Below are 57,671 nucleotides of genomic sequence, written 5' to 3'. Positions count from 1 at the left end.
AATTTAGAAATCGTGCCTTGCCCCATCATCCGCGAGGCAGACGGGCTTGCCATGAGTTCCCGCAACACCCTGCTGGAACCGGAATACCGGAAAAACGCACCTCACATCCATGCCGTTCTTCAAGAAGCCACTAAACTAACTTCCGAAATGAGCGTCGATGAATTAAAACAATGGGTAACGGAAGAAATCAACAAAAACCCCTACCTTGAAGTCGAATATTTCGAAATCGTGGATGACACCGAATTAAAAACCATCCGGGATTGGAAAGAGAACAACGTGAAAGTCGGTTGCGTGGCAGTATACGCCGGTAAAATCCGACTGATTGATAATATTGTATTTTAAACGTATATCAAACTGACACGAAGATGTTTATAGAAGTAGTAAAATCTAAACTTCACAAAGTTACCGTTACTGAAGCCAACCTCCAGTACGTGGGTAGTATCACTATTGACGAGGCTCTTCTGGAAGCCGCCAACATGATAGAGAACGAGAAAGTTCAAATCGTGAACGTCAACAACGGCGAGAGATTAGATACCTATATCATCAAAGGTGAAAGAAACTCGGGTATTATCTGCTTGAACGGACCGGCTGCACGCAAATGCGCCGTGGGCGACGTGATAATCATCATCTCTTACGCCTCCATGGATTTCGAAGAAGCCAAATCACACAAACCCGTTCTCGTATTCCCCGACACGGCTACAAACAAACTAATCTGACACGCCAATGGACTTTTTACCTTACATAGAGAAAAAAATAGCTCACACGCCAGAAGAAGCCTCCAAAACCATCAGTATGTGGAGATACAGAAACGACAAAATCGTCTTCACCAACGGCTGCTTCGACATCCTGCATAAAGGACACATCGAATACTTGGCAAAAGCCGCTTCTTTAGGAACTAAACTCATTATCGGTTTAAATACCGACAGTTCAGTAAAAAGATTGAAAGGCGATTCCCGTCCCGTGAACGATGAAAATGCCCGGGCTTTAGCGTTAGCTTCATTGATTTTCGTTGACCAAGTCATCTTCTTCGATACCGACACCCCTTACGATTTAATAAAAATGGTACAACCGGACGTACTGGTAAAAGGAGGGGACTACCGCCCGGAAGACATCGTCGGGTACGACATAGTGAAAGCCAAAGGGGGAGAAGTAGTTACCATAGATTTCGTGGAAGGTTACTCCACCACTTCCCTGATAGAGAAAATGAAATAAAATAGTTGCTCGTTATCAACTATTCCTTACAGGAGGATGTATCTCGAGATACATCCTTTTTTTATCAGTTAAACCTTAAAACACAATGAATAATTCGATTACAATCCGGGAATACAAATCAATAGACAAAAGTTCCGTGATGAATCTAATCAGGTTAAACACGCCCGAATACTTCGCGCCGGAGGAAGAGAATGATTTTAGCAACTACTTGGATAATGAAAGAGAACTCTATTACGTTCTACTCTTTAATGAAAAAATTGTAGGATGCGGTGGAATCAATTTTGCCGAGAATAAAACGATAGGAAAAATCAGTTGGGACATTTTACACCCGGAATACCAAGGAAAATCACTGGGAACCAGATTACTTGAATATAGAATCGAAAAACTTGAATCCATCAAAAGCGTTCAAAAAATAACCGTCAGAACTTCGCAAGTAGCTTATCAATTCTATGAAAAACAAGGATTTGAACTAAAAGAAATCAAAAAAGATTATTGGGCTAAAGGATTTGATATGTATAAAATGGAGTATTTATACCCAAAACGCAAGTGAATCCATCTGCAATAAGGCATCACTTCCGGTTCAGTAGTACATATAAAGTTTTTTATACTCTATTGTAATCCTATTAAAACGCTATTATAATATAGGGTTTTAATAGCGCTTTAATAGGGAACTAATAGCGTTTTACACGGAAGTGATGTGGAAGTGATACCGAAGTAATACTATATTCAGCTATAAATCCTACATGTTCATTCTATAAACCGATATATGAATATATAGACATTTATTTGTTAGTATCCCCGTTAGTAACTGTGAATAAAAAAAGAACTAAAAAGAATAACTTCATTTGCATTTCACGAAAAGAGAAGCAAGTAATAATTGAAATCAAAAATCCAAGAATAGTTTTTTAAATTAACCCTGCTTGTTTCTACAAATTACTAACATCGGTTTTCTATCATTTCACAAAATACTTTTTCCGAATCATTATTACTAACAATTGTGGATAACTCAAAAACAATTTTGATTATCAGTACATAATCAATACATACATTGTGAGTAACCTTCAAACCAACAAATAATAACTACAAAAACAAGAGAAATCCATTTATTTTATCACAATTACTCACAGCCTATAATCATCTTCATATTCTTTTTAAAAAAAATAAAAGATAATATATATATGATATTGTTGTTGAGAACTTCTTACTTTTGTCACTTCAATGAACTTGAAGCAAAAGTAGAAAAAATATGAACCCACTGAAAAAACTAATGGGAGAAACCGTGATATACGGTTTCACGACAATTATCGGACGATTTATAAATTGGTTGCTGGTGCCTTTGTACACGAGAGTATTTATTGCAGACGAGTACGGGATAGTAGTCAATCTAATGGCGTACACTTCTATTTTAATGGTGCTGTTGACGTATGGTACGGAAACCGGTTTTTTCAGGTTCGCCACGAAAGACGGTAAGGATAGAGTTTTCTCCACTCTATTGACTTCTTTGAGCTTTACTTCCATACTTTTTCTTGTTCTTTGTTTTTGTTTTCTTCCTCAACTTTCTGTTTTATTGGAAGTTGAAGATTATCCGATTTACATCTCTCTATTAGCCGTGACATTGGCTATCGACGTGATTACTACTTTGCCTTTCGCTTTGCTCCGTTTGGATAGCCGTCCTATTCGTTTCGGAATCATTAAGTTAGTGAATATAGGAATCAATGTAGGTTCGAATTTGTTTTTCTTGTTATTGTGTCCTTATCTCGAAAAGCAAGGAATACATGTTCCCTTTTATAACCCGGAGGGAGGGGTTATCTACGTTTTCATCTCTTACCTGTTGGCTTCGGTTGTAACGCTGCTTATGTTGCTTCCTTATATATTGAAGTTTAAGTTTGTTTTTTCTTTCTCTTTATTGAAAGATATATTGAAGTATTCTTACCCGATTCTAATCGTGAGTTTAGCGGGAATTATTAATTTGCAAGGTGATAAAATATTGATGCCAAAGCTTTTGGAAGATGAAGCTACCAGCATGGCGATGACCGGGATCTACGGGGCAAACTATAAGCTTGCCTTAATCATGTATATATTTACCCAAGGATTCCGTTTCGCTTTTGAACCTTTCTTTTTTAATTATTCCAGAAACTCTGACTCAAAAAAAGTGTACGAGGATGTTTTACTCTATTTTACCGGGTTTGGTTTGATGATATTCTTGGGTGTCATGTTTAATCTCGACCTTTTGAAATATTTCGTTAAATCGACTTATTTCGAGGGATTGGCTATCGTGCCGTGGGTTCTCATGGCAAATCTCTTCCAAGGGATGTATTATTCGCTTTCCTTGTGGTATAAATTGACTGATAAAACGATATACGGTGCGTACATGGCTATCGCGGGATGCGTGATAACCATTGCCGGTAATGTTATTTTCTTGCCTAAAATCGGTTTTATGGCTTCCGCTTATTCCGTGTTTACTTGTTTTTTGGTAATGACTATACTTTCGTTTATTCTGGGAAGACATTTTTACAAGATTAATTATGATATACCGAAAATTCTTTTCTATTTCGTTATTTGTCTGGCGTTTTATTTTGCAGGGCGAATGATTAAATTTGACGGGGATTTGGTAACTTGTTTAGTTCGTTTGCCGTTATTTATACTCTTCGTTTATATCTTCGTGAAAAGAGAGATGAGTTTTTTATTGACAAAAGATTTTATGTACAAGTTAATTCATAAAAAATAGCTATCTTAGCACGATTTATACAAATAAGGTGTTGTATAACTAACTATCAAAGTAATAGAGAGAAATGAAAATAAAGATCGTGAATAAGTCGAAGCATGCGCTTCCGGAATACAAGACAAAATCATCGGCGGGAATGGATATTCGGGCAAATTTGGATGCCCCGGTTATGTTGAAATCGTTGGAAAGAAAATTGATTCCTACCGGGTTATTTATTGAATTGCCCGAGGGCTACGAGGCTCAAATGCGTCCGAGAAGCGGGTTGGCTTTAAACGAAGGGATTACTTTGTTGAATACGCCGGGAACGATAGATGCCGATTACAGAGGAGAGATTGGTGTTATTTTGGTTAATTTATCACACGAAGTTACACAAATCAATGACGGTGAACGGATTTGCCAAATGGTGATTAATAAAGTCGAACAGGCTGAATTGATTGAAGTGGAGACTTTGAACGACACGGAAAGAGGAGAGGGAGGCTTCGGTCACACGGGTAAAAAATAAACAATTTAGAATGAACAAATTAGTTAAATCGTTATTTGTTATTCTGTTTCTTTTATGTGCCATTCAAGTATTTGCAGATAAAAAGAAAGCAGTTGAACCAACTTTAGAAGGTGAAGCTAAAGTGCAGTTTGACTATGCTTTCATGGAAGGAGTCCGGTTTAAAATATTGGGTGATTTGAAGTCGTCTTTGACTTATTTCGACCAATGCATGAAAATTTATAACCGGAGTGCCGCGGTGCGTTACGAAATATCCAGTATACTTTCTTTGGGTGAAGATTTAAACCTTCCTCTTCAGTTGATGCGTGAAGCGGTTCAGCTCGAACCCGATAATATTTGGTACAATCTTTTGTTGGCGAATATCTTGCAGAAAAAATCAATGATTGAAGAAGCCTGTAAGGTATATGATGAACTAATCGCCAAACATCCTGAAAGAGAAGATTTTTATATTATTCAAGTTGATCTTTATACCTCGACTGAAAAATGGGAGAAAGCGATAGAGGTTTTGAATAGATACGAGAAACAATTCGGAGTAAATGAACCCGCGATAATAGAAAAAGCCAAATTGTATTCCAAAATGGATAACGTGAAGAGAGCTTCTTCCGAGATCATGAAATTGATTAAAAAATACCCGGAGAATACTGATTATTTGGGATTATTGGCGGAGTTGTATTTGTCACACAATCAGGAGAAAAAAGGATTACAACTCTTGAATAGGATTGTGAAAGATTATCCCGATAACGGTTTCGTTCAATTTTATCTGGCTGATTATTATCGAACCAAAAAAGATTCTCTGAACACGGAAAAGTATATTCGTCCCGCGTTGGCGAATGATAATATAGACAACAACTTGAAAGTTCAATATTTATTGAAATTACTTGTTAATCAAGCGGATTTAAGTTTATCGACCGATCATATTTACAGATATGTTCAATTATTATTGGAGAAATATCCGAGTGATCTCAGTGTAAGAACTTTGAATGCTGATTTTTTAAAGAGAGAAAATAAATTGGAGGAATGTAAGAAAGAACTCGAATTTATTATCTCTAAAGAGAAAAACAATTATCTGGTTTGGGAGGAATTGATGCTTTTATCGAACCAATTGGGTGATACGGCAGCTATGAAAAGTGAAGGGTTGGAGTGTTTGAGTTATTTCCCGAACGAGCCGCTCCCGTATATGATGATAAGTTTGTCCATGTTGATGGAAGGAAATTATGCGAAAGCAACGGGATATCTTCAAAAAGGGCTTGAATTGGCCCCGGATAAATCTTTTATAAAATCTCAATTGTACGCTTATTTGGGAGAATGTTATTACAAGCAAGATAGTATAGAAATAGCTTTTTCCATGTTTGATAGTGCGATAGCTATCAACCCGAATGATATAATGACTTTGAACAACTACAGTTATTATCTTTCTTTGAGAAACGAGCGTTTGAATCAGGCTGAAAAAATGATTTCAACGGCGTTGAGTGCCGACCCTAATAACGCTACTTTCTTGGATACTTACGCTTGGGTACTTTTCAAACTTAAAAATTATTCTTTGGCACGTTTTTACATGCGTTCTGCCATAGAAAACACGGAGGAACCTAGCGGAGTATTGTACGAGCATTACGGTGATATTCTTTACATGAATGGCGATAAGGAGGAAGCATTGAAAATGTGGAAAAAAGCATTGGAATTGGGTGATGATATTAGTGATAATTTGAAAAATAAAATAGTGAATGGTTTATCGGTAGAGCATGAGGAATAGTTTTATTTTTATTTTGGTTTTGAGCTTATTAGTGTCGTGTAAGTCTGTTAAGAAAGTTGTTGAAGTTAATAGAGATTTACCGAATATAACGGAAGGAAAATTACTTAGAAATGTCTATTTCAACGAATTGGACTATAATACTATATATGCCAAGAAAATAGATTTGACGTTAAAGGAGAAAAAGAAATCCCATAGTTTGAAAGCTATGATGCGTATTCAAAGGGATAGTTTTATCTGGGTATCGGTGACTGCCCCGATGGGGATCGAGGTTGCACGAATTTTATTGACTCCCGATAGCGTGAAGTTTATCAGTCCGAGAGATAAAAAGTATTTTGTATCGGACTATAACTATTTTATAGAGCGTTTCGATGTCGGTTTTACTTACGACTGTTTCCAGAGAATGTTGACGAACCGTTTCTTTGATTTTGAATCCTGTACTACCGAAATGGACAGAAATAAGCGATTCAAATTTGATAAGTCCGGTAATGACTATGTTTTGTACACTTTGGAGGAGAAAGCAATTGGCAGAAAGTTGAAAAAATTATACAAAAAAAAGAGGAAAAACAAAGAGTTTTCCTTGATTTTGCAGAAAATACATATCGACCCCGATTGTTTCAGACCTTGTCTGGTGTCTATCGAGGATATGGAAGAAAGAGTAGGGATGAGTGTTAAGTACAAGAATATTAAAGATTTTGAAGGGAAACTTTTTCCTGAACAGATAGTTTTTAATATCTTTACTGATGATGACAACTGGGAAGTCCAACTGGATTTCAGCCGTGTGGAATTTGATGTTGAAGTATCATCTAACTTTAAAATATCGAGCAAATATAAACGGATGTATTAACATGAATGTTTTTCGCGTCATATTGATTTTAATCTTTTCCTTCACCTTTACGGTTGCTTACACGCAATCTATAGAGGCGATTAAAAAGAAAAATGCGAAGACCGAAAAAGAAATTGCTTACCTGAACAAATTATTGGATAACGCTCGTAATGATCAATCGGCTACTATTCAGAAAATTACGATTATTAACCAGAAAATTGTAAAGGGAAAGGAAATGATCCAATCTCTCACGAATGAAGTTAAATATATAGAGAAACAAATATCGAGCAACGAGTACGTTAAATCTGATCTGGAAGCGAGTAAGCAACAAATGTTGGATTTCTATGCTAAAATGGTTTACGAAACTTGGAAAAAAAGAAATACATCCGATAAGTTGGTATATATATTCTCTTCTTCCAGTTTCACTCAAGCCTATGCACGATATAAATATTTCGAGCAGGTACAGGATTATTCCAAACGTCAGTTAGAGAGAATAAAACAAACGAATGATTCGTTGACTTCGATCAATAATCAACTTACTGAATTGATGGCGTTGAAGAACGCGACGCAATCTAAAATATCTGCCCAGAACAACGAGTTAATCAAGGAACAGAATCAAGCTAATAAATACGTCGGGGAACTCAAGAAAAAAGAGAAAGAGATTCTACGAAAACTGAATATCGAGATTAAAAACCGGGAACGGTTTAAAAATGAATTGGAGAAACTTATTGCTGCTCAAGCGAAAAAGTCCGGGAGTAAAAATTCTAACTATAAATTAACACCGGAAGAGAAACTTATTTCCGACGATTTCGCTAAAAACAAAGGAAAGTTACCTTGGCCTGTTGAACAAGGGTTTGTTTCCGAAAAATTCGGGGTGAATATACATCCGGTGTTTAAACAGGTGAAGTTAAATAACGCGGGAATTACAATTACTACATCGCGTAATGCTGATGTGAGAGCGGTATTCAAAGGTGTGGTAACTGAAATAATGTTTATTCCGGGGGATAATAATGTTGTTATTGTGCGCCATGGAAATTATCTGACGGTATATTCAAATTTGGTGGAGATCTTTATAAAGAAGGGCGACACCGTGAACGTGAAACAGAAAATTGGTAAGTTGGCAAGTAGCGGGGAAAACAGTACACTAAATTTTCAGGTATGGAAAGATAAGGATAATATGGACCCACAATTGTGGTTAACGCCGTGGTAAATTATGGATATAAAATTTTTATATTTATCGGAGTTGATAATTAGAAATATTTTGCTTACATTCGCTAAACTGTAGTTAGTGGGGTATTTTGGATACGTTTACGTATGTTTGGTTTAATAATTAATAGGAGTTATTTAGTTTATGATTTTGTCTAAGATTTTAGATATTAACTGTAGAAAGCATGGACAAACTGGAATTTTCAATTGCCTCGGAAATTGGCAATATCGTTAAAGTTGAGAATTTTATCGATTATTTTTCGGACGTTTATAATGTTGAACCGGATGTGTTTGGCAAAATAAGTTTATGCGTCATTGAAGCCGTAAATAACGCTATTCTTTACGGTAATAAATTGGATCCTATGAAGCATGTGAAATTCATAGTTCATGAGGAAGATAAGCGTTTGTTCGTTGCTGTAAAGGATGAAGGCGAAGGTTTTGATTATTCATATATACCTGATCCTACTTTGCCCGATAATATTGAAAAAGATGCCGGGAGAGGACTTTACCTGATGAAAACGCTTTCTGACGATTTGATATTTGAAGACGGAGGATCCAAAGTGATCATGGTTTTCAATTTATGAATGGATTAGATGAGTGAGATTTTTTTTTTCAACGAGGAATGTGAATTTCCTGCTTTTTTCTCAAAAGAGAGGGTGACTCAATGGCTTCAACTTGTTGCTGAAGATTATTCATTGAAATTGGGTACTATCTCTTTTATTTTTTGTAATGATGATTATATACTGGACGTGAATAGAAAGTATTTGAATCATGATTACTATACTGATGTAATCACGTTTGATTACAGGGAAGGGAAAGTACTTTCCGGTGATGTATTTATAAGTCTGGACACGGTTCAATCCAATGCTTTGGAATTCGGTGCGGCCTATGAAGAAGAATTGCATAGAGTGATAGTTCATTCTGTGCTTCATTTAATAGGTTTTAAAGATAAATCGGATAATGACGCGCAAGAGATGCGTCAAAATGAAAATCATTGCTTAGAATTGCTTAAAACACTTTGATATGTCGCAGTTGTTACCTGAATATGATGTTATTGTAGTGGGAGCTGGTCATGCCGGTTGTGAGGCAGCTTGTGCGGCAGCTAATCTCGGATCAAAAACTTTACTTATCACTTTGGATATGAACAAGATAGCGCAAATGTCTTGTAATCCGGCAATGGGTGGTATTGCTAAAGGTCAGATTGTCAGAGAAATAGATGCGTTGGGTGGATATTCAGGTATCGTAACGGATAGAAGTACAATTCAATTCAGAATGTTGAACCTTTCCAAAGGACCTGCTATGTGGAGTCCGCGATCTCAATGTGATCGTATGGTATTTTCTTCCGAGTGGAGGGATATTGTAGAACATACCGATAATCTCGATCTTTGGCAGGATGATGTTATTGAATTGATTTTGGATGATGGGAAAGTGGCAGGGGTGAAGACTCAATTGGGTGTTTCCTTTTCAGCTCCTCGTGTAGTGCTCACGAATGGAACATTTTTAAATGGTCTGATGCATATCGGTCGGGTAACTTTTCCCGGTGGTCGTATTTCTGAACCTGCTTCTCATGGATTGTCCGAGCAATTGTTTGATCATGGTTTTACCGTGGGACGTATGAAAACGGGAACACCTGTTCGTATTGATGGTAGAAGTATCGATTTCTCTAAATTGACCAGACAGGACGGGGATAATGATTTTCATAAATTCTCTTTTCTGAGTTTCGCGTATACAAATTCACTCGAGAAACGACCTTGCTATATCGCTTACACGAATAAAGAGGTTCACGATATATTGCGTGAAGGTTTTGGCGATAGCCCTCTTTTTAACGGGACTATCAAGAGTATAGGTCCTCGTTATTGCCCGAGTATCGAAACAAAGTTAGATACTTTTTCCGATAGGGATAGTCATCATTTATTTTTGGAACCGGAAGGGGAGAGGACTACGGAATATTATTTGAACGGGTTTTCTTCTTCTTTACCTTGGGATATACAATTAAGGGCGCTTCGAAAAGTTGAAGGTTTTGAAAATGTAAAAATATATCGTCCGGGTTACGCGATTGAGTATGATTTTTTTCAACCGACACAATTGTACCCGACTTTGGAAACGAAGTTGATTAAGGGACTTTATTTTGCGGGGCAAATTAACGGAACGACCGGCTATGAAGAAGCCGCCGCTCAAGGTTTGATGGCTGGGATTAACGCGCATCTTTCTTTACATGAGAATAGAGATTTTATATTAAATCGGGATCAAGCTTATATAGGTGTATTAATTGATGATTTGGTGACAAAAGGAGTGGATGAACCTTATCGTATGTTTACCTCTCGTGCCGAATATCGTATTTTATTGCGACAAGACGATGCCGATGTCAGATTGACTCCCTTGGGATATTCTATAGGTTTGGTTAAGGAAGATCGTTACTCTATTTTTGAAGACAAAATTTTAAAGCGGGACAGGTTAATAGGCTTTATTTCCAATTTCAGTATTTCTCCGGATGAAATAAATTCCGTGTTGGAACTATTCGGTTCTTCACCTATTCGTCAAAAATTGAAATTGATTGATATCATTTCTCGTCCTCAAATAACGATTCCTCAAATAGTGGATTATATTCCTTCATTGAAAGAATTTATTTTTGATAATTCTATTCGAGAAGAAATTATTGAGGCGGCTGAAGTTTTGATTAAATATTCGGGGTATATAGAACGTGAAAAATTAATTGCCGATAAATTGAATCGATTGGAAAATTTAGTCATCGAGAATAAATTTGATTACATGGAGATAAATTCTCTATCGTATGAAGCTCGTCAAAAGTTGACTAAAATCAAACCGAAAACAATAGGACAAGCGTCACGTATAACCGGAGTATCGCCTTCGGACATTAATGTTTTATTGATTTTAATGGGAAGATAACTGAAATGTTTCACGTGGAACATTTCAAAATGGTGCGAAGGGTACCTTGTAATATAGATACATGAAAACTTGGGGAGAGATAGAAAAAGTAGAAATAAACATCATATAAACAGTTATTTTATGAAAGTGATAGAAGGAAATTTAGTTGATATTGACAATAGAGAATTTTATCCGTGTACAATAACTGTTTCTGACGGAAAAATTCTTTCGATAGAGAGAAATTCAAATTCTTACGATCATTATATATGCCCGGGATTTATAGACGCTCATGTACATATCGAGAGTTCTATGTTGATGCCTTCGGAATTTTCAAAATTGGTTATTCCTAACGGGACAGTGGGGGTAGTATCTGATCCGCATGAAATAGCGAATGTTTTGGGTGTTGAAGGAGTGAAAATGATGATAAAAAACGGGGAGGAAACACCTTTAAAAATTTTCTGGGGAATACCTTCTTGCGTTCCGGCGACTCCATTAGATAAACCGGGTAATATTATTACCGCGGAAGACACGGAGATATTGGCAAAAACCGGACAATTTACCATGCTCGCGGAGGTGATGAATATTCCGGGTGTTCTTAACGGTGAGCCGAAAGTTATAGCAAAACTGGATATAGCTAAAAAATACGCTTTAAGAATAGACGGTCACGCGCCGGGATTGAGGGGTGACATGTTAAGTGCGTATATTACTCATGGTATAGAAACCGATCACGAGTCATCTGAATTGGAAGAAGCAGAGGAGAAAATTTCAAAAGGAATGCAGATCATGATTCGAGAAGGAAGTGCGGCAAAGAATTATGATGCTTTAAAATCTTTAATTGCCACACGTACCGATAACGTGATGTTTTGCACGGATGATTCCCATGCCGACGATCTTTTAATAAAAGGACATATCAATTATTTAGTGAAAAAAGCCGTGTCTGACGGTTTCGGGATATTCGATATTCTTCAAGTGGCATGTATCAATCCGGTACATTTTTACCATTTGGATGTAGGGACATTGCATGTCGGGGATAAAGCTGACTTTATCATTTTGGAAGATCTCGAATCTTTAAATATTCATGCTACTTATATTAGTGGGGTAGAAGTCTATCGAAAAGGGGGAAAAATAGAAATTTCGGATTCAAAAATTCCTTGTTTGAATTTATTTAATCACGATATTATAAAAGATATTGATATCCGCACGGATGTGGAAGGAGATATTCACTGTATAAAAGTAGTTCCGGATAGTATCATTACCGAGAGAATGATGCTCCATTTCGACCGAAGAATAGAAAATTATCAATCGGATGTGGATTCCGATATTTTGAAAATAGTGTATTTGAATCGCTATTATAACACGAAACCCCAAGTCGGATTTATATCCGGTATAGGTATAAAACATGGGGCTTTCGCTTCTTCAATTTCTCACGATTCCCATAATATTATTGCGGTAGGCAGCACGGATACGGATATTGTAACTGCCGTGAATGAAGTGATAAGACTCAAGGGCGGATTGGTCGTGAATGATAGCGAGAAATTGCACGCATTACCGTTACCGGTAGGGGGAATTATGAGTGATCGTTCCGGTCAGGAAGTTGCCGAACAGTACATGGAATTGAATAAATTACTTTCTAAAATGGGAACACCCTTGAATTCTCCGTTTATGACGCTCTCATTTATGGCATTGATTGTAATACCTACTCTGAAAATAGGCGAAAAGGGAATATTTGACTTCGATAAATTTGATTTCATATAGGAGTTTATTGATATGACTGATGAATTAGGATTGAAAGAGAAAGTTAGTAAATTACCTACGACTCCCGGGGTGTATCAATTTTTTGATGCAAATGGAGTTATTATTTATATAGGTAAGGCTAAAAATCTAAAGAATAGAGTTTCATCCTATTTTGTAAAGAATAATCAATCTTCGAAGACCATGGTTCTGGTCAGAAAGATACGTGACTTAAAGTATATTGTCGTTAATACGGAAGAAGATGCTTTGTTACTGGAAAATAACTTAATCAAGAAATATAAGCCTCGATATAACATCCTACTGAAAGACGATAAAACTTACCCTTGGATATGTATCACGAAAGAGGCTTTTCCCCGTGTATTTACCACACGTAAGTTTATCCGGAACGGTTCGGAGTATTTTGGTCCTTTTACATCTGCCAGATACGCCGGTACACTGATTTCCTTGATAAAAAGTCTTTATAAATTGCGTACATGTAATTTAAATCTCAATAAATCAGTAATATATGGTGGAAAATATAAAGTTTGTCTTGAATATCATATAGGAAATTGTTTGGGTCCATGCGTGGGGTACGTGACCGAAGAGGAATACATGGAAAATATTACCCAAATTCGAAATATATTGAAAGGTAATATCTCTTCTGTCATTGACTTCATGATGCAAAAGATGAAGGAATATACCATTTCGCTTCAATTCGAGAAAGCTCAAGAAATGAAGGAAGCCATAGAAGCACTGAAATCACATCAGACTAAATCCACTATTGTTAGTGCTTCCATGAATGACATAGACGTTTTCTCTTATCTGGAAGACGAAAAATACGCGTACGTGAATTATTTGCGTATTGTTCATGGAGCTGTAAACCAAGTACATACAATAGAATTAGAGAAAAAACTAGATGAATCGAAAGAATCACTTCTATCATTTGGAATTTTTGAAATCCGCCAGCTCGTGAATAGTCGTTCCAAAGAAATTCTGGTTCCCTTTTATCCTGATTTGCTTATGCAAGGGCTGAATTACGCTATTCCCCAGCGAGGAGAGAAAAAACAATTGCTGGACTTATCGGAACGGAACGTGAAATTCTTTAAAATGGATCGTGAGCGGCAGAGAGGATTACGTCGTCAAGATACCAAATTGGACTTGTTGAACACGATAAAAAACGAGTTGAAATTGCCTCGTTTACCGCATCGCATGGAATGTTTCGATAACTCGAATATACAGGGAACCACTCCGGTAGCTTCCTGTGTTGTCTTCATAGACGGGAAACCGGCGAAACGGGAATATAGACATTTCCACGTGAAAACTGTTATCGGGGCAAATGACTTTGCTTCCATGGAGGAAATATTGTATCGTCGCTATCATCGGGTTTTGGAAGAGGGGGGAGAACTTCCCGATTTGATAGTCGTGGATGGTGGAAAAGGACAATTAAGCTCTGCTGTTGCCACTTTACGAAAACTGGATTTGGTGGAACGAGTACCGATAATCGGTTTGGCAAAGCAAATGGAGGAAATCTATTACCCGGGCGATAAAGATCCTTATTTATTGGCGAAAACATCTATTTCTTTAAAGACTTTGATGCATATTCGGGATGAAGCCCATCGCTTCGGTATCACATTCCATCGTAAATTGCGCGAAAAGAAACAAACGGTTAGTGTCTTGAGTGAAATAAAAGGTATAGGAGAAAAGACGGAAATATCTTTATTACAGAATTTTAAAACGGTAAATGCGATTCAATCCGCTTCACAGAAAGAACTGGCAACTGTTATCGGGGCAGCTAAAGCAAAAATCGTGTATGATTATTTCCATAAATCCGATGAATAAAGATATTGGATTCGAGTACAAATAGAATAGGTTTTTTAAACGATTATTTTGGAAGTAAAATATAATCTCTATATTTGTCTGTTACATCGAACGGAAAATATTCAATAAACTATGCATGTTTATTATACGAGTGTGTGATTTTATCTATGAGTGACGAATTGTATACAGTAGAATGGCTGAATGAGGATTATTCCGAGCATTTTGAAGGTTTATACAAGTTTATGTATAAACGTCTGTATCTTTTTGCCCGAAATTTTTTAATGGATGAAGCGCTTGCCGATGATGTTGTTCAGGAAGTTTTCATGGGATTGTGGAATAAAGGGAAAAGTATGCCGGAAAATATTCCACTGGAACGTTACCTGTTTACCTCGGTGAGAAATTTATGCGTGGATCATCATCGTAAATTGAATATTATAGATAAATATCAAAAGCATCTTGTTGAATCCGAAGCCATGGTATATTTTCCGTACGGGGAAGAAGAATCGGAGCGGGAAAGAAAGGTGAAAAAACTTTTGGCGGAATTACCCGATATGCAACGGCAGGTATTGGAATTGAGTGTCGTCGAAGGGTTGAAGTACAAAGAAGTGGCGGAACGTTTGAATATAGCGGAGGGAACCGTACACACGCATATAAAAAGAGCATATAAATATATCAAGACTCACTTGGCATTTTTGCTGTTATTTTTGTATATGATATTCAAATAGTCATTTTATGGAAAAAAAAATCATTTTGCTGTACCCGGAAATAAATATGAGTTCGTTTTCAATATCAGAAGAGCTATGTGAAATTGAATTTATGTAGATTTAAGAGGAGGTGAATTATGAAACAGATAGAGTGGGATATCATAGAACGCAAATTAGAAGGGGGACTTTCTCCGGAAGAAGAAAGTCGCTTTGGAGAATGGTACACGGCAAATAGAGAGAATAAAGATTATTTTCACAAGATAGAAAGGTTTTATCAGAAAAACGGGTTTGTGAAGGAGATTACCGATAAGGACGCGAATGTTTCTTGGAAGAAGTTTTCCAATCGTCTGGAGAAAAAGAAACCGGGAAAAAGGCGCAATCTTTTTTATTGGTCTGTTTCAGGTGTGGCGGCTTGTTTGTTGATCGGCGTTCTGGTATTTACTTTAGGGCGTGACGAGAAAACTGTTGCCCCTACCCAAATGGCAACCATTCCGGCGGGAGGAAATAAAGCTATTTTGCAGTTATCCAATGGAATATGTGTTGAGCTGGAAAATCTTTCCAACGAGATGGAAGATGCTTCGGCTAAAATCGTTAATACAGGCTCTGTATTGAGTTACGAGAAAAAACAGGATACTTTGATCCAAGAGGAAGTTTTCAACAAAGTAACGACTCCGAGAGGGGGAGAATACGGGATAACACTTTCGGACGGGACAAAGGTGTATTTGGGAGCTCTCTCGGAGATTGAATACCCGGTGACATTCTCCGGAGATAAACGAGTGGTGAAGGCATCCGGTGAAATCTATTTTGACGTGGCTCATGATCCGGAACATCCGTTTGTCGTGGAAATGAAAAACCAGAAAATAGAAGTATTGGGAACATCATTCAACGTTAGGGATTACGAGGATGAAGAGTTTGTTGAAACCACTCTCGTCAAAGGTAAAGTGAAAGTATCGGCAGGCAATGAATCCTGTATTCTGGAACCGAGTCACCAAGCTGTGTTGGATAAGAAAAATAACACGATAGTACAGAGAGAGGTAAACGTGGATGAATTCGTGGATTGGAAAAACGGAAAATTGAATATCCGGAACCAACGTTTGGAAGATATTCTGACCCGATTGAGCAAATGGTATGATGTTTATGTCTTCTACACGAGTGAAGACGCCAAAAACTTACGCTTCTACGCGAATATTGACCGGTATAGTGATATGAATGAATTGTTGGATAAGTTCGAAAAGACAGAACAAGTTAAATTCGAAATCAAAGGAAACGTGATTAATGTTTCGACCGTGAAATAAGAATCAAAATGGTATTGACTGTATAGAGTCACGAGGCTGGCTAGAAATGGTCAGCCTCGTTTTATTAAGAATTTGTTAAAATGTATCTTCTTTGTACCCTGTTTTGAAAGTTTGTTCGTTTTGCGTTAAACAGTAATTTTAATGCCGGAACGAATGAATAAGAATAAGAGTTTTTACTTGTAAGTTCGGGTAAATTTTAAAAAAGGGATGTATGAAAAGAACGAAGATTTTTCTAGCAGTGTTCGCGTTATCAGGTATGTTTTATAACGGTCAGGCACAGGAAACAAAAACGGAAGTGAAGGATAGTGTCACGAGTGACGGTACCGTTCGCAAGACTATTAAAATGGAGGTCAAGAGTGCGGAGGATTTGCAGAATTTATTCAAGATGTTGGGTAATGGAAACGTGCAGGTAACTAATAAATCAGCCGATGCTCAACAAAAAAAGGGGACAGTAACGACCTCGAATCAAGTTCAGGGACGATTGATGGAGAGCAATGGTGAAAAAACACTTTGGGCAAAATCTTATTTGAATCGTCAAGCCCCGGAATTGAAAGTTGAAAAATGGTTGACGGATGTACCGAACACGGAAGGGAAATTCGTGTTGATAGATTTTTGGGGACCTTCTTGCGCTCCTTGCAAGCAAAGTATTCCCGATTTGAACGAGTTCAGCAAGAAGTTCAAAGATGATTTGGTGGTAATCGGAGTTTCTCTTAATAAGGAAGAACATGTACGGGCGATGAAAACACCTGTTATCGAGTATTATAGTGCTATCGACACGAAAAAAGAATATATAAGTAAATTCGAGATAAAAGGTTATCCGCATGCTATATTATTGGATACAAGAGGTATTGTACGTTGGGAAGGAAATCCGCTAACGAAAGGATATGAACTAACTGCCGAAGTGATCGAGAATTTGTTAAAAAAGTATGATTACGAGAATGGAGGGGTTGACCGGAATATGGCAAAACCGTTTTTAGGAGAGAAAGCTCCGGATTGGAATATAAAGGAATGGTACCCGAAAGAACCGAAAACGAAAGGCAAGTTTGTTTTGCGGGATTTCTTCAGTTTTCACTGTGGTCCCTGCCGGAAAGCGATCCCGAAGTTAAACAAATGGAGTAAGGAATTTGCCGATGATTTAGTGGTGATTGGTTGTGCCAAAGATGGCGTTAAGCGATTACTGGAAATCGAGCCTAAAATCGAGTACAATTTGGCGAGTGACCCGCAAGGGGAAATATGGAAGACTATGGATTTGCACGTGTTGTCATACGTCCAATTGATTGATCCGAAAGGAATCGTTCGTTGGGAAGGTCTTTGCATAGATTTGACGACTGCAAAAATTAAAGAAATTATTAGTAAGTACAAGTAGCTGTTTTTTGGAGGTTGTCCGGGATAATTTTTGGACAACCTTTTTTAATCGCATGAAAATGAAGCGTAAAGTTATTCTTGTCGTTGTAGCGATATTGTGTCTTTTGGGAAGCGGGTATGCGCAGAAGACTGAAAAAATGAAAGTTCGGGAATGGCAGTCCCCGGTATTGAAAAGTGCTCGGACTTGTTTAGAAGTTCAAGTGCAGGATTATGAACCCGGAATGAAGAAGGAAGGATATTTGTCATGGGGTGGATTTCTGCCCGGTAAACGAGAATTTGCACTGGATGAAAACGGGAAAGCTCTGATAAAATTCGAGCAACACGGTTCTTTGTTGTTGAATCTTTCTTTAGCGTGTATGGATGGGGAATTAGAGATTGTCCTGAATCCGGGGGAGAATGCAAGGCTTTACGTGAATACAAAGGAAACAAGGGGAGAATTTGAAGGGGATTATTCGGAATTGAATCAATATTTGCTTTGTCGAGGTGAGCGTAACCGTAGTTATCCGGTAGATTTGGAAAAAATCAAAGGAATGACGGAAAATGAATACATTCTTTATTGCAAAGAATTGTATGATAGTCGATTAAAAGAGTTATCAAAGCAAAAGAAAAAACAAGGTGAAGGTTGGTTCCGCTATGCTCAATTGGAAGCGTTGTTGGATTGCGCAGAAGATATTTATTCGATGAATCCGAATTTTGAGAAGGCGTATCAAGGAGCAAAAGATTCGAGAGATCTGCCTTATACAAAATACTCCTGCTTTAATATATTGCAGCCAATTTTTGCGGATGCCGGTTATGATTTGATGCTTCTGCCTGATCATTCGATTAACAAGATGTTGTCGTACTTTAGAAAGGAAGAACAGTTGCAGGCTTTTTTGGAAAATAAAGGAGGCTATTTACTGGATTTACAAAAAGCTCATGTTTGCCATTCGCGTGTAAATAATGATCTGCCTTTAAGAAAGGAACATCTGGCATTGATGCAAACGGCTTCACCTTACGTGAAAGAGTTATTTACCGATATCTACGAGAAAGGAAATAAGGCATGGGCGGAACATCTGGCAAAACCGGGATACAAGATCGGAAAGGTTCCGAATGTACCGAAAGAACAGGTGTTTGACAGTATCATGACGGGTTACCGGGGAGAAGTGGTATTTGTTGATTTCTGGTACGTGTACTGTAAATCTTGTTTGAAAGCGATGAATGAAATGGAGGAAGTGAAACAAGAATTTGAGAAAAAAGGGGTTAAGTTTTTGTTTATTACCGGGGCGAAGGCTTCACCGGAAGAGCGTTGGTTGAAAATGATACCGGACATGAGTGGCGACCATTACCGGGTGACGAATGAAACTTACCGCTATTTGATAGATGAGCAGTTTAAGATGGGAGGGTTGCCCCATTATTTAATCGTGGATAGAGAAGGGAATATAAAACATTCTTTCAGAGGTTTTATGGGACGTGAAAAGATGCGGGAAGTATTGGAAAATGAATTAAAGAATTAAAAAAGAATATATGAAAAGAGTTGTATTATTATTTATAGCCATGTGGTCTGTTTTTCCTGTTTTTTCACAACAAAAACAAGACAAAGTTTGGTTGTATGCCAAATCGATTATCAATCAAAAGGCTCCGGAATTAGTTGTCGAAGAATGGATTACGGATCGACCGGATACAAAAGGAAAATTTGTTTTGATTGATTTTTGGGCAACGACGTGTGGCCCGTGTAAAAAAGCGATATCTCATTTGAACAAGTTCAGTGAGCGGTTTAAAGATAAGTTGGTGGTGATCGGGATTTCTTATGAGAAAGCGGAGAAAGTGAAAGCCATGAAAGAACCTGTTATTGATTATTATAGTGCGGTGGATACGGAAAAGAGAATGAGTAAAGAATTGGAAATTACAGGGATTCCACACGTGATACTGATAGATCCTCAAGGTATAGTACGTTGGGAAGGTTATCCTTTGGGAGGGGTTAAGTTGACGGCGGAGGTGATTGAAGATATTATGAAGAAATACGGGAATGAGGATAAGGTAGAAAAAAAGATGTGGGCAAAATCTTTCTTGAATCAAAAAGCTCCCGAATTAGTGGTTGAAAAATGGTTGACCAAAGAGCCGAAAATGAAAGGTAAATTCTTGTTGATTGATTTTTGGGGACCTTCTTGTGCTCCTTGTCGGAAAGGGATTCCGGATTTAAATGAGTTCAGTAAGAAATTTAAAAAAGAGGTGACTATATACAATAATCTACCAAAATAATTTTTCTGTATCCCCAATTTTTATTACATTTGTATAAAAGGATACCGTTTATGTTACACTTTAAATTTAAGTCAATCGGAGATTTGATAAAAGAGTTCCCAACAGAGGAATCCTGTATCGAGTATCTCGAATACATAAGGTGGCGTGATGGAGTCGTGTCACCTTACGACCCCGATTCAACGGTTTACAAGTGTAAAAATCACATGTACAAGTGCAAGAACACCGGGAAATTCTTTAACGTCAAAACCGGTACGATGTTTGAAGCGTCTAAATTACCCCTACAAACTTGGTTCATCGCGGCATGGATGGTATTAACTCACAAAAAAGGTGTACCTTCTTGCCAATTGGCTAGGGATTTAGGGGTAACACAGAAAACCGCTTGGTACATGCTTCAAAGAATCCGGCTTTGTCTTTCCGTCGAGAATGATAGTGAATTGAATAACGTGGTCGAGGTTGACGAAACATTTATTGGTGGCAAAAACAAGAACAGGCATTGGGATAAAAAAGTACCTAAATGTCAAGGTAGGTCTTTCAAGGACAAAACTCCCGTTATAGGTATGATAGAGAGAGGGGGTAAAGCCGTGACTAGAGTTATCGAGAACACGTCACGGCAAAGCCTAACACCTGCCGTTCTTAATACCGTGAACACTAACGCCACGATTTATTCCGATGAATGGGACGGTTATAGCAAGATTAGGGATATATATATCACCGATTTTGTAGACCACGGTAAAGGGAATTACGTCAACGGTGACGTTTACACTAATACCGTAGAAGGATTTTGGAGTATAATAAAAAGAGGGGTTATAGGAGTTTATCACTTCATCAGCAAAAAGCACATGCAAAAATACATGGACGAGTACACGTTCAGGTATAATAGTAGACACCTTAAACCTCACGAGGTGTTTAATTACTTCTTACTTAATTCAAATCACAGGACTACATATAAAGAACTTGTAGCCTAGTAACACATTTAAATTCAGTAAATTAAAAATTTAGTTATGTTTTTATCAGAATTTTACTTACATATAATCATTATATGTACTATATTTGTATGTATAATAATATGGTTGATTATGGCATCACTTTATGGAACAACAATAAATACCTCAAAGGGGACATATAATGTAAAAGTAGAGGTCCTCGTCTTTGAAAAAGAAGGAACATTTTTTGTTTACAGTCCTTCTTTTAATTTGATTTCATGTGGAGACACCCAAACAGATGCTTTAACAGAATTTAATAGCATATTTGTATCTCACATAAAATTTTGCACAGACAAAGGTACACTTGAAGAAGATTTAAAAGCAAATGGATGGGAAATTATTGATGGTAAATATATACCTCCTAAACGAAAATGGATGAAGGAAAATAATGATATTTATAGAGATATATTAGAAAATGAGAACTATCAAATAAAATACGAAACTTATAATTTATCTGCCGCTTAGATGAATACTTTTAAATTATCTAATATTACGCTAAGCAAATATAGGAAAATATTGACTCTGTTGGGATTTGAATATATTGGTACAGAAGGAGACCATGAACATTGGTATAAAAATGGTTTTAGAAGACGTATAACATTTCCTACTTCTAAAAATCCTATTAAAGAATATGTTATAATAACAAATAACAGAACATTAGGATTAAGTAGAGATGAATTTAAACGCTTATTTCTTAGAATCAAATAATTTGCTACCTTTACATTAGAATAAACATTACAAGTAATGCCGACAAAATCAACAAATACACCAAAGAAACCACCCAAGAAGGTCATCCCCAAAAATCCCAATAAGACCACGGAGATAGACCCTATTTTAAGGAGGATGCTTGAATGTAAACCTAAAAAGAGGAAGAAATAAAGGGGAGATTACTCCCCTTTTTATTGTACTTTTGATTTACTTTCTTCTGCCAATATTCTTGCTGACGGCTTCAAAAAATATTGTATTATCAGTGCTAATCCGGGTATCAATATTGCTATTAGACCTATCAATATAATCCAAAATATTCCACAGTCAATACGTTCGCATATATGCATGCTTATGTACACGACAACAACACGTAATATTAGGCTTAGTAATGTACCTGCATATTTATATATCCATAGTAATTCATATGGTATATAGTTATAAATCCATAACGGTTGTACTACAACAAGAATATAATTCACGAACAAAAAGAGTGCTAATAACCCGATACCAACTATAAGGTATTTTAATTGAAGTTTTCTAGCTTCCATAATGATATGATTAAAAAGATTAAATATTGGATGACTCCTAACACACATATATATATGAAGCGTGGGTCACCATCCCAAAACCTAGGTATCGCCAAACACCCTTGCACGAGGACAGTAACCCACAAAATGGAGGTCACCGCGTCCCGTGCAATAAAATTGGCGATTTTAGGTTAAGGACACGCTAAATATATCTTGATAATTTTTTTCTAGTCTTGGCGATTTTCTACATAGGCATTATCTTTTAATGTTTATACTCACATACTAATTGCTAAATTTAGCTAGATGCAAATATACAAATACTTATCATTGCTGTAATAATTTTACTTACTTTTTTGATTGTATTTGTATCACTATCGGGATATTCATTTTATAATATTAAATTTGAAGTTGAATTACGTATATAAATACCAAAAAAGATTTGGTGGTCATTGGGATGTGCGGTCAGAAAGAAGAACAAGTGAGAGCGATGAAAGAGCCTGTGATCGAGTATTACAGTGCTATCGATACCAAGAAAGTATTGCATAAAGCCTTGGGGATAACGGCTGTCCCTCATGCTATTCTGGTTGATCCGGAAGGCATCGTACGTTGGGAAGGCTACCCTCTTCTGAAAGGACATGAATTGACGGCGGAAATAATTGAAGAAATAATCAAGGAGTACAAGAAGAAATAAAGATAATGGTAAGGTATTTTTTATGGATATTGCTTTGTTTATTTTCCCTTTCCGGGGTTGGGCAAAAGGCGAATTATAAACAAGCGGAGCGTTTTTTGAATTTAGAATCTTTGGTCGGTTCTACAAGTGTGTTACCTAATGTTTTGAAGGGGACGGATAAATTCTGGTACAAATATGAAACGAAAGACGGGATACATTATTATTTCGTGGACCCTAAAGCCGGACTGAATCGTGAATTGTTCAACCGCAAAGAGTTAGCGGGTGAGATTAGCCGGGTGACGCACAAACCTGTTAATTACAAGGATATTAAATTATCGGGTTTTTCTTTGGAAGAGAAAGGGAAGGTTTTGCAATTTACTTCAGAGGGAGTAAGATTTAAATACGATCTTCGGACGAACGCTTTGGAACGAGTGATTCCCGACACGACAAAGAAAAATCCGAAAACACCGGTGAAGCCGGCTAAGACGATAAAATACGACGGTAAACTTTCCCCGGATAGCAATTACACGGTATATGCCAAGAATCATAATCTGTATTTATTTTCGCTGAAAGATTCCGTGGAAACACAATTGACAACGGACGGGCGTACAGGTTATTCTTACGCACCCAAGACGGCGGATTCCACGAAAAAGGTGATTCCGGATATTACTTGGTTCGGTGATTCAAGATTCTTTTACGCGGAGCGTGAGGACAAAAGAAAAATGGAGGAGCTTTACTTGGTAAATACTTTAGGCACGGGACGTCCGACGTTGCAAAAATACAAATTTGCCATGCCGGGGGATGAACACGTGCAACAGGATGAATTACACTTGTTTGATATTTCCGCTAAAAAAGAAGTGAAATTAGATGTGGAAAAATGGAAAGATCAAAAATTATTCGTGTACAGTGTCGGACGCCCCGCTAAAAGGCTTTATTTCACGCGCAAGAAAAGGACTTGTGATGAGATGGAGTTGTGTCGGGTAATCCCGGAAACAGGAGAAGTGAAAGTGTTGATTAACGAAGTATGTGAACCTTATTTTAATGATCAGCTATTTAAATTCCATGTATTGAAAGACGGGGAGGAAATTCTTTGGTGGTCGGAACGCACGGGGCACGGGCATTGGTACCGGTATGACGGAGAGGGAAACCTGAAGAATGCTGTTACTTCCGGTGGTTGGACATCCGGGAAAATTGTTCGGATAGATACTACGGGACAAACCATTTATTTTGAGGCTTACGGGCAAGATAAAGAGGGTGAGAGTCCTTATTATGCTCGCCTGAATAAAGTTCGTTTTGACGGGAAAGGAGGGGTGAAAATATTGACACCGGAACAGGCAACGCACAAAACGAACTTTTTATTTGGCGGGAAATATTTCGTGGACAATTATTCCCGTGCTGATTTGGAACCTCGGAGCGTGATAAGAAACACGGACGGGAAAGTTGTTGTAGAACTGGCATCTCCCGATTTGTCCCGGCTTTACGAAACGGGTTGGCGTATGCCTGAACCTTTCTCCGTAAAAGCGGCAGACGGTTCAACGGACCTATTCGGTTACATGTGGAAACCGGCGGATTTCGATTCCACGAAGACGTACCCTATCATATCTTACGTGTATCCGGGACCGCAAACTGAAGGAGTTCCTTTGGAATTTAGTGTTTCAACGGGATTTAATAATGCGGCTTTGGCACAAGTGGGTTTTATCGTGGTTACGTTCGGACACCGGGGAGGAAGCCCTTTGCGTGACAGATGGTACCACACCTACGGATACGGCAACCTGCGGGATTACCCGTTGGCTGATGACAAGTACGGGATAGAACAACTGGCAGATCGTTACCCGTTTATTGATAAGTCAAGGGTAGGAATATTCGGTCATTCCGGGGGAGGCTTTATGTCCACGGCGGCAATCTGCACCTATCCGGATTTCTACACGGCAGCTGTATCTTCTGCCGGGAATCATGATAATAATATCTATAACATTTGGTGGGGAGAAACACACCACGGGATAAAAGAGGCAAGAGCTACCAAGCCTGTGACCAAGAAAAAAGCAAAAGCCCCGGAGGATGTGAAAGATTCCACGAAGAGTACGATTGAAAATGTAAAATTCGAGAAACCCAATATCCCGACCAATATCGAGTTGGCAAAGAACCTGAAAGGGCATTTATTGCTCGTGGCCGGGGATGCCGACAATAATGTGCATCCTGCCAACACTTTCCGAATGGCGGATGCGTTAATCAAGGCCGGTAAGAATTTCGATATGCTAATTTTACCCGGTCAAAATCACGGTTATCGGGGAGTGTCTTTGGATTTTTTCAAACGAAAAATATGGTTCCATTTTGCGAAGCATCTATTAGGCGATTATTCCACAGATCAATTTACAGAGATCGACGAATACATGCGTTTAGGAAGTAATTAGTTTTGTTTAAATAGTATCTGTGTATTTTTAAAAGCGTTCGGGATTTCCCGGACGCTTTTATTTTTTCCGGAATATTGAAATCGAGTACAGTGATTTTTTCATGTTAAAAAGGGAGATATGGATTATGAAGTATGTATAAAATAAGTATCTTTATAGAAAAGATTTTTTCCGGTTACTAAATAATTATTGAGTGGTGGTTTAAAAAAGAAAATTTGTTGTACCCGATTTTTGCCGGCAATTCGTTTCTAGAGAAACTAGAATATATTTGAAGATATAAACTTATAGTATGATGAGGAAAAATGCAGGCTTGTTATTGTGGATGTTTTTGTCCATTATTGTTGCGTCTTGTACGGATGTGTATAAAGAAGACGGTTCAGAGAAAGAGAAGGAAATAGTTCCTCCCGGGGAAACATATACTCCTGAAAAACAGTATAATTTGAATGTGGTGTATTATATTCCGTCGGATGTTCCGGAAGTTGAAGATTGGCATTATCGTTTGTCGGGAGTTACATTGCATATTCAAAATTACTTTTACGAGAATTTTATGCGTTATCGGGTGGATAAAAAGTTTGGGTTGGAATTGAATGATGTGAATCCAGAGTTTGTAAGGGTGCATTATATCAAGAGCAATAAAAAGCATTTGGATATGCAAGAAACGAATATGAAGGAGATGGCTCAAGAAGTACTAAATTATTTTAAGCAGAATCCGGATTCCAAGCAGAGTGACCATTATTTGATATATATGCCGAAATACGAGGGAAGTTTCATAAAACACTATTATCCGAGTGCGAATGAGGGAATGGCGTTTTGTGGCGTGGATGACACGAAATGGAATATTAAATATTTTGCATCAGCTCGTGCTCGTGCCACTTTTTTGGATGATTTGGGGAATGTGTTGAAAGTGTTCGCTCAATCGTTGTTTTTAGAAGAAAGTGATACGGGGGCGGATTCTCCTTTTAGGGCTTTATTGGCAGCAAAATATACTACGACAGGAGGAAATAAATATTTGCCTCAATACAATTATGTTGATTATTCGGGAACCCCAAGTACTTCTTCAGCGCCTTATGTTGCCGGGACGCCTGATAAAGTACGGCTGATGATATGGGATATCAGATATTTGAATGGTATACAGATATTTAATGATAATTATTCTTACAAACCTTTTGAGGTTGATATCAAGAGTGTGGATATTCGCTCCAAGGAAGGCGCAACGTTTGAGGAAGATACCATAAAAGTTCAATGCAAGTTTGCCATACCTGCCGATTTAGAGTTGGCCGGGGTGGTTATGTTTGATGATCCGTGGCGTACATATGTAAATGGAAAATTTGACGATACGTTGGATAAAGATGAAAATTACGAGTCGGGATGGGATGCCTATGGAGTGTATGTTGAAGCCGTAACCTTTGAAAAAGAGGGAGATATTTACGTGGCAGATTTTGTTTTGCCAATAGTAAATCATATGAGTCTATTACAAAAATCTAGCGGGACGACAGTTCATGAGCTTCGTTTTCGCTTTATTGGGAAAAATGGCATGGCTTACCCGCATGTGCCAACATCTATAAAAGGTCCTTTTGAAGCTCCTCTTCGGAATGTGTTTAACGTTATAGGAAAATATAACTTTCTAACAGGTATCACAACGTATACTCATGATATTGCAACGAGATATGGTGTTTGGCATGGAGTAGAGGAGGAATAGAAATTATATTGACTGAAAGTAGTTATTTAGTGTTTTAGTGTAAAAGCCGGGTTAAAAAACTCGGCTTTTATAATGTTTTGGTGTAATAATATTAACAGATGTTTGATTTTATAGAGAAAGAAATTGCATTTCTCCCTTAAATAGTTTAGTTTTATGTACCCATAAAATCTGTCGTGTACGTTTTGGATATAGAAAACAAAATTCGCGTGAGGAAAAAATTAATGTTTAATTAAGAGGATACAGATTTTATGGGAAAAGGGGATTTACGTTCTTTGTTCCGGGGGGACCCGGGGCTTTCTAAATTGGTGAGAACAATGAAATTGGTAATTGTTTTTTTAATGATGTCGGCAGGTTCGCTTTGGGCGAACGTATCCGCTCAGGAAATGAAATTGAACTTGGATATCAAGGATAAAACTTTGATTGAAGTGATGGATTTGTTGAAACAAAAGTCCGGTTTCTCTTTTATCTATTCTGCGACAGACGTGGAGAAGATAAACGGGATTTCGATGAATGTTCATGATAAGACTATTCGTGAAATTCTGGATATTGTATTGAAAGGTACAAACTTGATGTACACGATTGAAGATGAGTTGATCATTTTGAAGCGTATGACACTGATGCAACAGGTGAACAAGAGGACAGTGACCGGTGTGGTGTTGGGAACGGCTCATAAGGATACGTTACCCGGAGTATCGGTTGTGGTAAAAGGGACCACGAAAGGGGTGACAACCGATGTGCACGGGAAGTTCACGATAGTGATCCCGGACGGCGATGATGTTGTGTTGTGTTTTACGTTTATTGGTAAAAAGAGAAAAGAGGTGAAGTATACGGGACAGCAGATGATGAAGGTAATCATGGAGGATGAGTCCCAAGAGTTGGAAGAAGTGGTAATCGTGAATCAAGGGTACCAGAAGATAGACAAGCGGGAGTTGACGAGTGCAGTAACAACATTGAAGATGGATGATATTATGACCCCGGGTATGAGTACTTTGGACATGATGCTGGAGGGACGTGTGCCGGGAATGACGTTTATGCAGAATTCGGGGCAGGTAGGTGCTGCCCCTCGTTTGCGTATTCGGGGAACTTCTACCGTGTTGGGCTCTCAGGAACCTTTGTGGGTAATCGACGGAATTATCCAAGAAGACCCGGTGAACGTGGACCCTTCACAATTGAATGATTTGGACTTCGTGAATCTGTTGGGTAACGCTATTTCAGGCTTGAATCCGGAAGACATCGAACAGATCGACGTGTTGAAAGATGCTTCGGCAACGGCATTGTACGGAACGCGGGCGGCTAATGGCGTAATCGTGATTACCACGAAACAGGGTAAAGTCGGTGCACCGAGCGTGAGATACAGTTTTTCAGGAACATTAGCCCGCCGTCCTCGTTACTCGGATCGTTCGGTGAACGTGATGAATTCGGCAGAGAGGGTGGCTTATTCACGAGAGATTTTAGAGAAAAAATTTGAATATCCTGCGGATGCCGTGTGGTTGGGATACGAGCAGGCTTACGAGAATTTCCGGAATGGATTGATTGATTATGATGAATATAACCGTTTGGTGGATTATTACGAGACGTTGGATACAGATTGGTTCGACACTCTTTGCCGGGATGCTTTTTCGCATTCTCACACGCTATCTTTTTCCGGGGGGTCGCAGCATGCGAAATATTACGCTTCTGTCGGCTATAATCGCCAGAATGGAGTTCTCCGGAAAGAGGATAGCGACCGTTACACGGCGAACACGAATGTTACGATTACTTATCCGCGGTTTAACGCTCAATTTAAATTGTCCGGGAACGTTCAAGAGCAGAACCATACACCTTCGAGCGTGGGGGTGATGGATTTCGCGTATAATGCGAGCCGGGCTGTTCCCGTTTATAATGAAGACGGTTCGCTTTATTATTATCCGCAAACGTATTCCGGGACTAAAGTTTGGTATAATATTTTGAATGAGCGGGATAATTCTTACGAGAAAATTAAGAAAAATTCACTTTCTTTCTCATCTAGTTTGAATTATAATATATTGGATAATTTGAAGTTGAGCGGTACATTCTCGTACACGATATCAAACACGGACAATGACGTGTATTTCGGGGAGAAGACGGCTTATATCAAGGGACTTGCGGATAAAGATTATGCTTATGATGATGGTAGTGAGTTCGGTAAAGATGATAAATTTAATTCACCCAGTATACAGACATCCACGGAGGCTCCATATGGGGGAGAATTGCGGAAAAACGGGACGAGGAACGAGAATTGGATGGCACGCCTTCAGGGGTCTTATCATTTGTTTTTGGATGAACCCCAAGATCATATGTTGACATTCATGGCAGGAATGGAAATAGCTTCTTCCAATTATACCGGGTTGCAAAAGACTTTCCGTTGCTATGTTCCCGAACGGGGATTGCAGATCGGGAATATCGATCACACGAAGTATAGTGCGTACGCGAAATGGTTGACAGAGAACAATCAAGCATTGGGCGTGTTGAAAGACAATCTGACCAACCGTTTTTCATATTACAGTTCGTTGAATTACAGTTACCAGAATCGTTATATTTTTAATGCTAATATGCGCGTGGATTATTCCAATGCATTCGGAGACCGGTCGAGGGATAAATTTTTACCGGTTTGGTCGGTTTCGGGACGTTGGAACATGAAGGAAGATGTGTTGGCGGGTGTGTATTGGGTAAATAATCTCTCGTTGAAAGCTTCTTTCGGGTACCAAGGGACGATGCACCCGACGCAGACTCCTGATCTGATTGTAGTCAAGGGAGGAATGAATCAGGCATTTCAGGAATATGGTTCGACGATCAAAACTTTCCCGAATCCGGATTTGGCATGGGAGAAGACGGGTAATTTTAATGCCAGTGTCGATTTCTCGTTATTCAATAATAAGTTGAACGGAACGTTCTCTTATTATTATAAAAAGACTACGGATGCATTCCTGACCAAAAAGGTATCTCAGGTGAATGGAGTTGCTTCCTATGCCGTGAATGAAGGAACCGTGGAGAACCAAGGACTCGAAGTATCGTTGAATATAAACCCGATTAACACGGCAGTGGGGGGAAATCGTAAAGGATTTTCTTGGAAAATCGATCCGCAGTTGGGACAGGTGGTGAATAAATTGATAAACAAAGTGATAGAGACGGATAAATATGATCCATTACATGATGATTACACTTACAAGGATTATTTGAACGGAAATGCCCATATCTCCGGGAAACCCTTAAACTCGTTCTATTCATACGAGTTTGCAGGCTTAGACGCTAATGATGGTCGTCCTAATTTCGCTCGCGTAGGGGAAGAATATTTCGAACAATATGCCGATATGCCAAATTCGAAAGTGTTTACAACTGTGATGAAATATTCCGGTTGCCGCGTACCTTATTTGCAAGGAGGTATATTGAACACGTTCTCGTGGAACGGTTTTGTGTTGAATTTTAATTTGGCTTACAGTATCGGTTCTAAGATTCGGTTACTGAAATTGTACAACCCGGAAAATACTACTATGGCAGTATCACCCATACAGAATTTGCGAAGAGAAATGGTTGACCGTTGGCAAGTGCCCGGGGACGAAAAATACACGAATATACCGGGATTATTGAAAAAGGATGAATACGTGAAAACTCTTAGTCCGTGGTGGAAGGACGAAACGTATACTTTCGGGAGCAATATTTGGGAGATGTACAATTATGCCGATGTTCGGGTCGTGAGTGGTAATTATTTGAAATTGCAGAGTATCAGTTTGCGTTACGTTTTTGATGATAATATATGTAAAAGAATGGGAGTCAGTTCACTTTACGTGTCCTTGTCGGGAACGAATTTGTTCACTTGGAGTGCAAAAGAATTGAAAGGGCAGGATCCGACATCCCAATCCGGCTCAGCAGATAAAATTAACGTGGGTGTTCAGCCGACTTATTCGGTTAGCGTGAATGTCGCATTTTAAAACTTGAAGCGTATGAAAAGATATATTATTTTAGTTTGTATGTTCCTTTTGGGAATATTTTCCGGGTGTGATGACTTTTTGGAGGAACATTCGCAGGATAATGCGTATGCCACTACTTGTAAGGATTTGAACGAGTTGTTGGTGGGTAACGGGTATATGACTCACGGAGTATTTGGGAGGACTAAAACTACATTGAATGTTGATAAAAAGACAAGTCCGTATTTTCCTTGGTTGCTTGTGATGGATGATGATGTGGAGTCGTTCGTTAGAGGAAAGTTTTCTAAAACTTCCCCGTTGACAGAATTGAACGGATTTTATATTTGGCAAGGAGATCCTTTCAATATTGACGGGAAGTTATACAGTGATAAGACGTGGGGACGGTTGTATGAGCATATTGCCGTGCTGAACGTGATTTTGGACAAAGTGGAGGAGTTTACACAAGACACGGAAGCTGACCGTAATGCGGTGAAAGGACAATGTTATTTCCTGCGTGCTTCTTATTATTTTTATTTAGTGAACTTGTTTGCCAAGCCTTATGATCCCGTAACGGCATCACGGGATTTGGGGGTTCCGATTAAGTTGACCCCATACGTGGAAGATAAAAATTATACGCGTGCCCCGATAGATAGCGTGTATCATCAAATTGTAAAGGATTTGGAGCAAGCGATTCACTATTTGGAAGGGTTTCAACCCACTTCCGTTCGGCGGGCAACTCTAGCTGCGGCACAAGCTTTTTTAGGGCGCGTGTATTGTTACATGGGAAAGTGGGATTTGGTACCGGATTTATGTAATGCCGTGTTGGCGAATAAAAAATACAATTTAAAGGATTTAACGAAAGCGTCTGCCAAGGATACTTCATGGATAGATGTAAATTCTCCGGAAATAATTTTCACGCAAGGAACTCATTGTGTGAATAGGGTTTTCCCGTTGGTAAAAAACAAATCAGATGGTTTGTCCGGGTTTCGGGTTTCGGATGAGTTAGTTCAGTTATTTGATGAACATGGCGTAGTTGAGAATGTAGCAAATGACTGTCGGAAGAGATTTACACTCTTTAAGGAAGAAGCCCCGAACGTGAATTACTATATTCCCCGTAAGACAAAAGCTGATGAGGTGAATGAGGAATTTTCGTTTGTATCCGATAATTTTGTTATTCGTTTCTCTGAAGTATATTTGAATCTGGCAGAGGCTTTAGCTATGACTAATCAAGAAGGACTTGCACGGGAAACTTTGAAGAAATTGATGGATAAACGGGTTAATAATTTGCAACCGATTACAGCAACCGGAAGAGATTTGATTGATTTGATTCGGAAAGAGCGTCGTCGTGAATTATGTTTCGAGGGACACCGTTGGTTCGATTTGCGTCGCTATGCCGTTTGTCCGAATTACCCGGAGTTGAAAAAGATTAATCACAAAGTTTATGATTATGCTTACGGGGGTAATAATACACCCGGATTGTATAGCGGATATTACGTCCTTCCGGAATACCCGGACGGAGGTTGGGTGTTGCCTATACCCGCGGTAGAAATAGAACAAACCGAAGGAGCTATCGTGAATAATAACAGAGAAGATTGTATATTACAAGGGAATTAGGATTATGAAAATAAATACTTTAATATGCGGATTGTTGTTGGGAGTACTGTTTTGCTCCTGCGGAGATAATGAAGCGTCTTCACCGTCTAACATGGAAAAGAACTGGTATGTGATTGAATACGACCCGAACGCAAGTGAGTTAGATAAGTTGAGGTACGAGATTTATGACGAAACCGGGTTTGCCATTTTCTATAACGATACATTAGGAGTTCAGACCCGTTACGATAAAGGAGGAAAGCCATACACGTATTATGAGATATTTCAACCCGGCTATAATTTTTCTTCTTCGTTCTCTTCGTCTAAAATGTCGTTGTTATGCGACGAGGGGAAATTGTATACAATGGTTGAACTTTTACGGGATGACGTGTTGTTACCTTATTTTAATAAGCCAGTTGCTCGAGGGAGATATGGACCTCATGCATTCTTAATCGTAGACTCTCTTTATAAAATTGAAAATAAAAAAGTTATACTTGATACGCTTAAGTGGGATTTAGGAATATTGGTATTAAGTACTCGGAGTATGATGACAAAAGAGATTGTGAATAATGTAAATATTTACAAGTCTATCGATGAATTGACAGAGGAGGATAAAAAAGAGTATGGTTGGCGGATAGCGATGCTTGAACTACAGCGCTATTTAGAGAAAAATTATGGGGATGAGATCACTGCTTATTATGATATTACAAAGGAATCACCCGACCTTGACGGATATCCGCATGATCTCTTTGAAATAGCGGAAAAGGCGAAATCTTATAACTATAAACAATCGGCTACCAATAATGGTATCAAAGAATATAATTTTGAATTGGATAACCCTCGAAAATATGGTGTTTTGAGATTTATGAAAGTGGATGCCAATAATGTTCATTTCCCTTCGTGTTTGATGGATATTTCAGAATTTACCAGAATGATTTACACGAAGACGGATGCCGAAATTCGGGCGGAGCATGGTGAATTTCCGATGATTATCAAGCGATACGAGGCATTATTGAATTTATTGAAGAAAAGCGGTTTGACACAATTTATCAAAGAGCAATAAGACAGATCAGTTCATTTAGTGAGAGAGGCGTCCGGGCAGAGTTCCGGGCGTCTTTTTTTTGCGATAAATTTTGGAAAGCGTGTACCCTGTTTTATGGAGGCGTTCGTTTTAATTTAAAATTTAGATAAGTATGTGTTCAGCTAACAATTGGAGTTTATGAGAAAGAGAGCGTTTTCTTTTGTGTGTATTATAATGTTAAGTGCTTCGCTTCGGGGGCAGGAAGTGGCTAGGGGTGGTCAACCGGAGCGGGTGATCACGATCGAGGAGTGTCAGCAGTGGGCGATGGATAATTACCCGGCGATACGACAACATGGGTTGTTGGATCAGGCACGGGAATATACGCTATCGAATATTTCGAGGGTGTATATGCCGGAGTTCAGTTTGTCGGGAGTGGCGTCGTGGCAGTCGGAGAAGATGGAGTTGGATTTGAAGATGCCGGATAAGGTGAATATCAGCGTGGATTTGAACGAGGTTGCTCAAGGACAGAATCTTAACTTACCGACGATGAACGTACCGGTGTCGATTCCCCAAATGACGATTCCCGTGAGTGACCGGGAGCGCTATAATGTGTCGCTGTCGTTAAAGCAGGCGTTGTGGGCAGGGGGCAGGATGAAGGCGGGAAAAGAGATGGCAAACCGGGAGGTCGATATGATGCATGCCGGGTTGGATGCCCAGTTATACGAGATCAAGGATAAGGTGAAACAGTTGTATTTCGGTTTATTGACGATAGAGGGGAGGGAGAAACAGTTGAATCGGGCGGACGAGATATTGGATAGCCTGCGGGTACGAGCCGAGGTGGCTTTGAAAGAAGGGGTGATTTACGAGACGGATTTGGATGTGATAGACGTGGAGCGTATAAAATACAAACAGTTGCGGGTGGAACTGGAAGCCAAGCGGGAGGCTTGTCTGAACGTGTTATCGACTTTGATTCACCGACCTTTGTCGAAAGAAACCAAATTACAAGTTCCGGTAGTGGAGAGTCGTTTTGGAAATGGCGAGGTGAAGCGTCCGGAGTTGAGATATCTGGATAGCAAGATCAAGCGATTGGATGCCGATTTGAAGATGCAGAATGCCGAGAATATGCCTAAAATCGGTTTGTTCGCGATGGGCGGATACGGTAAATCGGGATTGAATACGTTTGACAGTGATTTTAAGCCTTATTTTATCGGTGGGGTGATGGTAAGTTGGAATTTCGGGAAGTTGAATACACGAGGGAATGACCGGAAATTGATTAAGGTACAACAGGAGAGCGTGAGGAACCAGCAAGAGAGTTTTATTTTCAACACGAAGATGGAAGTATTGATGCAGGATGCGGAAATCAGAAAATTGCAGGAGTTGGTGAAAAGTGACGAAGAGGCTGTGCGCTTGCGGGAGAGTATCCGACAGGCATCCGAGGTGAAGTACGCGAATGGGGTGTACACGATCTCTGAGTTGATCACGGATGTGAATCAAGCGTTGATAGCACAGCAGGAAAAGGTGTTGCGGGAGGTAGAGTTGAAGATGATGGTCTATTCGAAGAAAATAACGTTAGGTTTATAAAGTTCATAACGATTTATGATTTACGATTTGAGATTTATGATTTCAAATTTTATTAAAGGATTTACGATTTGAGAATTAAATGTTTTTGGAGATGAAGAATACGATATTGGGTTTAGTGATTTTGGCTTGTCTGGGAGTTGGTTGCAAAGACAAAACGGAGGAGCGGGATGCGTCGGGAATGTTTGAAACGAGAGAGGTGATCGTGTCATCGGAGATGAGTGGAAGAGTGGAGCGTTTGGAGGTAATGGAAGGGGATTACATAGAAGCGGGCAAGGTGGTTGGTTTGATAGACACGATGCAATTGCATTGGTTGAAGGTACAGGCACAACAGGCGGTGAAGGCCGTGGACGAACGAATCCCGAATTTGGACAAGGTATTGGAGGTCTACCGTTTGAAGGTGGAGAAAGGGGAGAAAGAGTTGAAAAGGGTAGAGCGTTTGCTGGAAGGCAAGGCGGCTACACGGAAACAGTATGATGACGTGAAAGCGATGGTGGACGAGGGGCGTTCGGCTTTGGCGGGACAAACACATCAGGCGGAGGTGATGATAGCAGGGGCAAAGGCGGAAAGTGCGGCAATAGCCCTAAAAGTGGATCAAGTAAACGATCAGATCCGGCGTTGCCTGATTGTCAACCCTATCGAGGGGACTGTACTGGCGAAGTACACGGAAGAGAAAGAATTGGCAGCCCCGGTAAAGGCTCTGTATAAAATCGGGGATTTGAAAAACATGACGCTTCAGGTTTACTTGGAAGGCGGGCGTATAGGCGGATTAAAAGTCGGCGATCCGGTACGGGTGTTTGCCAAATTGGGTGGCGGAGAAGAACGGGAATACCGGGGGAAAATATCTTGGATAGCCTCGGAAGCCGAGTTTGTACCCAAAACGGTACAGACACAGGATGAACGGGACAATCTGGTGTACGCCGTGAAAATCCATGTAGAGAACGACGGTTTCCTGCGGGTAGGGATGTATGCCGACGTGAAGTTTAACACGCTATAAATAAATTATGATTGTAGCGGAGAATATCAGTATGAAGTACCGGCAGGTGTTGAAAGAGATTGTCGCCCTGAAGGAGATTTCTCTGGAGGTGAAGAAGGGGGAAGTATTCGGCTTGATCGGACCTGACGGGGCGGGCAAGAGCACGCTGTTCCGGGTATTGACGACACTTCTTTTGCCTACCGGGGGACGGGCTTCCGTGGGAGGATTCGACGTGATCGGCCAGTACCGGGAGGTGCGGAATATCGTGGGGTATATGCCGGGGAAGTTTTCCCTGTACCAAGACCTGTCGGTGGAGGAGAACCTGCGTTTTTTTGCCAGCGTGTTCGACACGACGTTACAGGCAAATTATGACCAGATAAAAGATATATACGAGCAACTGGCTCCTTTTAAAAACCGGAAAGCGGGAGCTTTGTCCGGGGGGATGAAACAAAAGCTGGGGCTATGCTGTGCCTTGATCCATAAACCGAAGGTGTTGTTTTTGGACGAGCCGACGACGGGAGTCGACCCGATATCCCGGAAAGAGTTCTGGGACGTGTTGAAGCGGTTGAGCGGGGACGGGATATCTGTACTGGTGTCGACGCCTTACATGGATGAAGCCCGGTTGTGTGACCGTATCGGTTTGATTTTCCACGGGGGTATGTTGGCGGTGGATACGCCGGACCGGTTGATCCGGAAACACGATAAAAAGCTGGTCGCCTTCCGGGCACGGGATATGTACCGCTTATTGCGGGACATCCGGGAAGAACCGGGGGTTTATTCCTGTTTCACGTTCGGGGATTCGCTTCACACCACGTTCAAGGAGAACGATTATCCCGTGGAACGGTTCGCAGCTTCCTTGAGAGGCGCGGGGCATACCGGGGTGGAATGGAACGAGATCGAGGCGGGTATAGAAGATTATTTCATGATGTTAACAAATGATACTAGCGATGGAACGGGTTATTGAAGTAGAGCGGCTGGCGAAGAAATTCGGGAGTTTCACAGCGGTGGACCATATCAGTTTTCACGTGGAGCGTGGAGAGATATTCGGGTTCCTCGGGGCGAACGGTGCGGGCAAGACCACTGCCATGCGGATGTTATGCGGGTTGAGCAAACCGACTTTTGGGACGGGACGGGTGGTGGGATTCGATATTGCCCGGGAGTCGGAAAAGATAAAGAGCAGAATCGGTTACATGAGCCAGAAATTCTCGTTATACGAGAGTTTGACGGTGCGGGAGAATATACGCTTGTACGGGGGGATTTACGGGATGCAACGTTCGGAGATTCGGGATAAAATGGATAAGGTGCTGGGGAATCTCGGTCTTTTGAAGGAACGGAACACGCCGGTACGTTTGTTGCCGCAAGGGGTAAAGCAACGTCTGGCGTTTTCGGTGGCGGCATTCCACGAGCCCCAGATCGTGTTTTTGGACGAACCCACCGGTGGGGTGGACCCCGCCGTGCGCCGGATGTTCTGGGAATTAATCTATCAGGCGGCAGCGGACGGGATTACCGTGTTTGTTACCACCCACTACATGGACGAGGCGGAGTATTGTGACCGGGTGTCGATCATGGTGGACGGGCGTATCGAGGCATTGGGTACTCCTGCCGTGTTGAAGCAACAACATGGTGTTCCGGGGATGCAGGAGGTTTTTTATTTGTTGGCACGGAGGGCTCAAAGAAAGGACGGATGAGATGAAGATAAAGACATTTATAGATCAGTTTTTCGCTTTCACGCGCAAGGAGTTTTATCATATTCTTCGGGATCGGAAGACTCTATTGGTATTGGTGGTTTTACCGATCTCGCAGTTATTGATTTTCGGTTTCGCGTTGAATAGCAGTTTGACGGAAATGCCCACGGCTGTGCTGGATATGTCGAATGACGCGATGAGCAGGCAGATCGTGGCGGAGATTGACGCGAGCTCCACGTTTAAAGTGGTAGAACATGTGCGTTCAATGGATGAGGTGGATGAACTGTTCAAGGGGGGACGCTTATCCCAAGTGTTCGTCTTTATGCCCGGTTTCGAGAAAGAGATCAAGCGGACGGGAGTGGGGAATATGCAGGTAATTATGGACGCGAGTTTACAGATCAATGCATCCACGTTGGAATCCTATATATTGGCAACATTATTGAGCTATCAACAGAAAATCAATGCCGGAAGGGAATTGCCGATACAGATTATTCCGGAAGTAAAGATGCGGTACAATCCTCGGCTGAACAGTGCTTTTCATTTCGTGCCGGGAGTGATCGGAATCGTGTTGATGCTGGTATGCTCGATGATGGCTTCTCTCGCTATCGTGAAGGAGAAAGAATCGGGTACGATGGAGGTGTTGCTGGTGTCGCCGGTGCGCCCGCCCGTGATTATTCTGGCAAAGCTGGTGCCGTACCTGTTGGTCGGGATGATTAACATCGTGGTGATCCTGTTGATTTCGGTTACTATATTGAAAGTCCCGATAACGGGAAATATCTTCTTACTGTTTTTTGTCGGGACTATTTTTACCCTGTCTTCGTTGGCGTTGGGGATTATGGTGTCGGTGTTGACAAAGACACAGCGGAGTGCCATTATCATTTCTATCGCGGGGTTGATGCTTCCGGCTATCACGTTATCCGGTTTTATCTTCCCGTTGGATTCATTGTCTTTGGGGATGAAAGCGATAGTGCACATGATGCCGGTGACCTTGTTTATCTCGGCAGCGAGAAATATCATGATCAAAGGATTGGGGATGGATGCCGTTTACCCGGAATTGTTCGGGTTGGTGGCGATCACGGTGGTTTTGATTGTTATTAGTATCAAATGTTTTAAAAATCGGTTGTCATGAGGATGCTGGGATTTTTGTTACAGAAGGAGTTTATCCAGATATTCAGGGATAAAACGATATTGTTGATTCTGTTTCTGATCACGTCGATACTGTTGTTTATTCTTCCCCCGGCAGCGAAAGTAAGGACATCCACGATCTCTTTGAGCGTGGTGGATCATGATCGCACGAGTACCTCTGCCAATTTTTTGCGGAAGTTGACGAGTTCGAACCAATTTCGGATAGGGGCTTATGCGGACACCTACGAGGAGGGATTGAAAGTGCTGGAGAAGAATAAGACCTCAGGAATACTTGAGATACCGAAAGGTTTCGAGAAAAATGTCATGGAGCGTACAAAAGCCCCGATTATGCTGGAAATAGATGCCGTGAACGGCGTGACGGCAGGGCTTTCTTCATTTTATTTTTTGCAGATACTGGAGCGGTATATATGGGAGTACGTGGACGGGTTCGGTTTTCAGCCGGGTTTTCGGATGGAGTCACAGGAAGAGATCATGGCTCGGGTGGAAGCGCAAGCGCAAGCCGAAATGACGAAACGGGCTAAAGCGGAAGTCGCGTCACAGGCACGATTGGCACAAGCGCAACAAATGATGCTGGCACAAGCGGAAGCGGAAACCCGTTTGCAGGAAGGGGCTGAAATGCCGCGAGCGAACCAATCCCCGGAAGCCCGCGTGACGGCAAAGATGAATGAATGGGAGAAAGGAGAAGAAATCACGGTACCCGGATTGATGATTGACGCGGGAGGTGCGGATGTGAATATTCCGCTTATCGAGAAACCGGCGGAGTCGGAATTCGAACAGATCAATATGGTCGTGAATCACCGTTATAATCCGGACGGGGAGTCCAGTTTATACCAGATACCTTCACTTTTAGCTATTCTGGTATGTATCATCGGGGCGGTATTATCGGCATTGAATATCGTGACGGAAAAGGAGAACGGCACCATAGAGCAGATGAACGTGAGCCCGGTGAAACGGAGTGCCTTTATCTTCTCGAAGATTATTCCCTCGTGGGTAATCGGGATGGCGATTCTTACGCTTGGATTGATTATCGTGTGGGCGTTGTACGGGATTGTGCCCCAGAGTAGTTACTGGAGCATTTACTTGGTTTCGTTCCTTTTTCTCGTGTCGATGGTCGGGTTTGGCGTGTTGATCTCCACGGCTTGTCGGAATCAACAGCAGGCAATGTTGCTTTGTTTCTTCTTTTTGTTGATTATCTGTTTGTTGTGCGGGATGTGGACGCCGATTGACAGTATGCCGGGATGGGCTAGGGTGATAGCGGATATTAACCCGTTGCGCTATTACATCGAGGTCATGCGTCTGTTTTTCGCCTACGGCAGTGAGTTAAGGCATGTATTACCCCAGATTGGCGCTTTGTGCGTTTTTATTGTCGTGTTTAATGGTTGGGCGATTTGGAACTTCCGGAAAGCCAGATAGATATTTGTAATGTTTAAATATTGTATGTATGAAAAAGAGTATTGTATTTTTATTGGTGTCTTTGCTTTTGTTCTCTTTTTGTGAAGTGACGTCGGGTGCCGGACAATCGAAAAATGAGAAGGAGAAAAAAAAGGGCAAGGTTGAAGCGGTATCGACAAAAAAAACGCCGGACAAGCCTAAGTCAAAGCCGGTAAGCAAGTATGATAAATTGTTCAAAACCAAGGGGCATGTTGCCACGAAGGGAGGTTTCATGACCTTGCATAAAGTGGACGATAAATTGTACATGGAGATTCCGTTGAAATACATGGGGCGCGAGATGTTGTTAGGGTCCACGGCATCGGAATCCAGTAACCCGATGTTCTGCACGAACGGTTTCAAGACCAACACGCCCCGGCATATTAAATTTACCTTTGAAAAAGATACTACCGTGTACATGCGCAGTGTCAACGCGGCGTTGGATTTACAGGTAGATAAGGAGCGTGGGGAATTGTTGAAGCAAAGGAATTTTATAGACCCGATGCTGAAAGCCTACAAGGTGGAGGCATTCAATAAAGACCGTTCTGCCGTGGTGATCAACGTGACTTCCTTGTTCACGGGCAACGAGTCGGATTTATCGCCGGTAAATGAAGGCGGGGGACAACTTACGATTAGCGCGTCGCCTTTAAAGGAGGGGACAAAATTGGATGAGATAAAAGCATTCGAGGATAACGTTATGGTTTCCACGTGGTATGCTTATAACGTGACGGTAAAGAGAGGGCGTTCCACTTTGGTAAGTAATGCTCCGTTGTCGGTAAAAGCTACCCGCTCGTTGTTATTGTTACCGGAAAAGAGAATGCGTCCGAGATACCCGGATTTCAGGTTAGGTATTTTCCAAACAGGAAAACATTGTATCACGGAAGCCGAGGACCAATTACTCAATTATTCTCTCGTGAATCGTTGGAGATTAGAACCCAAGGACCCGGAGGCTTACAAAAAAGGTAAATTGGTAGAACCCGTGAAACCGATAGTGTGGTACGTTGATAACGCTTTTCCCGAGTCGTGGAAAGAACCGATCAAGAAAGCCGTTTTGCGCTGGAATCAGGCCTTCGAGAAAATTGGCTTTAAAAATGTAATGCAAGTACATGATTTCCCGAAAAACGACCCGAATTTTGATCCCGACAACTTGAAATATTCTTGCATACGGTATATTCCCTCGAACACGCAGAATGCCATGGGACCCTCTTGGGTTGATCCGGTGACGGGTGAAATTATGACCGCTTCGGTGATTATTTACAACGATATAGTTAAGTTGATTAATCATTGGCGTTTTGTTCAAACGGCACAAGTGGATCCTCGCGTGCGAGCTAAAAAGATGCCGAAGGACGTGATGGACGAGTCAATTACTTACGTGGTGGCTCACGAAATCGGACACACGCTGGGATTGATGCACAACATGGGAGCTTCCAGTACTTACCCGGTGGATTCTTTGCGCTCGGCAAGTTTCACTCGAAAATATGGAACTACGCCTTCTATCATGGATTACGCCCGGTTTAATTACGTGGCTCAGCCCGGGGACAAAGGGGTGAAATTGACTCCGCCGGATTTAGGTCTGTACGACGAATTTGCCATTAAATGGTTGTACACGTATTTCCCCGGGGCAAAAAATTCGAAGGAAGAATTTAAAATACTGGAAGGTTGGGTAGACGAGAAAGTCGGGGATCCGATTTACCGTTTCCGCAAACAACAGGTGGCTTTCCGCGTAGATCCTTCGGCATTGGAGGAAGATTTGGGTGACGATCCGATGAAAGCGGGTGAATACGGGATTAAGAATCTGAAATATATTATGAACCATTTGAACGAATGGATCAAGGATGACCCGGAAGCTACTCACCGGAGAGCGTTGTACCAGAATATTGCCAACCAGTATGCCCGTTACTTGATGAACGTGGTTTATAATGTCGGTGGCATTTATTTGACGGACGTGAAAGACGGAACTTCCGGGAAACGGGTAGAGCCGGTTAGCCGCGAGAAACAACAGGCTTCTTTGAAATGGGTATTGAAGCAATTGAATGATTGCGATTGGCTGGATAACAAAGAGGTGACGGAAAAATTCGGCTTGGATGTGGCAACTTCTGCACGCCTTCAAAATATGGCAGTCATGGCGTTGTTCAATGCGAGCCGGAATGTCGTGTTGTCATCGCATATCTCTAAAAACCCGTACACGTTGCAAGCCTATTTCGATGATTTGTACAACGGGGTATGGGAGAGTGCAATTTCTAACTGGGAAGTGACTCAAGCCGATAAGATTATGCAAAATGGCATGTTGGCCTTCATGAAACAATTGTTGAAACCGTCACCCGGTCTGGCAGGACTTTTAGGAGGGATCACGAGTGAGGCGGGAACTCCTTCCTTAGACGAAATGAAATTGTACGGGTTGGATGAAATGATGGTAGTGGAATCGGAACAAGAATCCGCTTACGATGAGGAAGATTGTGAAATACTGAACAGCTTCGGTTTAGGATACGGCTACGGTTGGCAACGTCCGGTGAACACCTCTCTTATCGATGAAACTGTAGCCAACTGTTGTGGAATCGGTTTGAAATTGAGAACCTTATTAATGAGCAGAGCGATGGATGCCCCGGATCAGGCTTCCAAGCAGCACTATCAAGCCATGTTATTTATGTTGATGCAAATGACAGAAGGTATAAAAATCTAATATAATATGAAAAGGATCATAATGTTGTTATTTGTCGTGATGTCGTTGGGCATCACGGCAAATGCCCAAGAAGGGGTTAAGTTTGAGGAACTAACGTTTAAAGAAGCGTTGGCTAAGGCAAAAGCGGAGAATAAACTCGTGTTTATGGATTGCTACACCTCGTGGTGTGCTCCATGCAAGAGAATGTTGAACACGGTTTTTGTGACGAAGGAAGCGGGAGATTTTTTTAATCCCCGGTTTGTGAGCGTGAAATATGATATGGAAAAAGGAGAAGGGATTGAATTGGCAAAACAATTTAACGTGAAAAGTTTCCCGACATTTTTTATATTCCGTCCCGATGGCAGTATTCAACACAAGATAGGCGGGGCAGGCTCGTTGAAATCTTTTATCGCTTGGGTAGAAAGAGGTTTGAACGAAGAAACCTCTTTTGATTACTTGAATAAGCAGTACGACAAGGGTGCGATCACGAAAGATCAGTTATTGACTTACTATTGGGTACTTATTTGTGCCGGGGAACAGGCAAAAGCGAACACGATTCTGGAAGAATTGAAAAAGCAAGTTGTCGATAGCGACAAGTTGAAAGCCGACTATTGGTTTTTGATAGAAGGGACGCCTTATGGCTCAGCCGATTTTAATTTTATTTTGAACAACTTCTCCAAATTGAAAGAGAGTGTGGGATTGGAAAAATTGGACAAATATTTGGCGGATAATTACAATAAGACTATAAATGAAGCCATTCAAAAGAAAACGGTAAAAGATGAGAATGGCATGAAGAAATTATTCGGTCAAATTTCTAAAGAATGGGCTTCTTGCAGTTGGACTCCGGACAAGAGATTGCAGAATAAATTGAAATTATTGGAGGCTTGTGCCGCTCAAGATTCAAAGCGCATTATTTCTTGCATGGACTCCGGCTTGAATAAGCAGGAAAACACGAAATGGAACTTCGATTTGTGGGTGATTTTGTCTGCCTTGGATTTCGTAAACGTGAGTGGGGAGAAAGTGGATAACGCGAAGGTATTGGCTTTAGAAACGAGGATTAACGGGTATTTCGCTTCTTCCGAGAGCATGAAAAAAAGACTTGAACCATACTTTGAAAAATTCAGATAATCTCAGAAAGGCTTTTTCTGATCAATTTGTTATGTGAGCGGAGGGTGTGTCGAGGCACACCCTCTAGTTCATAAGGTTTATAAAGTTCATAAAGTTCGTAAAGTTTATTTGATAAATGCATAAACGTTGATATACTGTTAATTAACTTTATAAACTTTAGGAGCCGAAGGCTCAACTTTATGAACTTTATAAACTAGAGGTGTGTCTCGACACTCCTCTATTCATGATATCCGTCTGTCGGTCGATTGAAGCCTGGTGAATGGCTTTGAACACCCGTTCCACGAGTTCCACGGGGAGATTATTCTCTCGTGCTTCTTCCGTGACACGGGAGAGAATGCTTTCCCAGCGGTCGGGTTGAAGAATGGTGATGTTGTTTTCCTTTTTGTAAAGACCGATTTCCTCGATAATTTTCATGCGATTCGTGAGGGCTTCCATGATGGAAGAGTCAAGGGTATCTATTTTTTCCCGGAGTTCCTCGATGATTAAATGATTGGCAGAGTTGTTCGGGTGTGCTTCCCGGATAACCAGATGTTCGAGAATTTCCTTTAATTGCACCGGGGTAATTTGTTGTGCAGCATCACTTAGCGCGCAATCCGGATGAACGTGCGATTCCACGATCAGACCATCGAAACCGAGATCCATGGCTTTTTGAGATATCTCTTGAATGTATTCCCGGTGCCCGCCGATGTGACTGGGATCACAAAAGAGGGGCAATTGTTTAACGCGTCGCTTTAACTCGATAGGGATTTGCCACTGTGGTGTATTGCGATAGCGAGCGCTATTGTAGGAAGAAAAGCCGCGGTGTATGGCTCCCATTTTTTTGATCCCGCGCAAATAAAGGCGTTCAAAAGCCCCAATCCAAAGTTCTATATCCGGGTTGACGGGATTTTTGACGAAAACGGGAATATCCACACCTCGAAGAGCTTCGGCAATCTCTTGAACGGCAAATGGATTAGCGGTCGAGCGTGCCCCTATCCAAAGCATATCTATGTCGTGTTTCAAAGCGGCCTCGACATGGTGGGCGTTGGCAACTTCGGTGGATATCTTCAACCCTAAAGTTTTTTGGATATGCTGTAACCAAGGTAATCCTTTCATTCCGATTCCCTCGAAACAATTCGGGCGGGTACGCGGTTTCCATATGCCGGCACGCAGGACTTCTATCCCGTTGTTTTTCAATAGGGTTGCTGTTTCAAAAAGTTGTTCTTCACTTTCCGCGCTACAAGGTCCGGCAATGACTAGCGGACGCTGTAATCGCGTGAACAAATTCCATTCCGGACAAGGTTGTATATCCAATTGATAGGTCATTTAATCTTTTCTTTCTTTGTTTGCGAGTTCAAAGATATTCTTTTCTTTTAAAAGAGGAACGTGATTTCGGATTTTAGACATGGCAACCACATCAAAATAGAATTGAAGGAAAAATTACCTCCTTTTTTCTCTTGAATTTAGGATAAGATAAGTTAAATAATATATAAATATAAGGTATCTACTTTATACTTGATTTATATCAACTCCTATTCATCTCCCATTCATCTCCTATTCAACTCCTATTTCAAAGGTGAAATAATAGTATTTTAATTGAAATTGAATAAAATTTGATAATATAAAAGTACATGGTATATTCATTATTTGTTATAGTAAAATAACTGAATATACCGAAACCTCATCTCGAGAAAGGGAGGATAACAGCAAAAAATATTTTGACACGATTGTCATGGATTTTGGATGAAAGACTCCACGACAGTCGGAACTATCATGGAGTGTGCGTTTGTAGGGAGGGCTGTAGACTTTGATATTACGCGTTTCGCGTTACGCGAAACGCGTAATTTTGATGTCTTTTTTTCAAAGTAGCTATCCGTGTAAAAGAAAAAGGCTAACTTTGTAAGAAATAATTTGAAAAGGAAAGATGATGACTAACGAGGAGAAAAAATTATACTTGCTGGATGCTTTTGCACTGATTTACCGTTCGTATTACGCGTTTATAAACAATCCCCGGATTACTACCACGGGAATAAATACATCGGCTACTTTCGGTTTTTTTAATTTTTTGCTGGAAATTCTGGAGTTGGAGAAGCCGACACATCTGGCTGTTGTTTTTGATCCGGAGGGACCGACATTCCGTCACGAGATGTTCCCGCAGTATAAGGCACAGCGTCCGCCCATGCCGGAGGACCTGAAAAAGTCTATTCCTTATATCAAAAAGATTATCGAGGGGTTGGGGATAGCTTGTGTCACCGTGGACGGATTCGAGGCGGATGACGTGGTGGGAACTTTGGCAAAACGAGGGGAAAAGGAGGGTTTTCAAGTGTATATGATCACGCCGGATAAGGATTACGCGCAGTTGGTGAGCGAGAAAGTTTTCATGTATAAACCGGGAAGATCGGGGAATAAATCGGAAGTGTGGGGTATCCCGGAGGTGCTTGACCATTTCGGGATAGAGCGGGTGGAACAGGTGATAGATATCCTTGGTTTGATGGGAGATACTGCCGATAACGTGCCGGGATGTGCCGGTATAGGACCGAAGAGCGCGGCGACCTTGATTTATAAATACGGGAGTATCGAGGGGGTGTACCGGCATATCGAGGAATTGAAAGGAAAACAGAAAGAGAGTCTGTTGTGTTGTCAAAATACCGTGTTTCTGTCGAAAGAACTGGTAACGATCAACACGGAAGTGCCGACAGACGTGAATGTTGCAGATTTATTCTTGGGCGAGATAAAAGACGATGTTTTAAAACCGATTTTCAATGAATTGGAATTATTCTCTCTGGCGAAGCGAGTTTTCGCGATAGAGCACGAGGAGAAATTAGTCGATACGATACATCCCGAAGAGGTGGAATACCGGGAATTGACGACGAAAGAGGAACGGGAAGAGCTATTGCAGACATTGAAAGAAGCCCCGGAATTCGTGTTGAATGCGATCTTCGGGGACGGGACAATTTATAATTCTTACCCGGATTACCTGTGTTTTTCCACGGCATCGAATAGTGCCTGTTATTTACGGCTTCCGTCCGGGAAAGCGGAGGCGGAACGGGTGATACGGTCGCTCTCCCCGGTTTTTGAGGATGAAGGGAAGATTTTGATTTCCAATGACGTGAAAGACGATATTATTTGGTTGAGAAGGGTAGGGATCGAGATAAAGAACCGGATTTTCGATATCAAGATAGCGCATTACGTGTTGCAGCCGGACAGTTCGCACGAGTTGGAGCGGGTGGCTTTGGAGTTATTGAATTATCGTTTGATTAAAGGTGATAATACCGAGAACCCGCAATTGTCTTTATTCCCGGAGGAAGGAAGCAAAAAAGACAAGGATTACGCGGAGAGGACGGATATTCTTTTCCGCTTGAAGAGTAAGTTGGAGGAGGCTTTGAAGGATGTCGGGCTCTACAAATTGTTTGAAGAGTTGGAGATGCCGCTTGTCGGGGTGTTGGCGGATATGGAGTACGAGGGTGTGTCTATCGACAAAGGTGCATTAAAAGAATTGTCGGAAGAATTGAAAGAGAAAATCGCGGAGTCTGAAAAGATTATATACGAGATAGCGGGGGAGGAATTTAATATCAGTTCACCCAAACAACTCGGGGAGGTATTGTTTGACCGGATGAATATAGACCCCGGGAATAAAAAGACAAAAACGGGGCAGTACAGTACTTCCGAGCAAGTGCTCTCGAAATTGGAAGAGGCTCATCCTATCGTGGGGCATATTTTGAATTACAGGGGATTGAAAAAGTTACTGACGACTTATGCCGAGGCTCTGCCTACATACATAGACCCGGGAACCGGAAAAATTCACACGCATTTTAATCAGGCAGAGGCTGCCACGGGACGATTGAGCAGCTTGAACCCGAATTTGCAGAATATCCCTATCCGGACGGAAGAGGGACGGAATATCCGGAAAGCGTTCATCACGGGTGATCCCGATTATGGCTTTTTCTCTGCCGATTATTCGCAGGTTGAATTAAGGTTAATGGCTCACTTGAGCGGGGCTCCCGGACTGATTGATGCTTTCCTGAACGGGGAGGATATTCACGCGGAAACGGCGTCTAAAATATATCATGTACCCTTGAACGAGGTGACTCCCGAGATGAGACGGAGGGCTAAAACGGCGAACTTCGGGATTATTTACGGTATCTCGGCATGGGGATTGGCAGAACGGTTGAAAATCTCCCGAAAAGAGGGAAAAGAATTGATTGACGGGTATTTCAATTTGTACCCGGGGGTGAAACGTTACATGGAGGAATCCGTGGAAAAAGCCCGCAAGCAAGGGTACGTGGAAACGATCATGGGGCGTCGCCGTTACTTGAGGGATATTAATTCCAGAAATGCCGTGGTACGAGGAGTAGCGGAGAGGAATGCCGTGAATGCCCCGATACAGGGGTCCGCGGCTGATATTATCAAGAAAGCTATGATTTGTATTCATCAGAAAATCAAAGAGCGGGGGTTGCGTTCCAAGATGATATTGCAGGTACATGACGAGTTGAATTTTAAATGCCACCGCGAGGAGATCGAGGAGTTGAAGCAATTGGTTATAGATTGCATGGAGCACGTGGTGAGTCTGGCGGTTCCCTTGACCGTGGGTACCGGGTACGGGAAAAGTTGGTACGAGGCACACTAAATGATGGTTGAATATGTTAGAACAAGTTGCGGATAGTGTGGTGCGGGATTCGAGCGTGTTTCCGGCTTTTTTATTGGAAGAATCGGTTTCCCGGATGCCGGCACCACCGATGGATACCTTGACGAATTACATTGGGTTGGTGGATGCAACCCCGCTGGAAGGATGGGATTTTCATCTTACCACTGGGATTTTAACATACATGGTGGTTTTTCTTGTTCTTGTCGCTTTACTTCGTTTACAGGGACGAGGATTTTTGTCGGCGGTATATTTCTATTTCTTCAGCAGGAAAAGGGATGTGGCGTTGATATCAGAGGGTACCCGTCAGAATTATTCCTTTGTACTTTTATCTATTTGCCTGTCTTTCTCGTCTTTGGCAATGTTAATTGCTTTTATGACGAGTGATCCTTTCGTTTTTTCGGACGCGTTGTTTTATTTTCTGATCATATTCGGGTATTATATCGTGTTGCTGGGAACGGTGCGTCTTCTGGGCTGGACGTTTAACAGTCGGCATTGTGCTTCGGATATTATACTGAATTTGCGAGTTAGCGGCATCGTGTTGGGATTGTCTGTTTCACCTTTGGTCTTGGCTTTGTTTTTCGTGAAATCTTCTGCTGTAACAACCCTGTTTCACGTGATATTCGCCTTGTTTGTCATCCTCTTGATTTTTAGATTTATAAGATTGATTAAAATATTATATGGTTACAAAGTTTCAATTTTGTATATGATTTTGTACCTTTGTGGGCTCGAAATTGTGCCGATGCTTGTGTTATACAAGCTGTTGGTGTAATCGAGAAAGTTTGGTTAAATTTAAAAACAGAAAGTCTTGAAAATTAAGAAGATATTAGTTTCGCAGCCCAAGCCGACAACTGACAAGTCTCCGTATTTTGATCTGGCTGAAGAACTCGGTTTGAAATTAGAATTCAAGTCATTTATAAAGGTTGAAGGCGTAACAGCAAAGGAATTCCGACAAGAAAGAATTAATATATTGGATTTTACCGGAATCGTTTTCACGAGTCGTACTGCTATTGACCACTTCTTCAGAATTTGTACGGAAATGCGGGTAACTGTTCCCGATACAATGAAATATTTCTGTATTTCAGAGGCGATAGCGTTTTATTTGCAGAAGTATATCGTGTACCGTAAACGGAAGATTTTCTACGGGGATAAGAAAGTGGAGGATATGACGAAAATCTTGTTAAAGCATAAAACCGAGAATTTCCTTGTTCCGGTTTCTGATGTTCACAAGGAGAATATTCCCGCTTTAATGGACGAGTTAAAGCTGAAATACACGAAAGTCGTGTTTTACAGGACGGTAGCTAATGAAGTGGCAAATGATATCCCGGACTTGAAGGAGTTTGATATTATCGCTTTCTACACGCCTGCCGGAATCAAGTCTTTATTCCAGAATTATCCTGATTTTGAACAGGGGCAAACGATTATCGCGGCCTTTGGAGAGGCGACAGCCGAGGCTGCCACTGAATCCGGGTTAAGGCTGGATATAAAAGCCCCGACGGAGAAAGCTCCCTCGATGACGATGGCTTTGGAACAGTTTATTAAGGCTTACAACAAAGAAAATAAATCAAAATGAAAATTGTTCAAAAAGTACTCATCTGCTGCGTTCCTGCTTCCCCAAGATTCGGTCACGTACTTTAGTACGCTCCCTCTTCTTTGTGAATCAGAGCCTTGCATCTGAGCACTTTTTGAACAATTTTCTGGAAAATTTTGGTCAACCATTCTCTATAAGGTCCATAAAGTCCGTAAGGTCATTACTTTATAAACTTTATGAACCTTATAAACTTTATAAACCGGGGTGTTTTACACCCCTTATCACATGGAAGAAACGATCAAATACACGTTTAGCAAAGAGGAACGCTTGTGTCACAAGGCAGGTTTCGAGGCATTGTTAGCCTCGGGACAAAGTTTCGTGAGTTATCCTTTGCGCGTTGTATACCGTTTCTACGCGAGGGATGAGAAAGATGCCCCGGCACGCGTGGCAATCAGTGTTTCGAAGAAACGTTTCAAACGGGCGGTAAAACGTAATCGGGTAAAACGTTTGGTGCGTGAGGGGTATAGATTGAACAAACAAACATTGTATTCCGCTATCCCGGAAGGTAAAACAATCGACATCTTGTTTATATATTTGCAGGATGATATCTTTGAATTTCATAAAATAGAAAAAGCAATCACCGGTGCTATTAAAAAAATTCTGGTCTATATTGAAAAAGATAATGGTAGGAATATTGCTGATTCCGATTAAGTTCTATCAGCTTTGTATCTCACCATGGACGCCCCCGAGCTGTCGTTATACCCCGACTTGTTCGCAATATGCAGTGGAGGCGTTACGCAAGCACGGACCAATAAAAGGATTGTATCTGGCAATAAAACGGATATGTTCCTGTCACCCTTGGGGTGGTTCCGGTTACGATCCGGTGCCTTAAAATTTGCTATTTTGTCGGATATATACTAATTTCGCTAGATTTTGATATTAAAATAAGGTTATGAGAAAAAATACACGCGTTATTATTATCATCTCGGGAGTGTTGTTATTGGCTTTCGGGATGTTGGGATTGAAGGAGGATAACAAAAGATTCCAGATTAGTAAGGGATTGGATATTTTTGCCACGCTTTTCAGGGATGTGAATCTTTTTTACGTGGATGATGTTCAGCCGGAGAAAATGGTGAAGGACGGTATTGACGCTATGTTGAAGAAATTAGACCCTTACACCGAGTTTTACCCGGAGTCCAGAATAGATGAATTTAAGATGATGACTACCGGAGAATATGCCGGGATTGGTTCTATTATCGGGATAAAAGGAGATTACGTGGTTATCCGTGAACCTTATCGGAATTCACCTTCCCATAAGGCAGGCTTGCTACCGGGTGATTTGATTTTATCCATCGACGGGGAAAACATGAAAGGAAAAACCGTTGAATACGTGAGTTCCCGCTTGAAAGGGCAACCGGGTAAAGAGGTCGTTTTGAAAGTTCAGCGGGTGGGTGAAGACAAACCCATGGAAAAGAGGGTATTGCGCGAAATCGTGCAAATGCCGAGTGTGCCTTACTACGGGATGTTGAATGATCAGACCGGGTATATCTATTTCACCAGTTTCACGGATAAGGCTGCCGATGATGTACGGAAAGCGATCATGGAGTTGAAAAATAAAGGGGCACAGTCTTTGGTACTTGATCTCCGGGGTAACGGGGGCGGATTGCTTGATCAAGCGGTAGAGATCGCCAATTTCTTTTTGCCGAGAGGTTCTCTGATCGTGAGCACCAAGGGCAAGATGAAGCAGTGGGATAAAGAATATACCACGAGCAAGAACCCGTTATTGCCCGACATGAAGCTTGCCGTGTTGATAGACCGGGCTTCAGCTTCGGCTGCCGAGATATTATCCGGCTCTTTGCAGGATTATGACCGGGCTGTCGTTCTGGGAGAGCGTTCTTTCGGGAAAGGCTTGGTTCAGACCACTCGTGACCTCGTGTACAACACGAAATTGAAAGTCACCACGGCAAAATATTACATCCCTAGCGGACGTTGTATTCAAGCGGTGGATTACGCGCATCGTAACCCAGACGGAAGCGTGGGCGTGATTCCCGATTCATTGATAAAACCGTTTAAGACAAAAGCCGGACGCACCGTGTATGACGGTGGGGGTATCACGCCGGATATCAAGATCGAGCCGGAGAAATACGCCCGGGTTTCACAGGAATTGGTGATGCAGGATATGGTGTTTGATTTCGTGAACGAATACGCGGCAAAACATCCTACATTGCCTGCTCCCTCGGAATTTGAATTGACCGATGAATTGTTCAACGAGTTCAAGGAATACTTGAAAACGAAAAAATTCGAGTATGAAACAGCCACTCAAGCCATGTTGGATAAACTGGTAAAGACCGCGCGGGATGAGAAATATTACGATCAGATATCCGGTCAGATTGAAGCGTTGAGAAATGACCTCGGGCATTCTATAGATAGGGATCTGGATTCGTTTAAGAATGAGATTTCTGATATATTGGCCGATCAACTTATGGAGCGTTATTATATGCAGGAAGGAGTGCTGGAATATCATATCCGTAAAGACAAACATATCGCCAAGGCGTTGGAAGTGTTGGCTAATGACGACGAGTATCAAAAAATATTGAAGTGAAATGAAAAAATAGATAGTAGTTTTTTGAAATCCCAAAAAACTACTATCTTTGCACCGCAATAAAACAATTGCCCTATTGTGTAATGGTAGCACTACAGATTCTGGTTCTGTCTGTCTGGGTTCGAATCCTAGTGGGGCAACAAAATGGAACAAAGCCTTGTGACGATAAAGTCATGAGGCTTTATTATTTTTGAAGCATTCTTAATTAATAACGAACGGCATAAATATATGATGAACGACAGCGTGCTCCGGGTATCCGGTTTAAAGAAAAGTTTTCGGAAGGAGAAAGAGGAACTGCAGGTCTTGAAGGGAATAGACATGGAGATTTGCGCGGGAGAGGTGATTGGTTACCTTGGGAGTAACGGGGCGGGTAAATCCACCACGGTGAAGATCATGTGTGGGCTGATGGAGGAATATGCCGGAGAGGTTAATGTATTGGGATACGATCTGAGGAAGAACGATATAGAAATTAAGAAGCGGATTGGTTATATTCCGGAGAACGCGATCATGTACGAGCATTTGACTCCGATGGAATATCTCGAATTTATAGGTACGTTGTACGGGTTGGAGCGGGCGGATGTGGTTAAGAAGGTGGAAGAATTACTTTTATTGTTCGAGATGCGGGATAATGCAAACGAACGGATGTTGAGTTTTTCCAAGGGGATGAAACAAAAGATACATATCATTTCCGGCTTGTTGCATAACCCAGAGGTTATTTTTATGGATGAGCCGTTGAATGGTCTGGATGCCAATGCCGTTATTATCGTGAAGGAGATGATTGCCCGACTGGCGAAAGAGGGGAAGACGATTTTTTACTGTTCTCATCTGATGGATGTCGTGGAGAAGATTGCGACACGGGTGATTTTGCTCAACGAGGGGAAAATTATAGCTAATGGAACTGTTCATGAATTGATGGAACAAGCGGGTGTCGGTTCTTTGGAGAGCCTTTTCACGAGTCTGATCGGGGCATCAGGGCAGGTGGTTCAAGCGGAACGGATGGTTGATGTGTTTGAAAATAAAGAACAATGATTAAGGCTGTAATTTGGATTTTGCGACTTTTCCGTGGAGTGTTCACGCGTATGGGTGTTGACTTTGACAGGATGGTGGCTATCGTGACAGTGAAACTCACGGAATATGATCGTATCGACAGGTCTAAACGGAAAAAGGAAAGCTCGAATACGTTATTGCGGCAAGGTATCGCGTTCGGGATATACGGTACCGTGTTTTTCCTGTTCGGGGTCATGTCCGGGACGTTTGAAGTGTCGCTTTTGTTGTTTCATTCCTACTTGATGATCATGTTTATGATGAGTTTTATGATGGAATACTCACGGTTGCTTTTCGACCGGAATGATAATCAGATTCTACAACGTTTGCCCGTAAATTCCAAGACAATCCTGACTGCCCGTCTGGTGACGATGTTATCATATATGTTTTTTCTATCGGGTTGTATGTCTTTGATTCCTGCTATTGTTGTCTTTTTTTGGCAGGGAGTGTTGACGGGTGGACTCTTTATTATATCTGTTTTCTTGAATACGCTTTTTACTTTATTACTGGCGAACGTGATTTATCTCGGGGTGATGCGTTTTATCGCGGTAGATAAATTTGCACGGGTGATGAGTTATGCTCAGGTTATTCTGGTCGTCTCCGTCGCGTTGAGCTATCAATTGGTGGGAACGGTGATTCGGGAGATACAACTGGATATGTTTCATCCGTCAACGTGGATGTATTTTACCCCTTCCTGTTATTTTATGGCGTTCACGTTGATTATACAGCACTTTACTATTCCTGTTTTGGTGATGGCGTTATCCGGGGTAACAGGGGTGTTGTTGTTCGGTTGGATCGCAGTGGTTTATCTGGCACCCTATTTTTCGAGAAAAATGGGAATAATTGATGAATATGCCGCGATCGCGGGTAAGGGACGGAAAAAAGGCAAGGACGGTTGGCTTTACTCGCTGGCCCGGCTATTCGCGTGGAGTCCCGTGCAGGTTTCCGGTTTCGTGCTGGGATGGCGGTTGACGCAGGGGAATCTGAAATTCCGTCAGGCAGTGCTCCCGATGATTATCTACACGGTGTTTCTGGCGGTATTCTTTATTTACAAAGGACGCGACACCGGGGGGATTGGGTTTTATATCCCGTTTTACATGACATCGATGGTGAGTATCGGGATATTGATGGCTATGTCGATCATGGAGAAAGGGGATTTGCTGTGGTTGTATCGTTCAAGACCGCTTGCCCGCCCGGGGGCGTTGATCCTCGGCAGTTACAAGGCGTTGTACGTGAAGTATTATCTTCCCGTGTATGTCGCATTGTCTGCTGTTTTCGTCGTGAGGTTGCATTGGGTGATTATTCCGGATTTGCTGATGATTCTTGCCGTGAATACGCTTGTGAGTTACGTGTATCTTTGGTTTTCCGGGTTGCTTTTTCCTTTTTCCAAGGAGAAGGGAACGACCGATTCGGGACGAAATATATTGCGGATGCTGGCATTGATCTTCGTGTGGCTCGTGATAGGGGGAGTACATACCCTGTCCCAGCGCTTGTCGTGGTATGGCATTTGGATAGCTATCGCGAGCATGTGGGTATTGGCGGTGTTGATGGAATATGTTATTTGTCGTGTGGCTTGGAAAAAGGTGTTGGCTAATTACTAATTGATTTATTTACAATAAATAAAGGATGCCTTTTGTTAGACATCCTTTATTTATGTGTAAGGGACTTTTTATTATAGTCCGAGGACTTTTGTTCCTTGCTTGAAGAAAATATCTTTCGGGATACCTGCTCCGGCGATGCGGTCAAGGTCTTTTTGCAGTGTCGGGGGTACAACGCCTTTCTCTGCAACGAGTTTCGTGGCAGTTGCGATATCTCCGTTACCCTCGATCGTGATGTATTCCCCGGCGATGACTTCGATGTCTTTTTTCATCTTTTCGAAGTCGATCGTGTAGTATCCGGTCGTTTCGTCTTTCGTGATGGCTCCGCTTTCCATGAAATGGTTGAATTGCATCATGTTCGCTTTGCCATGTGCGCTGGCAGCACCGAAACGTACGGAACGGAAGATACCGGCGATAAAGGTCACGTAATTATCCATGAGGTCTTTGTTTTCAAGAATACCCCATTCCGCTAATTTCGTCACGCAGAATAACCCGAGGATATCCGCTTTCCCTTCCTCGATGGAAGTGTAGTAGTTTTGTAGGGCAGAACGCACGTCTTTTTTATCTTTAATCGTGTAATTCACTCCAAGACCGTGGGCAACTTCGTGGAACATTACGTTCTCGAAGAAGGCGTCGAAATTCACGTATTTCTGTTGCTCGGGTGCGATAACCAATTTAGAGATAGGAACAACCATTTTCTCGAACTTTGCCTGCATGGAGTTTTTCAATTGCAATTTGCGGCTTCCCTTGGCAGCGTGTACTCTCGGGTCGTTCGGCAGGTTGATGGCGATATTCTTGCTTCCGGCATTGCAATCTCCACCATAGTAAATCACGTCGTACGCGTTCATGTCCGGGTTGGCGTTCGCTTTCTCTTTCTTGTAAGCGGCGGGCACGGGAAGGTTGTTTTGTAGCTTGGGCAAGTATTGAGCGTATTCTGACAGGCGTTTACTCCATTCTTTATCTTTCACGAGGATTTGTCCGGAATGGGATGCCTTGTACCCGTAAAGTTGGTCTTCGTAAGTTTCGATAGGACCAACCACGAAATCCAGCGTGTTGTCTTGCATATCCATCCAAGCGAGGTCACTGGCAAGATAATCGTCATCAAGAAGGGCTTGTGCTCTTAATGACAAGTATTTCTTCAAGCCGGGATCTTCTGCCAACTCGGAGGCTTGTTTCAATAACTCGGAGGCTTTGGCAACTTCTCGCGGGTATGCTTCATGGAAAGGGATCACGACGAGATTCCCTTTGTCATCCCGGCGGATGATACTGTACCAATCCGTCTTGCGAGGGTCTTTCAAAGCGTCGAATTCTTCTCTTGTCATATCCGTCGGGTAGAAGTTCGCTCCCAGCGGTTTCGCTCCCACGCCGTCAATGAAAGGCTTGTTGGCATTCAAACGATCCCACGGTCCGTAATTAATAGAAAGATATTTCAAGGCTGCCGAGTCTTGCGCGAATGGTTTCATCAACGCAGCCTTGTCGCCATAAGCGTTTTGCCAGAAAATATTCTCCATGATGTCCGCCACTTCGATAAGGATGGGAATCATCTTTTTCTCGTTTTCCGTTAGTTTGCTAACGTCAGTTGTCAAGGTGAACTCCGCGTATTGGTCAGCAAGTGGCTGATAGGGACTGGGTTGTTTGGTTTCTTTCTTTGCCTCTTTGCAAGAGAACAAGAAAATACCTAAGGATAAGAATAGGAATAGTTTTCTCATTTTTATAAAATTTGTGTTGAGTATTTGAGGGACGAATTTATAAAAACAAGCGGACTATTGAAAATATTTGGAATTAAAGATTATGATTCTGTGATTTCGATGGGGGCGATTGAAGGTAAATTAAAAATTCATGGGACTGTCTAACAAGTTTTAGACAGTTCTTTTTTTTTGTAAAAATAAGGCTT

At 41.3% G+C, this 57,671-nt stretch carries 43 protein-coding genes, 1 tRNA gene and 1 pseudogene (1 of these 45 running past the window's edge); 43 read left to right on the top strand and 2 right to left on the bottom strand.

The genetic code is table 11. From position 1 onward, the window contains the following. The 34 genes and pseudogenes from panC to L0M98_RS05265 all read left to right on the top strand — a co-directional run. Positions 1-342 carry the 3' portion of a pantoate--beta-alanine ligase gene (panC, locus tag L0M98_RS05435; protein WP_227217560.1) on the top strand. 498 nt of this gene lie to the left of the window's left edge, so 342 of the gene's 840 nt are visible here — the last part of the coding sequence; the start codon falls outside the window, past its left edge; the stop codon is at positions 340-342. 23 nt (positions 343-365) lie between these two features. Continuing rightward, positions 366-716 carry an aspartate 1-decarboxylase gene (gene panD / locus L0M98_RS05430; protein ID WP_099291383.1) on the top strand — a complete coding sequence of 117 codons (351 nt, stop codon included), beginning with the start codon at positions 366-368 and terminating at the stop codon, positions 714-716. Positions 717-792: 76 nt separating this feature from the next. After that, complete coding sequence (gene rfaE2 / locus L0M98_RS05425) at positions 793-1,212, top strand: D-glycero-beta-D-manno-heptose 1-phosphate adenylyltransferase (protein WP_227217562.1); 420 nt, start codon at positions 793-795, stop codon at positions 1,210-1,212. An 85-nt stretch (positions 1,213-1,297) separates the two neighbouring features. Continuing rightward, positions 1,298-1,762: a GNAT family N-acetyltransferase gene (locus L0M98_RS05420; RefSeq protein WP_227217564.1), complete on the top strand. Its 465-nt coding sequence runs from the start codon at positions 1,298-1,300 to the stop codon at positions 1,760-1,762. A 696-nt stretch (positions 1,763-2,458) separates the two neighbouring features. Beyond that, on the top strand, positions 2,459-3,940 hold the full coding sequence (locus tag L0M98_RS05415) for a lipopolysaccharide biosynthesis protein (protein WP_227217566.1): 1,482 nt from the start codon (positions 2,459-2,461) through the stop codon (positions 3,938-3,940). A gap of 64 nt (positions 3,941-4,004) precedes the next feature. Then, complete coding sequence (gene dut / locus L0M98_RS05410; protein WP_099291379.1) at positions 4,005-4,439, top strand: dUTP diphosphatase; 435 nt, start codon at positions 4,005-4,007, stop codon at positions 4,437-4,439. Between the two features lie 10 nt (positions 4,440-4,449). Continuing rightward, positions 4,450-6,186 carry a tetratricopeptide repeat protein gene (locus L0M98_RS05405; protein ID WP_227217568.1) on the top strand — a complete coding sequence of 579 codons (1,737 nt, stop codon included), beginning with the start codon at positions 4,450-4,452 and terminating at the stop codon, positions 6,184-6,186. Then, the gene (locus L0M98_RS05400; protein ID WP_227217570.1) at positions 6,176-7,030 is read left to right on the top strand and encodes a DUF4292 domain-containing protein; all 855 of its coding nucleotides are present in this window, start codon (positions 6,176-6,178) and stop codon (positions 7,028-7,030) included. The genes L0M98_RS05405 and L0M98_RS05400 overlap by 11 nt, the downstream gene beginning before the upstream one ends. A gap of 1 nt (position 7,031) precedes the next feature. Then, positions 7,032-8,219: a murein hydrolase activator EnvC family protein gene (locus L0M98_RS05395; protein ID WP_227217572.1), complete on the top strand. Its 1,188-nt coding sequence runs from the start codon at positions 7,032-7,034 to the stop codon at positions 8,217-8,219. A 181-nt stretch (positions 8,220-8,400) separates the two neighbouring features. After that, entirely contained in the window at positions 8,401-8,799 is a 399-nt protein-coding gene (locus L0M98_RS05390) for an ATP-binding protein (protein WP_099291375.1), read from the top strand. A gap of 9 nt (positions 8,800-8,808) precedes the next feature. After that, positions 8,809-9,237 carry an rRNA maturation RNase YbeY gene (gene ybeY, locus L0M98_RS05385; RefSeq protein WP_227217580.1) on the top strand — a complete coding sequence of 143 codons (429 nt, stop codon included), beginning with the start codon at positions 8,809-8,811 and terminating at the stop codon, positions 9,235-9,237. 1 nt (position 9,238) lies between these two features. Then, positions 9,239-11,122 (top strand): tRNA uridine-5-carboxymethylaminomethyl(34) synthesis enzyme MnmG, encoded by a 1,884-nt coding sequence (gene mnmG, locus L0M98_RS05380; protein WP_370645582.1) that lies wholly within the window; start codon positions 9,239-9,241, stop codon positions 11,120-11,122. A 120-nt stretch (positions 11,123-11,242) separates the two neighbouring features. Next, complete coding sequence (gene ade, locus L0M98_RS05375) at positions 11,243-12,856, top strand: adenine deaminase (protein ID WP_227217583.1); 1,614 nt, start codon at positions 11,243-11,245, stop codon at positions 12,854-12,856. Positions 12,857-12,868: 12 nt separating this feature from the next. Continuing rightward, a complete protein-coding gene (uvrC, locus tag L0M98_RS05370) occupies positions 12,869-14,671 on the top strand; it encodes an excinuclease ABC subunit UvrC (RefSeq protein ID WP_227217585.1) in 1,803 nt (600 codons plus the stop codon). Positions 14,672-14,817: 146 nt separating this feature from the next. Next, entirely contained in the window at positions 14,818-15,375 is a 558-nt protein-coding gene (locus tag L0M98_RS05365) for an RNA polymerase sigma factor (protein ID WP_141560916.1), read from the top strand. 116 nt (positions 15,376-15,491) lie between these two features. Beyond that, on the top strand, positions 15,492-16,649 hold the full coding sequence (locus L0M98_RS05360; RefSeq protein WP_227217587.1) for a FecR family protein: 1,158 nt from the start codon (positions 15,492-15,494) through the stop codon (positions 16,647-16,649). A gap of 211 nt (positions 16,650-16,860) precedes the next feature. After that, positions 16,861-18,015 carry a TlpA family protein disulfide reductase gene (locus L0M98_RS05355; RefSeq protein WP_227217589.1) on the top strand — a complete coding sequence of 385 codons (1,155 nt, stop codon included), beginning with the start codon at positions 16,861-16,863 and terminating at the stop codon, positions 18,013-18,015. A gap of 58 nt (positions 18,016-18,073) precedes the next feature. Continuing rightward, entirely contained in the window at positions 18,074-19,507 is a 1,434-nt protein-coding gene (locus L0M98_RS05350) for a TlpA family protein disulfide reductase (RefSeq protein WP_227217591.1), read from the top strand. Between the two features lie 10 nt (positions 19,508-19,517). Beyond that, positions 19,518-20,252, top strand: coding sequence for a thioredoxin-like domain-containing protein (locus tag L0M98_RS05345; protein ID WP_227217593.1), 735 nt, complete (start codon positions 19,518-19,520; stop codon positions 20,250-20,252). Positions 20,253-20,302: 50 nt separating this feature from the next. Then, complete coding sequence (locus L0M98_RS05340) at positions 20,303-21,217, top strand: IS1595 family transposase (RefSeq protein ID WP_227217595.1); 915 nt, start codon at positions 20,303-20,305, stop codon at positions 21,215-21,217. A 111-nt stretch (positions 21,218-21,328) separates the two neighbouring features. Continuing rightward, positions 21,329-21,700 carry a hypothetical protein gene (locus tag L0M98_RS05335; protein WP_227217597.1) on the top strand — a complete coding sequence of 124 codons (372 nt, stop codon included), beginning with the start codon at positions 21,329-21,331 and terminating at the stop codon, positions 21,698-21,700. A 1,209-nt stretch (positions 21,701-22,909) separates the two neighbouring features. After that, positions 22,910-23,161, top strand: a complete 252-nt coding sequence (locus L0M98_RS05330) for a TlpA family protein disulfide reductase (protein WP_227217600.1) — start codon at positions 22,910-22,912, stop codon at positions 23,159-23,161. A 5-nt stretch (positions 23,162-23,166) separates the two neighbouring features. Then, a complete protein-coding gene (locus L0M98_RS05325) occupies positions 23,167-25,551 on the top strand; it encodes a S9 family peptidase (protein ID WP_227217602.1) in 2,385 nt (794 codons plus the stop codon). A gap of 286 nt (positions 25,552-25,837) precedes the next feature. Continuing rightward, positions 25,838-27,247: a hypothetical protein gene (locus L0M98_RS05320; RefSeq protein ID WP_227217604.1), complete on the top strand. Its 1,410-nt coding sequence runs from the start codon at positions 25,838-25,840 to the stop codon at positions 27,245-27,247. Between the two features lie 314 nt (positions 27,248-27,561). Continuing rightward, positions 27,562-31,194 carry a SusC/RagA family TonB-linked outer membrane protein gene (locus L0M98_RS05315; RefSeq protein ID WP_227217606.1) on the top strand — a complete coding sequence of 1,211 codons (3,633 nt, stop codon included), beginning with the start codon at positions 27,562-27,564 and terminating at the stop codon, positions 31,192-31,194. Positions 31,195-31,206: 12 nt separating this feature from the next. Then, on the top strand, positions 31,207-32,784 hold the full coding sequence (locus L0M98_RS05310) for a RagB/SusD family nutrient uptake outer membrane protein (RefSeq protein ID WP_227217608.1): 1,578 nt from the start codon (positions 31,207-31,209) through the stop codon (positions 32,782-32,784). 4 nt (positions 32,785-32,788) lie between these two features. Beyond that, positions 32,789-33,823, top strand: a complete 1,035-nt coding sequence (locus tag L0M98_RS05305; protein WP_227217610.1) for a hypothetical protein — start codon at positions 32,789-32,791, stop codon at positions 33,821-33,823. A gap of 156 nt (positions 33,824-33,979) precedes the next feature. Further along, positions 33,980-35,362, top strand: coding sequence for a TolC family protein (locus L0M98_RS05300; protein ID WP_227217612.1), 1,383 nt, complete (start codon positions 33,980-33,982; stop codon positions 35,360-35,362). Between the two features lie 91 nt (positions 35,363-35,453). Continuing rightward, positions 35,454-36,356, top strand: coding sequence for an HlyD family secretion protein (locus L0M98_RS05295; RefSeq protein WP_227217614.1), 903 nt, complete (start codon positions 35,454-35,456; stop codon positions 36,354-36,356). 7 nt (positions 36,357-36,363) lie between these two features. Continuing rightward, a pseudogene (locus L0M98_RS22655) lies at positions 36,364-38,023 on the top strand (ATP-binding cassette domain-containing protein). 1 nt (position 38,024) lies between these two features. Beyond that, positions 38,025-39,149 carry an ABC transporter permease gene (locus L0M98_RS05280; RefSeq protein ID WP_227217618.1) on the top strand — a complete coding sequence of 375 codons (1,125 nt, stop codon included), beginning with the start codon at positions 38,025-38,027 and terminating at the stop codon, positions 39,147-39,149. Then, on the top strand, positions 39,146-40,579 hold the full coding sequence (locus tag L0M98_RS05275; protein ID WP_227217620.1) for an ABC transporter permease: 1,434 nt from the start codon (positions 39,146-39,148) through the stop codon (positions 40,577-40,579). Before L0M98_RS05280 ends, L0M98_RS05275 begins: the two co-directional genes overlap by 4 nt. Positions 40,580-40,607: 28 nt before the next feature. After that, the gene (locus tag L0M98_RS05270) at positions 40,608-43,274 is read left to right on the top strand and encodes a zinc-dependent metalloprotease (RefSeq protein ID WP_227217623.1); all 2,667 of its coding nucleotides are present in this window, start codon (positions 40,608-40,610) and stop codon (positions 43,272-43,274) included. A 6-nt stretch (positions 43,275-43,280) separates the two neighbouring features. Continuing rightward, the gene (locus tag L0M98_RS05265) at positions 43,281-44,381 is read left to right on the top strand and encodes a thioredoxin family protein (protein WP_227217625.1); all 1,101 of its coding nucleotides are present in this window, start codon (positions 43,281-43,283) and stop codon (positions 44,379-44,381) included. A gap of 186 nt (positions 44,382-44,567) precedes the next feature. On the opposite strand, the gene L0M98_RS05260 is transcribed toward L0M98_RS05265, so the two are convergent. Further along, complete coding sequence (locus L0M98_RS05260) at positions 44,568-45,686, bottom strand: bifunctional 3-deoxy-7-phosphoheptulonate synthase/chorismate mutase type II (protein ID WP_099291355.1); 1,119 nt, start codon at positions 45,684-45,686, stop codon at positions 44,568-44,570. Between the two features lie 598 nt (positions 45,687-46,284). On the opposite strand from L0M98_RS05260, the gene polA reads away from it, so the two are divergent. The 9 genes from polA (at position 46,285) to L0M98_RS05215 (ending at position 55,780) form a co-directional block, all read left to right on the top strand. Then, positions 46,285-48,987 (top strand): DNA polymerase I, encoded by a 2,703-nt coding sequence (polA, locus tag L0M98_RS05255; RefSeq protein WP_410492084.1) that lies wholly within the window; start codon positions 46,285-46,287, stop codon positions 48,985-48,987. Between the two features lie 13 nt (positions 48,988-49,000). Further along, positions 49,001-49,774: a DUF4271 domain-containing protein gene (locus L0M98_RS05250; protein WP_227217627.1), complete on the top strand. Its 774-nt coding sequence runs from the start codon at positions 49,001-49,003 to the stop codon at positions 49,772-49,774. A gap of 36 nt (positions 49,775-49,810) precedes the next feature. Then, a complete protein-coding gene (locus L0M98_RS05245) occupies positions 49,811-50,575 on the top strand; it encodes a uroporphyrinogen-III synthase (protein ID WP_186974898.1) in 765 nt (254 codons plus the stop codon). 243 nt (positions 50,576-50,818) lie between these two features. Next, the gene (gene rnpA / locus L0M98_RS05240) at positions 50,819-51,244 is read left to right on the top strand and encodes a ribonuclease P protein component (protein WP_186974897.1); all 426 of its coding nucleotides are present in this window, start codon (positions 50,819-50,821) and stop codon (positions 51,242-51,244) included. Beyond that, entirely contained in the window at positions 51,216-51,425 is a 210-nt protein-coding gene (gene yidD / locus L0M98_RS05235; RefSeq protein ID WP_369861146.1) for a membrane protein insertion efficiency factor YidD, read from the top strand. Before rnpA ends, yidD begins: the two co-directional genes overlap by 29 nt. Positions 51,426-51,485: 60 nt before the next feature. Next, positions 51,486-53,135 (top strand): S41 family peptidase, encoded by a 1,650-nt coding sequence (locus L0M98_RS05230; RefSeq protein ID WP_186974896.1) that lies wholly within the window; start codon positions 51,486-51,488, stop codon positions 53,133-53,135. A 69-nt stretch (positions 53,136-53,204) separates the two neighbouring features. Continuing rightward, positions 53,205-53,275: transfer RNA gene (locus L0M98_RS05225), tRNA-Gln, on the top strand. 88 nt (positions 53,276-53,363) lie between these two features. After that, entirely contained in the window at positions 53,364-54,164 is an 801-nt protein-coding gene (locus tag L0M98_RS05220; RefSeq protein ID WP_227217629.1) for an ABC transporter ATP-binding protein, read from the top strand. After that, positions 54,161-55,780, top strand: a complete 1,620-nt coding sequence (locus tag L0M98_RS05215) for a hypothetical protein (protein ID WP_227217630.1) — start codon at positions 54,161-54,163, stop codon at positions 55,778-55,780. Before L0M98_RS05220 ends, L0M98_RS05215 begins: the two co-directional genes overlap by 4 nt. Before the next feature lie 71 nt (positions 55,781-55,851). Here the strand turns inward: L0M98_RS05215 and L0M98_RS05210 are convergent, their stop codons facing one another. Then, the gene (locus L0M98_RS05210) at positions 55,852-57,486 is read right to left on the bottom strand and encodes a dipeptidyl-peptidase 3 family protein (RefSeq protein WP_099291347.1); all 1,635 of its coding nucleotides are present in this window, start codon (positions 57,484-57,486) and stop codon (positions 55,852-55,854) included. Positions 57,487-57,671: the final 185 nt, after the last annotated feature.

The sequence above is a fragment of the Butyricimonas sp. DFI.6.44 genome, from assembly GCF_022132345.1.
GTDB lineage: Bacteria > Bacteroidota > Bacteroidia > Bacteroidales > Marinifilaceae > Butyricimonas > Butyricimonas muris.
This window is presented reverse-complemented; position numbering and strand designations above follow the sequence as displayed.

Bases quoted from the DNA above. Each gene is read 5' to 3' on its own strand.
- L0M98_RS05365 (WP_141560916.1), top strand. From the start codon at position 14,818: ATGAGTGACGAATTGTATACAGTAGAATGGCTGAATGAGGATTATTCC.
- L0M98_RS05270 (WP_227217623.1), top strand. From the start codon at position 40,608: ATGAAAAAGAGTATTGTATTTTTATTGGTGTCTTTGCTTTTGTTCTCT.
- L0M98_RS05360 (WP_227217587.1), top strand. From the start codon at position 15,492: ATGAAACAGATAGAGTGGGATATCATAGAACGCAAATTAGAAGGGGGA.
- L0M98_RS05395 (WP_227217572.1), top strand. From the start codon at position 7,032: ATGAATGTTTTTCGCGTCATATTGATTTTAATCTTTTCCTTCACCTTT.
- L0M98_RS05345 (WP_227217593.1), top strand. From the start codon at position 19,518: ATGAAAAGAGTTGTATTATTATTTATAGCCATGTGGTCTGTTTTTCCT.
- L0M98_RS05305 (WP_227217610.1), top strand. From the start codon at position 32,789: ATGAAAATAAATACTTTAATATGCGGATTGTTGTTGGGAGTACTGTTT.
- L0M98_RS05265 (WP_227217625.1), top strand. From the start codon at position 43,281: ATGAAAAGGATCATAATGTTGTTATTTGTCGTGATGTCGTTGGGCATC.
- polA (WP_410492084.1), top strand. From the start codon at position 46,285: ATGATGACTAACGAGGAGAAAAAATTATACTTGCTGGATGCTTTTGCA.
- uvrC (WP_227217585.1), top strand. From the start codon at position 12,869: ATGACTGATGAATTAGGATTGAAAGAGAAAGTTAGTAAATTACCTACG.
- L0M98_RS05350 (WP_227217591.1), top strand. From the start codon at position 18,074: ATGAAGCGTAAAGTTATTCTTGTCGTTGTAGCGATATTGTGTCTTTTG.
- L0M98_RS05275 (WP_227217620.1), top strand. From the start codon at position 39,146: ATGAGGATGCTGGGATTTTTGTTACAGAAGGAGTTTATCCAGATATTC.
- panD (WP_099291383.1), top strand. From the start codon at position 366: ATGTTTATAGAAGTAGTAAAATCTAAACTTCACAAAGTTACCGTTACT.
- L0M98_RS05390 (WP_099291375.1), top strand. From the start codon at position 8,401: ATGGACAAACTGGAATTTTCAATTGCCTCGGAAATTGGCAATATCGTT.
- rfaE2 (WP_227217562.1), top strand. From the start codon at position 793: ATGTGGAGATACAGAAACGACAAAATCGTCTTCACCAACGGCTGCTTC.
- L0M98_RS05405 (WP_227217568.1), top strand. From the start codon at position 4,450: ATGAACAAATTAGTTAAATCGTTATTTGTTATTCTGTTTCTTTTATGT.
- L0M98_RS05415 (WP_227217566.1), top strand. From the start codon at position 2,459: ATGAACCCACTGAAAAAACTAATGGGAGAAACCGTGATATACGGTTTC.
- L0M98_RS05280 (WP_227217618.1), top strand. From the start codon at position 38,025: ATGAAGATAAAGACATTTATAGATCAGTTTTTCGCTTTCACGCGCAAG.
- L0M98_RS05420 (WP_227217564.1), top strand. From the start codon at position 1,298: ATGAATAATTCGATTACAATCCGGGAATACAAATCAATAGACAAAAGT.
- L0M98_RS05250 (WP_227217627.1), top strand. From the start codon at position 49,001: ATGTTAGAACAAGTTGCGGATAGTGTGGTGCGGGATTCGAGCGTGTTT.
- L0M98_RS05355 (WP_227217589.1), top strand. From the start codon at position 16,861: ATGAAAAGAACGAAGATTTTTCTAGCAGTGTTCGCGTTATCAGGTATG.
- L0M98_RS05300 (WP_227217612.1), top strand. From the start codon at position 33,980: ATGAGAAAGAGAGCGTTTTCTTTTGTGTGTATTATAATGTTAAGTGCT.
- mnmG (WP_370645582.1), top strand. From the start codon at position 9,239: ATGTCGCAGTTGTTACCTGAATATGATGTTATTGTAGTGGGAGCTGGT.
- L0M98_RS05230 (WP_186974896.1), top strand. From the start codon at position 51,486: ATGAGAAAAAATACACGCGTTATTATTATCATCTCGGGAGTGTTGTTA.
- L0M98_RS05210 (WP_099291347.1), bottom strand. From the start codon at position 57,486: ATGAGAAAACTATTCCTATTCTTATCCTTAGGTATTTTCTTGTTCTCT.
- L0M98_RS05310 (WP_227217608.1), top strand. From the start codon at position 31,207: ATGAAAAGATATATTATTTTAGTTTGTATGTTCCTTTTGGGAATATTT.
- L0M98_RS05335 (WP_227217597.1), top strand. From the start codon at position 21,329: ATGGCATCACTTTATGGAACAACAATAAATACCTCAAAGGGGACATAT.
- ybeY (WP_227217580.1), top strand. From the start codon at position 8,809: ATGAGTGAGATTTTTTTTTTCAACGAGGAATGTGAATTTCCTGCTTTT.
- rnpA (WP_186974897.1), top strand. From the start codon at position 50,819: ATGGAAGAAACGATCAAATACACGTTTAGCAAAGAGGAACGCTTGTGT.
- L0M98_RS05400 (WP_227217570.1), top strand. From the start codon at position 6,176: ATGAGGAATAGTTTTATTTTTATTTTGGTTTTGAGCTTATTAGTGTCG.
- L0M98_RS05215 (WP_227217630.1), top strand. From the start codon at position 54,161: ATGATTAAGGCTGTAATTTGGATTTTGCGACTTTTCCGTGGAGTGTTC.
- yidD (WP_369861146.1), top strand. From the start codon at position 51,216: ATGGTAGGAATATTGCTGATTCCGATTAAGTTCTATCAGCTTTGTATC.
- L0M98_RS05315 (WP_227217606.1), top strand. From the start codon at position 27,562: ATGAAATTGGTAATTGTTTTTTTAATGATGTCGGCAGGTTCGCTTTGG.
- L0M98_RS05220 (WP_227217629.1), top strand. From the start codon at position 53,364: ATGATGAACGACAGCGTGCTCCGGGTATCCGGTTTAAAGAAAAGTTTT.
- L0M98_RS05320 (WP_227217604.1), top strand. From the start codon at position 25,838: ATGATGAGGAAAAATGCAGGCTTGTTATTGTGGATGTTTTTGTCCATT.
- L0M98_RS05295 (WP_227217614.1), top strand. From the start codon at position 35,454: ATGAAGAATACGATATTGGGTTTAGTGATTTTGGCTTGTCTGGGAGTT.
- ade (WP_227217583.1), top strand. From the start codon at position 11,243: ATGAAAGTGATAGAAGGAAATTTAGTTGATATTGACAATAGAGAATTT.
- dut (WP_099291379.1), top strand. From the start codon at position 4,005: ATGAAAATAAAGATCGTGAATAAGTCGAAGCATGCGCTTCCGGAATAC.
- L0M98_RS05325 (WP_227217602.1), top strand. From the start codon at position 23,167: ATGGTAAGGTATTTTTTATGGATATTGCTTTGTTTATTTTCCCTTTCC.
- L0M98_RS05260 (WP_099291355.1), bottom strand. From the start codon at position 45,686: ATGACCTATCAATTGGATATACAACCTTGTCCGGAATGGAATTTGTTC.
- L0M98_RS05340 (WP_227217595.1), top strand. From the start codon at position 20,303: ATGTTACACTTTAAATTTAAGTCAATCGGAGATTTGATAAAAGAGTTC.